The sequence below is a fragment of the Tatumella sp. JGM118 genome (assembly GCF_018257515.1).
Taxonomy (GTDB): Bacteria; Pseudomonadota; Gammaproteobacteria; order Enterobacterales; family Enterobacteriaceae; genus Tatumella; species Tatumella terrea.
In genome coordinates, this window is the sequence record NZ_JAERJR010000018.1 from 1 (window position 1) to 55,978 (window position 55,978).

41 protein-coding genes, 1 tRNA gene and 1 riboswitch are annotated in these 55,978 nt (G+C 51.9%); of the genes, 16 read left to right on the forward strand and 26 right to left on the reverse strand.

Going from position 1 to position 55,978, the window contains the following annotated elements; all coding sequences use genetic code 11:
* Window positions 1-389: 389 nt before the first annotated feature.
* The 3 genes from JK223_RS13810 to JK223_RS13820 form a co-directional block, all read right to left on the reverse strand.
* The gene (locus JK223_RS13810; protein ID WP_212714751.1) at window positions 390-1,721 is read right to left on the reverse strand and encodes an aspartate aminotransferase family protein; all 1,332 of its coding nucleotides are present in this window, start codon (window positions 1,719-1,721) and stop codon (window positions 390-392) included.
* 364 nt (window positions 1,722-2,085) lie between these two features.
* Window positions 2,086-3,402 carry a CitMHS family transporter gene (locus JK223_RS13815; protein WP_212714752.1) on the reverse strand — a complete coding sequence of 439 codons (1,317 nt, stop codon included), beginning with the start codon at window positions 3,400-3,402 and terminating at the stop codon, window positions 2,086-2,088.
* 446 nt (window positions 3,403-3,848) lie between these two features.
* Complete coding sequence (locus JK223_RS13820) at window positions 3,849-4,004, reverse strand: YlcI/YnfO family protein (protein WP_212714753.1); 156 nt, start codon at window positions 4,002-4,004, stop codon at window positions 3,849-3,851.
* A 947-nt stretch (window positions 4,005-4,951) separates the two neighbouring features.
* On the opposite strand from JK223_RS13820, the gene JK223_RS13825 reads away from it, so the two are divergent.
* The 4 genes from JK223_RS13825 to JK223_RS13840 all read left to right on the forward strand — a co-directional run bounded on the left by JK223_RS13825 (window position 4,952) and on the right by JK223_RS13840 (window position 11,597).
* The gene (locus JK223_RS13825) at window positions 4,952-6,577 is read left to right on the forward strand and encodes an NAD-dependent malic enzyme (RefSeq protein ID WP_212714754.1); all 1,626 of its coding nucleotides are present in this window, start codon (window positions 4,952-4,954) and stop codon (window positions 6,575-6,577) included.
* 77 nt (window positions 6,578-6,654) lie between these two features.
* Complete coding sequence (locus JK223_RS13830; protein WP_212714755.1) at window positions 6,655-8,319, forward strand: aspartate:alanine exchanger family transporter; 1,665 nt, start codon at window positions 6,655-6,657, stop codon at window positions 8,317-8,319.
* Window positions 8,320-8,419: 100 nt separating this feature from the next.
* The gene (locus tag JK223_RS13835) at window positions 8,420-10,291 is read left to right on the forward strand and encodes an ATP-binding protein (protein ID WP_212714756.1); all 1,872 of its coding nucleotides are present in this window, start codon (window positions 8,420-8,422) and stop codon (window positions 10,289-10,291) included.
* Window positions 10,284-11,597, forward strand: coding sequence for a sigma-54 dependent transcriptional regulator (locus JK223_RS13840; protein ID WP_249213626.1), 1,314 nt, complete (start codon window positions 10,284-10,286; stop codon window positions 11,595-11,597). Before JK223_RS13835 ends, JK223_RS13840 begins: the two co-directional genes overlap by 8 nt.
* 68 nt (window positions 11,598-11,665) lie before the next feature.
* On the opposite strand, the gene JK223_RS13845 is transcribed toward JK223_RS13840, so the two are convergent.
* From JK223_RS13845 to JK223_RS13855, 3 genes are all read right to left on the reverse strand, one after another.
* A complete protein-coding gene (locus JK223_RS13845) occupies window positions 11,666-13,813 on the reverse strand; it encodes a TonB-dependent siderophore receptor (protein WP_212714757.1) in 2,148 nt (715 codons plus the stop codon).
* A 129-nt stretch (window positions 13,814-13,942) separates the two neighbouring features.
* Window positions 13,943-14,917: an AraC family transcriptional regulator gene (locus tag JK223_RS13850; RefSeq protein WP_249213627.1), complete on the reverse strand. Its 975-nt coding sequence runs from the start codon at window positions 14,915-14,917 to the stop codon at window positions 13,943-13,945.
* Between the two features lie 184 nt (window positions 14,918-15,101).
* Entirely contained in the window at window positions 15,102-16,304 is a 1,203-nt protein-coding gene (locus tag JK223_RS13855; RefSeq protein WP_212714758.1) for an MFS transporter, read from the reverse strand.
* Window positions 16,305-16,398: 94 nt separating this feature from the next.
* Here JK223_RS13855 and JK223_RS13860 point away from each other — a divergent pair, with 94 nt between their 5' ends.
* Window positions 16,399-17,358, forward strand: coding sequence for a LysR family transcriptional regulator (locus JK223_RS13860; protein ID WP_212714759.1), 960 nt, complete (start codon window positions 16,399-16,401; stop codon window positions 17,356-17,358).
* A gap of 385 nt (window positions 17,359-17,743) precedes the next feature.
* Window positions 17,744-20,134 carry a membrane-bound PQQ-dependent dehydrogenase, glucose/quinate/shikimate family gene (locus JK223_RS13865; RefSeq protein ID WP_212714760.1) on the forward strand — a complete coding sequence of 797 codons (2,391 nt, stop codon included), beginning with the start codon at window positions 17,744-17,746 and terminating at the stop codon, window positions 20,132-20,134.
* An 80-nt stretch (window positions 20,135-20,214) separates the two neighbouring features.
* On the opposite strand, the gene JK223_RS13870 is transcribed toward JK223_RS13865, so the two are convergent.
* The 11 genes from JK223_RS13870 to mntP all read right to left on the reverse strand — a co-directional run bounded on the left by JK223_RS13870 (window position 20,215) and on the right by mntP (window position 35,664).
* Entirely contained in the window at window positions 20,215-20,718 is a 504-nt protein-coding gene (locus JK223_RS13870) for a TIGR00645 family protein (protein ID WP_212714761.1), read from the reverse strand.
* 110 nt (window positions 20,719-20,828) lie between these two features.
* Window positions 20,829-22,661: an ABC transporter ATP-binding protein gene (locus tag JK223_RS13875; RefSeq protein ID WP_212714762.1), complete on the reverse strand. Its 1,833-nt coding sequence runs from the start codon at window positions 22,659-22,661 to the stop codon at window positions 20,829-20,831.
* A 227-nt stretch (window positions 22,662-22,888) separates the two neighbouring features.
* Window positions 22,889-24,118, reverse strand: coding sequence for a co-chaperone YbbN (locus tag JK223_RS13880; RefSeq protein ID WP_212714763.1), 1,230 nt, complete (start codon window positions 24,116-24,118; stop codon window positions 22,889-22,891).
* A gap of 107 nt (window positions 24,119-24,225) precedes the next feature.
* Window positions 24,226-25,935 carry an ABC transporter ATP-binding protein/permease gene (locus tag JK223_RS13885; protein ID WP_212714764.1) on the reverse strand — a complete coding sequence of 570 codons (1,710 nt, stop codon included), beginning with the start codon at window positions 25,933-25,935 and terminating at the stop codon, window positions 24,226-24,228.
* The gene (locus JK223_RS13890) at window positions 25,932-27,611 is read right to left on the reverse strand and encodes an ABC transporter ATP-binding protein/permease (RefSeq protein WP_212714765.1); all 1,680 of its coding nucleotides are present in this window, start codon (window positions 27,609-27,611) and stop codon (window positions 25,932-25,934) included. The genes JK223_RS13885 and JK223_RS13890 overlap by 4 nt, the downstream gene beginning before the upstream one ends.
* Before the next feature lie 379 nt (window positions 27,612-27,990).
* Complete coding sequence (locus tag JK223_RS13895) at window positions 27,991-30,558, reverse strand: TonB-dependent receptor (protein WP_212714766.1); 2,568 nt, start codon at window positions 30,556-30,558, stop codon at window positions 27,991-27,993.
* A 139-nt stretch (window positions 30,559-30,697) separates the two neighbouring features.
* The gene (locus JK223_RS13900; protein ID WP_212714767.1) at window positions 30,698-31,240 is read right to left on the reverse strand and encodes an energy transducer TonB; all 543 of its coding nucleotides are present in this window, start codon (window positions 31,238-31,240) and stop codon (window positions 30,698-30,700) included.
* Window positions 31,241-31,549: 309 nt separating this feature from the next.
* Window positions 31,550-31,969, reverse strand: coding sequence for a biopolymer transporter ExbD (locus JK223_RS13905; protein WP_212714768.1), 420 nt, complete (start codon window positions 31,967-31,969; stop codon window positions 31,550-31,552).
* Window positions 31,938-32,669 (reverse strand): tonB-system energizer ExbB, encoded by a 732-nt coding sequence (gene exbB, locus JK223_RS13910; RefSeq protein ID WP_212714769.1) that lies wholly within the window; start codon window positions 32,667-32,669, stop codon window positions 31,938-31,940. The genes JK223_RS13905 and exbB overlap by 32 nt, the downstream gene beginning before the upstream one ends.
* Before the next feature lie 1,758 nt (window positions 32,670-34,427).
* Window positions 34,428-34,805 (reverse strand): fluoride efflux transporter CrcB, encoded by a 378-nt coding sequence (gene crcB, locus JK223_RS13915; RefSeq protein WP_212714770.1) that lies wholly within the window; start codon window positions 34,803-34,805, stop codon window positions 34,428-34,430.
* A 93-nt stretch (window positions 34,806-34,898) separates the two neighbouring features.
* Window positions 34,899-34,976, reverse strand: a riboswitch (Fluoride riboswitch).
* A gap of 115 nt (window positions 34,977-35,091) precedes the next feature.
* The gene (gene mntP / locus JK223_RS13920) at window positions 35,092-35,664 is read right to left on the reverse strand and encodes a manganese efflux pump MntP (RefSeq protein ID WP_212714771.1); all 573 of its coding nucleotides are present in this window, start codon (window positions 35,662-35,664) and stop codon (window positions 35,092-35,094) included.
* A gap of 365 nt (window positions 35,665-36,029) precedes the next feature.
* Between mntP and JK223_RS13925 the strand changes: the two genes are divergently transcribed.
* The 7 genes from JK223_RS13925 (at window position 36,030) to JK223_RS13950 (ending at window position 43,144) form a co-directional block, all read left to right on the forward strand.
* Window positions 36,030-36,272 (forward strand): DUF1158 family protein, encoded by a 243-nt coding sequence (locus JK223_RS13925; protein ID WP_212714772.1) that lies wholly within the window; start codon window positions 36,030-36,032, stop codon window positions 36,270-36,272.
* Window positions 36,273-36,728: 456 nt separating this feature from the next.
* Window positions 36,729-38,366, forward strand: a complete 1,638-nt coding sequence (mqo, locus tag JK223_RS13930) for a malate dehydrogenase (quinone) (protein ID WP_212714773.1) — start codon at window positions 36,729-36,731, stop codon at window positions 38,364-38,366.
* Between the two features lie 421 nt (window positions 38,367-38,787).
* Window positions 38,788-39,192 carry a PhzF family phenazine biosynthesis protein gene (locus tag JK223_RS17220; RefSeq protein ID WP_371813144.1) on the forward strand — a complete coding sequence of 135 codons (405 nt, stop codon included), beginning with the start codon at window positions 38,788-38,790 and terminating at the stop codon, window positions 39,190-39,192.
* Between the two features lie 74 nt (window positions 39,193-39,266).
* Entirely contained in the window at window positions 39,267-39,641 is a 375-nt protein-coding gene (locus tag JK223_RS17225; protein WP_371813146.1) for a PhzF family phenazine biosynthesis protein, read from the forward strand.
* A 104-nt stretch (window positions 39,642-39,745) separates the two neighbouring features.
* Window positions 39,746-40,786 carry an inner membrane protein YhjD gene (gene yhjD, locus JK223_RS13940; RefSeq protein ID WP_212714774.1) on the forward strand — a complete coding sequence of 347 codons (1,041 nt, stop codon included), beginning with the start codon at window positions 39,746-39,748 and terminating at the stop codon, window positions 40,784-40,786.
* A gap of 258 nt (window positions 40,787-41,044) precedes the next feature.
* A complete protein-coding gene (locus JK223_RS13945; protein WP_212714775.1) occupies window positions 41,045-42,379 on the forward strand; it encodes an MFS transporter in 1,335 nt (444 codons plus the stop codon).
* Between the two features lie 144 nt (window positions 42,380-42,523).
* Entirely contained in the window at window positions 42,524-43,144 is a 621-nt protein-coding gene (locus JK223_RS13950) for a LysE family translocator (RefSeq protein ID WP_212714776.1), read from the forward strand.
* Between the two features lie 129 nt (window positions 43,145-43,273).
* On the opposite strand, the gene ilvC is transcribed toward JK223_RS13950, so the two are convergent.
* Window positions 43,274-44,752 carry a ketol-acid reductoisomerase gene (gene ilvC / locus JK223_RS13955; protein ID WP_212714777.1) on the reverse strand — a complete coding sequence of 493 codons (1,479 nt, stop codon included), beginning with the start codon at window positions 44,750-44,752 and terminating at the stop codon, window positions 43,274-43,276.
* A gap of 164 nt (window positions 44,753-44,916) precedes the next feature.
* Here ilvC and ilvY point away from each other — a divergent pair, with 164 nt between their 5' ends.
* Entirely contained in the window at window positions 44,917-45,798 is an 882-nt protein-coding gene (gene ilvY / locus JK223_RS13960) for an HTH-type transcriptional activator IlvY (protein WP_212714778.1), read from the forward strand.
* Here ilvY and ilvA read toward each other — a convergent pair.
* From ilvA to ilvL, 6 genes are all read right to left on the reverse strand, one after another.
* A complete protein-coding gene (gene ilvA / locus JK223_RS13965) occupies window positions 45,793-47,346 on the reverse strand; it encodes a threonine ammonia-lyase, biosynthetic (RefSeq protein ID WP_212714779.1) in 1,554 nt (517 codons plus the stop codon). The genes ilvY and ilvA overlap by 6 nt on opposite strands.
* A gap of 5 nt (window positions 47,347-47,351) precedes the next feature.
* Window positions 47,352-49,202, reverse strand: coding sequence for a dihydroxy-acid dehydratase (gene ilvD, locus JK223_RS13970; RefSeq protein WP_212714780.1), 1,851 nt, complete (start codon window positions 49,200-49,202; stop codon window positions 47,352-47,354).
* Between the two features lie 62 nt (window positions 49,203-49,264).
* Window positions 49,265-50,197: a branched-chain-amino-acid transaminase gene (gene ilvE, locus JK223_RS13975; protein ID WP_025904056.1), complete on the reverse strand. Its 933-nt coding sequence runs from the start codon at window positions 50,195-50,197 to the stop codon at window positions 49,265-49,267.
* Between the two features lie 44 nt (window positions 50,198-50,241).
* The gene (ilvM, locus tag JK223_RS13980; protein ID WP_212714781.1) at window positions 50,242-50,472 is read right to left on the reverse strand and encodes an acetolactate synthase 2 small subunit; all 231 of its coding nucleotides are present in this window, start codon (window positions 50,470-50,472) and stop codon (window positions 50,242-50,244) included.
* The gene (gene ilvG / locus JK223_RS13985) at window positions 50,469-52,115 is read right to left on the reverse strand and encodes an acetolactate synthase 2 catalytic subunit (protein ID WP_212714782.1); all 1,647 of its coding nucleotides are present in this window, start codon (window positions 52,113-52,115) and stop codon (window positions 50,469-50,471) included. Before ilvG ends, ilvM begins: the two co-directional genes overlap by 4 nt.
* 150 nt (window positions 52,116-52,265) lie before the next feature.
* A complete protein-coding gene (gene ilvL, locus JK223_RS13990) occupies window positions 52,266-52,364 on the reverse strand; it encodes an ilv operon leader peptide (RefSeq protein WP_071780145.1) in 99 nt (32 codons plus the stop codon).
* 326 nt (window positions 52,365-52,690) lie between these two features.
* Between ilvL and JK223_RS13995 the strand changes: the two genes are divergently transcribed.
* Window positions 52,691-54,202: a YifB family Mg chelatase-like AAA ATPase gene (locus tag JK223_RS13995; RefSeq protein ID WP_212714783.1), complete on the forward strand. Its 1,512-nt coding sequence runs from the start codon at window positions 52,691-52,693 to the stop codon at window positions 54,200-54,202.
* 187 nt (window positions 54,203-54,389) lie between these two features.
* On the opposite strand, the gene JK223_RS14000 is transcribed toward JK223_RS13995, so the two are convergent.
* Window positions 54,390-54,728 carry a DUF413 domain-containing protein gene (locus tag JK223_RS14000; RefSeq protein WP_025904053.1) on the reverse strand — a complete coding sequence of 113 codons (339 nt, stop codon included), beginning with the start codon at window positions 54,726-54,728 and terminating at the stop codon, window positions 54,390-54,392.
* Window positions 54,729-54,849: 121 nt separating this feature from the next.
* On the opposite strand from JK223_RS14000, the gene hdfR reads away from it, so the two are divergent.
* Entirely contained in the window at window positions 54,850-55,674 is an 825-nt protein-coding gene (hdfR, locus tag JK223_RS14005) for an HTH-type transcriptional regulator HdfR (protein WP_212714784.1), read from the forward strand.
* Window positions 55,675-55,818: 144 nt separating this feature from the next.
* Here the strand turns inward: hdfR and JK223_RS14010 are convergent.
* Window positions 55,819-55,894, reverse strand: a tRNA-Trp gene (locus tag JK223_RS14010).
* Window positions 55,895-55,978: the final 84 nt, after the last annotated feature.

A 55,978-nucleotide genomic window follows, 5' to 3' on the forward strand; every position in this document is an offset into this window, starting at 1 on the left:
ATCGCTTTTACCGGCATCCTAATCTGCTGAAATCCGGCTCTGACCAGGTTACCGCCCTTGAGCCAGAGCAGGTCTGGCGCCGCCGGACTGCCCCCGAATATCGCCTGAAGAGCGGCTTCAGCAGGAAAATCAGAGCCCGGACTTTTAATCGGTTATCACCTCCTGAAAAATACGGTTTTGACGGATCGCCCGACAGCCCGAAAACATTGCCATTCCGTCCTATGCCACGGGCAAACTGCGGGAAGTTATCCCCGATAGATGCCCCCCTATCCGGGTCAGGGCGGGCAGGATGATACCTCTGAACGCCCGTTCCTTTCTGACCGGCCAGCGCGATCAAAAAGCCGGGCACAGGCCCGGCCGAAAGACTTTTCTGTGTTCTGCGACAGTTCTTAGTCAATCCCGTGCAGGGATTCTCCCACCGCATCAAACAGCCGATCCAGCTCTTCAGGCTGCGTGCTGAACATCGGCCCGAATTGCAGCGTATCTCCGCCAAAACGGACATAAAAACCGGCTTTCCAGAGTGCCATCCCGGCATCAAAAGGCCGGATCGCGGCATCGCCGTCGCGGGGAGCCAGCTGAATGGCACCCACCAGCCCGCAGTTACGGATATCCACGACATTCGGACAATCACGCAGGCTGTGCAGTGTTTTCTCAAATACCGGCGCCAGCTCCGCTGAGCGGCTGATCAGGTCGTCTTTTTCCAGCAGATCCAGGGTGGCCAGCCCGGCAGCACAGGCAACAGGATGCCCGGAATAGGTATAACCGTGACCGAATTCAACCGCATGTTCCGGCAACGGCTGTGACATATAAGTCTGATAGATTTCGCTGCGGGCAACCACACCGCCCATCGGGATCGCACCATTAGTGATCTGTTTCGCGAAGTTCAGGATATCCGGTGTCACACCAAAGTATTCGGCCCCTGTCCAGCGGCCCATACGCCCGAAACCGGTGATCACCTCATCAAATATCAGCAGAATATTATGCTGGTCACAAATTTCTCTCAGCCGCTGCAGATAGCCCTGTGGCGGGATGATCGCCCCCGCAGAACCGGAAAGCGGCTCTACAATCACCGCCGCAATGTTAGACGCATCATGTAACTCAATCAGTTTCAGCATCTCATTGGCCAGTTCTGTCCCGCCGGTGGGGGCTTGTCCCGGGGTAAAGGCCAGATCTGTCTGCAATGTGTGGGGTAGATGATCCACATCCATAAACTGCCCGAACATTTTACGGTTACCGCCAATGCCGCCCAGGCTGGTGCCGGCAATATTTACCCCGTGATATCCCCGGGCACGGCCGATAAATTTGGTTTTTGCCGGCAATCCCTTCGCACGCCAGTAGCCGCGGGCCATTTTGACCGCCGTATCGGCGGACTCCGACCCCGAACCGGTAAAAAAGACATGGTTGAGATCGCCCGGCATACGTTGCGCTATCTTTTCTGCCAGCTGAAATGAGAACGGATGGGCATACTGGAAGGCCGGTGCATAATCCAGCGAACCCAGTTGCTTAGCCACCGCGGTCTGGATTTCACTCCGGCAATGACCTGCGCCGCAGGTCCACAGCCCCGACAGACTATCGAATAACTGGCGTCCTTTATCATCCGTCAGCCAGCGGTCTTTTGCGGAAACGATAAAGCGGGGGTCGCGCCGGAAGTTACGGTTGGCACTGAATGGCATCCAGTGCGACTGCAAATTAAGGCCGGAAGTATCGATAGATTCAGACATAGTCATTCCCCATAAAAGTGATAAGGAACAGTGTGCAGTCAGGGGTCAGGTAAGTTAAATCCCGATTACTGAACCTTTGGTTATCAAAAAACTAACCTATAGGAAAAACGGATGACCTCCCCGACCGTGATAACGCAACCTTCGCTCTCCATCCCCCACCCGCTCCCCGCACCTGCCCGGCCGGAGGGCCGCTTTTCCGGGGCCTGGTATCGGTAATGACAGGCATACCGGCCCGTTTCATGCTTACGCCCTGCCCGGCCGGGAGACGCAGCAGGCTGGCCCTTTGCGAAAGATGCCAGCCTGCACTGCCCGTGACGATAGGATCACGGTATGACGGCCTTCCGGGCAACGATCGTCCGCCTGGTTAGCGGTAGACAGGGATCGCCCCGAACAGGATCCCGCCGATCAATAACGCGAGGCTGATAAAGATCCCCCATTTGATCGAAAACCGTTGATGATCACCGATATCCACTTTCGCCAGTCCCACCAGCAGATAGAGTGAGGGAACCAGCGGGCTCAGCAGATGGAACGGCTGACCGACAATGGAAGCCCGGGCGATCTCTGCCGGAGAAATCCCATAGCCTGCGGCCGTCTGCGCGATGACCGGTAAGATCCCGAAATAGAACGCATCATTAGACATAAAAAAGGTAAACGGCAGGCTGACGATAGCCGTGAATATCGCCAGATACGGACCGAAACTGTGAGGAATGACGGCCAGCAAACTTTTCGCCATCGCATCCACCATTCCGGTACCGGACAGGATGCCGGTAAAAATGCCGGCAGCAAAGATTAATGAGGTAACCGCCAGCACGTTCCCGGCATGTGCACCGATCCGTTCTTTCTGCTGACTCAGGGACGGATAATTCAGCATCGCGGCAACGGCAAAGGCCAGCATAAACAGGATTTGAATCGGTAATGCTCCTACCACCAGCAGTACAAGTAAGACAGTCGTCAGAATAAAGTTTGGCCAGAACATTTTCGGGCGACGGTTTGCCTCGCACTCCTTCTCATCGCCTGCCCCCAGACTGATCGCCCCCGGGTCATGGTCATCGGCCGTGGCCCGGAGTACGCCCAGTCTGCGCCGTTCACGGAGGCCGAACCAGACGGCCACACCCACCAGGGTCACACAAGCCAGTAACATCGCCGGGATCATCGGAATAAAAATATCCAGTGCATCAATCCGTAACGCGGCAGCAGCACGGGCTGTCGGCCCGCCCCAGGGGGAGAGGTTCATAATACCGCTGGCCAGGTTGACCAGACAGGTCATCGCCAGAATATTCATACCCAGTTTACGGTACAGCGGAAGAAACGCGGCAATCGCTATCATATAGGTGGTAGAACTGTCACCGTCCAGCGACACCAGCAACGTCAGGATCGCGGTCCCCATCAGCACCCTGAGAGGATCCCCGCGAACGATTTTCAGGATAAAACGTACCAGCGGATCGAACAGACCGGCATCGATCATCAGACCGAAGTAGAGGATAGAAAAGGTCAGCATCACCCCGGTCGGTGCCAGCGCCTTCACACCACTGAGCATCATCTCGCCCAGCCCGTGATAAAAGCCGCCCGCCAGGGCAAAGACTGTGGGTACAATGATCAGAGCAATCAGCGCCGACATCCGTTTGGTCATGATCAGATACATAAAGCAGACAACCATCGCAAAGCCCAGTATGGTTAACACAGTGCTACCCCCCGTCATTGCTCAATGACTTATCAGAACTTCCGCCTCTGGCTACCTGCCATCAGGTTCCGCTATTTATCAGGAACTCCGTGCCTGGCATTCAGAAATATTTTGTCTCACACAGAGACAATAGAAATAAAGTAGCAACATAATTTAACATTAATGTAACTTTAGTACTGAAAAGCGAGGTGAATCATGTTTTCGGGATCTGCAGGGAGGATTTTGTGAGCCACATCAGAACACCGCCCGGCCGGTCGCAGAGTGTCCGGGATGACCGGCCGGCAGCAGATAAGAGGCGGGCGAAGTAACTAAAGGCTGGTCAGTAAAGACGAGTAGTCGCAGGGGGCTTTCAGCACCCATTCACCGTGCCGGACGGTGAACCACAGAGATAAAAAAGGCCCCGTCAGGGCCCACAATAGCTATTGTCCGGGACACCGGACTGTCTGTCAGTGACGTTTTCTGAGTCTGATGCGACAGGCTTCAATCACCCAGGCGGAAAAGTTCTCACTGCTCTCTTGTTTCAGCGACTCCTGAATATCGCTGAGCATCTGATGCGGAAAACGAATATGTTTAGCCCGTGTCTTTGACGTGCTCATTTTCATTACTTCTGACTCCTTTAACGCTTTATTCACGGCAGAAAGAGGATAACCCGGTGAAATACCCCTCTGTATGATCCACAGGGCCGTTATAAAAAAGACCGGAAGCCGGCCCCCCATTCGCGGGCAGGTCCGTCACCGGAAAATGGTTTGTGCCCATTTTCATTCCCGGCATCCCCGGCAGGCACTCCACGGTATCTGTATTGATCCCCCCGGGAACCGGTATCGGGCTGCCCGGCATGCTTTCCACCCGGCAGCCGGTCACAGAAAGCCGCAGGGCTTAACAGGGAATGATTACAACAGAGATGAATATTACGGGTCATTAATTTTTGTGCCATTGCATGTTCCGCGCCCGGCGGGGCGCACCGGGGTGTTCGTCCGTTTTCCGCGCCTTCTTCTTCTCTATAAGTACAGTGTCTTCAGACGCCCGCAACCTTCCGGCTGACCGGAAATCCGCTGATACGACCGTTCCCCCGGACCGGCAACCGACGCGGGACGGAAAACCGGACAAAACCGGCGCAGACAGACGGCCGGAAGTACGGCGGCCACCGGCGGGTGTTCACAAAGCCGTCATTGCGCAACAAATTTTTATTCCGCAGCTTCGCCGCCGGAATCAATACGACCGTTCAGATGAAACTCAAAGTAACGCTATTTTTCCGGACAGGACGTAAACTTAAAAAAATGCTAAAAAACGCCACCTCTTATTTAACCTCTGCGGCCTTCCGGCTACATTCATTTAACCCTCAGGTCAGTACAAAAATTATTCCCGGTCGGGAATCCAGCCGGATTTACTTGCCTATATCCGGAATTCCGCACGCCCTTAAAAAGCCAGAAATAAAAAAACCTTTATTTTCATAAGGATAATTTTAATTAAAAACTGGCACACCCATTGCAATAAGTATTAGCGAGCAAGTTACTTAATTGATTTATTCCTTATCTACAGGAGCTATATCATGACAATGGAAACCACTACCCTTTCAGGTCTCGAATTACTGCACTGTGCAGCCAACAATAAAGGGACTGCCTTTAGCGACCAGGAACGTAAAAACAACAAACTGGAAGGCCTGTTACCTCCTTCTGTCGAGTCTCTGGATCTGCAGGTACAGCGTGTACTTAATCACCTGGACAGCAAAAAGGATGATCTGGAACGCTACATCTATCTGATTGGCCTGGAAGAACGCAACGAAGTGGTTTTCTATAAAACCGTCATGTCAGATCCTATGCGCTTCATTCCTATCCTGTACGATCCAATCGTTGCAGATGCCTGCCTGGAGTTCGGTCACATTTACCGTCGTCCACGCGGTATGTATATCACCCGTCACATGAAAGGCCGTATGGCTGAAGTCCTGAAAAACTGGCCGGTCAAAGACGTCCGCTTTATCTGTGTCTCTACCGGCGGTCGTATTCTGGGTCTGGGTGATATCGGTGCGAACGGTATGGGTATCCCTATCGGTAAACTGCAGCTGTACACTGCCTGTGCGGCGGTACCACCAGACTGCCTGCTGCCGGTACTCTTCGATATCGGTACCACTAACGAAAAACTGCGTAACGATCCGCTGTATCTGGGTACCCGTGAAGCGCCGGTGAGCGAAGAAGAACTGAATGAACTGACCGAAGAATTTGTTCAGGCCGTACAGACTGTCTTCCCTGGCTGCTGTATCCATTTCGAAGACTGGAAAGGCACCGATGCTATCCGTTACCTGGATCGCTACAAAGATAAAGTCCTGTGCTACAACGATGATATTCAGGGAACTGCCAGCGTCGCATTAGCCGGTGTTTTCAGTGCCATGAATATCACAGGCGGCGACCTGAAAGAACAACGCATTCTGTTCTACGGAGCAGGTTCTGCCGGTATCGGTATCGGTAAACTAATCTGTTCAGAACTGCGCGACCTTGGCTTATCTGAAGAAGAAGCCCGCTCCCGTGTGGCTTACATGGACATCAATGGTCTGATTGAAACTTCCCGTGACGATCTGAGCCCTGAACAACAGAAATTTGCACTGAATGCCGAGCCTACCCGGGATTTGGTTAAAGTCATCGATGATTTTAAACCGACTATTCTGTTTGGCGTCAGTACCAGTGCCGGTGCCTTTACTCAGGCGGTGGTTGAAAAAATGAGTGAAATTAATGAACGTCCGATTATTTTTGCCCTGTCCAACCCAACCAGTAAAGTCGAATGTACCGCAGAGCAAGCGTATACCTGGTCAAAAGGTAAAGCGCTGTTTGCCGCCGGTGTTCAGTTCCCTGAATTTGATATGAACGGTAAAACCTTCCTGCCTGGTCAGGCCAACAACTTCTACATCTATCCTGCGATTGGCCTGGCAACTTATGCTGCCCGCCCACTGCTGTTAGACGACGAGTGCTTTATTGTGGCAGCCCACGCCACCGCAAATCAGGTCACTCCTGAAATGCAGAAAAAAGGCATGCTCTACCCAAGCCAGCACAACATTCTGGAAACAGAAATTACTACCGCTGTGAAAATTGCCGAATATATGTTCGACAATGGCCTGGCGCAGGCTGAACGTCCGGAAAATATCCGCAGCTGGATCGAAGAAAAACTCTATAAACCGCAGTACTAATTACTCATTCAGATTGATTTCAGGGATAGTCTTTTCGGGGCGCGAGCCGCCCCGCTTTTTTCCTTCAGGAGAAAATCATGAACTTCTTTATTTCCACTCTGCGTGAGAATCCGGATATAGCGATATATCTGACTCTGGCATTAGGGGCATGGTTCGGCACATTTACAATTAAAAAATTTAGTCTCGGCGTGGTCACCAGTACATTAATTGCCGGCCTGCTGATTGGTCAGTTGGGTCTGCATATTTCTCCGGTCATGCAATCCACCTTCTTTGATATGTTTTTATTTGCCGTCGGTTATGCCGTTGGCCCTGAATTTATCCGTGCCTTAAAAAGCGACGGATTACCTCAGGTTATTTTCACCGTTATTATCTGCTTATCCGGCCTGGGCACCGCGTTAGTGCTGGGTAAAATCTTCCATTATGACACTGCACTGACCGCAGGGTTGTTATCCGGCGGGTATACCAACTCTACCGTACTGGGCGTCGCCTCCAGCGTGATGTCTCAGAATGCCGCCGCCGCTGCCGCATTATTGCCTGTAGCCTACGCGGTCACCTATCCGTTCGGTACCGCAGGTTCAGCCTGGTTCCTGGCGACGCTGGGTCCGAAACTGATGAAAATCGATCTGCCTCAGGCCTGCCGGGACTATGAAAAAACCCACGGTGGTCCGCAGGAAGTGAAAGATTCTGCCTACATCAGCCATGTCGCCCGCGCACTGAATGTCAGAAACCCGGATTTCGTGGGTAAAACTGTCGCAGAAGCCGAAGACATGCTGGGTCACAAAGTCTTTATCCGTCGTATCCGTACACAACCGGAAGGTGCGGTCACCCAGTGTGAAGCCGATACCCTGCTGACTGAAGGTGCAGAGATTATTGCCTCCGGCCGCCTGGAAGATATCGTTGCCAGCCAGTCATTAATCGGACCGGAAAGTGCCGACGTTAACTTACTGAATTTTGCTACCGAAAAAGTCGATATTGTCCTGAGTAAAGCCGCCACCCGTGGCAGAACGCTGGGCGACCTGGTGTACAGCGAGTTTAATCGCCCGGGCCACGGTATCTTCCTGTTATCCATGACTCGTGCGGACGAAACGCTGCCCCTGGATATGGACAGACCGTTAAAAACCGGTGATGTGCTGACCGTCAAAGGTGAAGGTAAGGATGTGGCCGCTCTGGCGGCGAAAACCGGCTACGCTGACCGTAACGGTAACACTTCAGACTTAATGTTTATGTGTGCGGGGATTGCCATCGGTTGTCTGGTGGGTGCCATCACCATCCATGTGGGGGGTATCCCTCTGAGCCTGGGAACCAATGTCGGTGCCATCGTCGCCGGGGTGATCTGTGGTTATATCCGCTCCGTCAAACGCACCTTCGGTAAAATCGCGAACCCGGCTATCTGGTTGTTAAACAATCTCGGCCTGAACGGATTTATTGCCATCGTCGGTATCAATGCCGCATCCGGCTTTATCGGCGGACTGAAACATTACGGACTCCCCTTATTTATCTGTGGGATTATTGTTACAATGGTTCCACTGATTGTAGGGCTGTTATTAGGACGCTACGTGTTCCGTTTCCATCCGGGGATCCTGTTCGGTGTCTGTGCCGGTGCACGTTCAACCACCGCGGCATTAGGGGCGATTCAGGATGCAGCGAAAAGCTCCGTACCCGCTATCGGATATACCGTCGGATACGCCGTATCGCGTCTGGTCATGGCTGTGCTGACCATCGTATTACTCAATATATACTGACAGTCATCCGGGATATCTGAAACACTCCTCAGTTCCCGACCGCCGGTCTCTGTCCGGCGGTCGGAGCCGGCAAAAAATAAAAGATGCAGGACAAGAGGTCATGGTTCAGGAAGAAAACACTACATCGCCAGGTAATAGTTTTTTTAATTTCTCCCGTAAAAGTCTGCTACTGGCAGTCTGTCTTATCTTCTTTGTTTTCATCATCAACCTGATCAGCTATCACTATTTCGTTCCCCGGTTACTGGGTCAGGCACAATCCGATATTCACCGCAGTCTTCAGCGTAAAATTAATACCTTCGAGCGTAACCTCGATAAATACCGTTACCTGCCCCTGACGCTGGCAATGGATAGTGATCTGCAAAACTATCTGCTGTCCCCGCAAAATTATCCCTATGCAGATATCAGCCAGAAACTGAAAAATATCAGTCATGCGATTGGCGCGGACCAGGTCTTTCTTGCCTCTCAGGCCGGGATCATCGTCGCCTCGGAACAGACTTCCGGCCCGAATGCCTTGCGCGGCCATGATATTACTTTCCGTCCCTATTTCAGTCAGGCAGTTACCGGACAGGTGATGGCCTTTTATGCCGTCGGGACCACAGAAAATATGCCAGGCTATTATCTTTCGACCCGCATGTCAGCTGCGGGGAAAAATATCGGGCTACTGGCATTAAAAATTAATATGGATCATCTGTTTGTTCCGGATGCTCCCCTCAGCGAGCCGCTGGCTCTCTCCGATGCTGCCGGGATTATTATCTCCTCCAATATTCCGGGCTGGAAGTATCATACCTTTACCGAAACCGGCGCCGATTCTCTGCGGGCGGTGGAAGATACCCGTCAGTTCGGGGGATATAAAATTACCCCGCTGCAGGATATCCGCGAGAGTACCCGCGGTGGCAATATCCGGTTACTGTCCGTCCGTGGCGAAACCTTTATTACCGCCCGTGCCGATATTCCCGGCACGTCCATGTACTTAACCGGCATGACGTCAACCGCCCCGGTCTTCCGCAATGTCTGGCTGCGTATGGCATTGCTGAACAGTATTCTGACGTCGATCATTTTCTTCGGGTATCTGGTCAGCCAGCGGATGAAGCTGGTGCGGAAAATCGCCGAGAATAATGACGCGATCCGTCATGCCTACAGCCAGTTAGAAGTGCTGGTCGCCGAAAGAAGCCGTGAATTACAGAACAAAAATATTGAACTGGAGAAAGAAATCAGTGAACGGCTCGGCTTTGAGGAAAGGGAGCGGAATCTGCAGAAAGAGCTGATCCGTACCGAGAAACTGGCGGTGATTGGCCAGTTATCCGCCGGCCTGGCTCATGAGATTAACCAGCCTCTGGCGGCTATCCGGGCCTATTCAGAGAATACGATCATTTTCCTGCAACGCGGTAATCTGCAAGCAACTCAGGATAACCTGCTGCGTATTACTGCACTGGTAGAACGCATTGGTTCTCTGACCGGCCAGTTACGCTCTTTCGCCCGGCCCTCAGATGAGAGTATCAGCCAGGTCCGGCTGAGCCGGTGTATCGACAATGTGCTGATGTTGCTGAAACACCGGCTGGAAAAGAAACATATCGCCATCCACAAGGATCTTCAGTCGACCGGGATTTATGCCGAATGTAACGGACTGCGGCTGGAACAGGTGTTGATTAACCTGCTGGCGAACGCCATTGATGTGCTGGATAACCGCGACTCCCCGGCCATCAGTGTCCGTTTATTCCGCTTCTTTTCCGAGGCCATTATTGAAGTGACCGATAATGGTCCCGGACTGTCTGAAGACATTCTTGAACATATCTTTGAGCCCTTTTTTACCACCAAAACAACTACCGGGCTCGGACTGGGGTTAGCCATTTCGGCAGATATTATTAAAAGCTTCCACGGCAGTCTGAGTGCGGACAACCTGAGTCAGGGCGGCGCACGTTTCACTATCAGATTGCAACTCAGTCCTGAACAACAGGAGGATCTCATTGGCTGACTATGACGTATTAATTATTGAGGATGATGAATCTGTCCGTACCAGTTGCATTCAGTCCCTTGAGATTGAAGGGATCACTGCCAGTGGTGCCGGGTCGGTAGAAGAAGCCAAAAAAAGGCTTCCGCCGGCGTTTACTGGCGTCATCATCACCGACCTGCGCCTGCCCGGGCTGAGCGGCATGGATTTTCTGCAACAGATGCAGGCCAGCGATCCAGCCATTCCGATTATCATGATCACCGGGCATGGCGATATTCTGACCGCGGTAGAGGCCATGCGCAGTGGCGCTTATGATTTCTTACCGAAACCCTTTTCTCCCCAGGTGCTGATCCAGCAGGTCAGACGGGCGCTGGAAAAACGTAAGCTGACCCTGGAAGTGGCTAAATTACGTCAGCAACTGGCGCATGTCAGTGATCTGGATAGCCGCTTTCTCGGCCATGCCCAGCCGATGTGTGAACTGCGGGAAATGGTCAGAAATATCGCCACCACCCCGGCCAATGTCATGATCCATGGTGAAACCGGCACAGGAAAAGAGTTACTCGCCCGCTGTATTCATGATCTGAGCGGCAGGCCGGGTAACTTCGTGGCCCTCAACTGTGGTGGCCTGCCGGAGACCCTGTTTGACAGCGAGATATTTGGTCACGAGCGCGGAGCGTTTTCCGGGGCCACCCAGAAGCGTATCGGTAAGATTGAGTATGCTCAGGGTGGCACGCTGTTTCTCGATGAAATCGAAAGTATGCCGATGGCGATGCAGATCAAGCTACTGCGTGTCCTGCAGGAGCGTCAGATCGAGCGGCTGGGTGCCAATCAGCCCATTCCCGTGGATATCCGGGTGATCAGCGCGACAAAAGCCGACCTCGGCGTACTGGCTGAGCAGGGGGAATTTCGTGCTGACCTGAATTTCCGACTGAATGTCATTGAGCTACCCATCCCGCCATTACGTGAGCGTCGGGAAGATATTCCGCTGTTATTCAAATATTTTGCCGGGGTCGCGGCTACCACCTTCGGGCGGGAGCTGCCGGAAATCGATACCGTCAAAATGCAGAATTATCTCACCTGGCCATGGCCCGGCAATGTGCGTGAACTGCGTAATGAAGCGGAGCGTTGCGTGCTGGGAATGACCGGAGAAGCCGGACGCCATGGTTCTGACCATGTACTGAGCCTGCCACAGATGGTCGAACACTTTGAAAAAGACCTGATCATCTCCGAGCTCAGTAAGCATCACGGTAATATCTCCCAGGCCGCCGAAGCGCTGGGTATCGCCAAGAGTACACTGTTTGATAAAGTGAAAAAATACGCCCTGCAGTAAGCCGGGCGGGCCCCGCCCGCGTTCATCACGGGGCCCGCGACCATCACTTCGCCGGGGGTCTGCCGGGATCAGAAATGATAGTTAACACCGGCCTGCCAGGTACGATCACGACCTATCCAGCAATAGCTGCTGCTGTAGCAGGTATAGGTCATCTTATTGGTCAGATTTTGCGCGCCGGCTTTCACAGTCAGGCCTTTCAGGGATGAGCTCAGCACCCCCAGGTCATAACTGACGGCCACATCATACTGTGTATTTCCCCCCGTGGCTGGCAGGGAATTATCCGCCGTTATCTCGCTTTTACCGAAATAGCGGACTCCGGCCCCCAGCATTAAGCCGTCCAGTGCCCCCCGGGTGAAGGTGTAATCTCCCCACAGGTTTACGCTGTTTTCCGGCACCTGAGTCACCCGTTTACCCTGATAAAGCGCATCTTTCGTATTCACGGCATGGGTATAGGCATAATTCGCAATGATATTGACATTGTCCAGCGGACGGCTGACCAGGCTCACCTCGGCCCCCTTCGACTGCACCTCACCGGTCTGGCGGTAGTTCAGTAATCCGGCGGCGGTGTAGGTATAGTCCGTGGTCAGAACATTTTTCTCTCTGATAGAGAAGACGGACGCCGTGACGGTGGTGGCATAGTCAGGTAATAAATATTTTACCCCGCCTTCCAGTTGTTTACTGGTCGTCGCCTTCGCCTGGCTGGCTGTCAGCGTTCCCTGCGGAGATACCGGCAGGAAGCCCTCTGAATAACTGAGGTAAGGCGCAATACCGTTGCGGAACTGATACAACGCGCCCAGCCGTTTGCTCACCTTATGCTGATCGATCGCCTGCTGACTGCCGGCATTCAGATAGTCCGTGGTGGCGGACTGGTAATCGTCATAGCGCAGACTCGCCATCAGATTCAGCGCGCCGTATTCCACCTGGTCCTGCAGATAATAGCCGCGCTGGTTGAAACTCAGCCGGTCATTAGTGGCAGTGTACAGACCCAGATTATCGCTGGTCACCTGGCTGTAGTCGGGGCTCAACATATCGATGCCCGGATAGGCAGTCCCATACCGGTAGGTCATATGCGAGCTAAGATGCTGGTAGTCAAACCCTGCCAGAAGATGGTGCTGCCACTCCCCCAGACGGACGGTCCGGGTCAGCTGGTTATCGATATTGATACTTTTCAGCCCTTCATCCGTCGTGTAACCAAAGCGGGAAAGCTGAGTATCACTGCTGCCGGTGCCGGTGGCATAAATACTTTGCTGATGGGTGTCTACGCTGAAATACCGTGCCTTCTGAACCACGCCCCAGCCACTGTCGAACTGATGTTCAAAACGGTAGCCCAGCATCCCTTCACGCTGTCTGAAACCATTCCATCGGTCACCGGCATAGGCCCGGCGCGAGGCATAGCCACTGCGTAAATAGGCCAGCGGCAGCGGGTTGGAAGGTGTCAGGCTCGGCTGATTCTGATATAAGGCATCCAGTGTCAGGCGGGTCTGATCATCGGGTCGCCAGCTGACCGACGGCGCTATCAGATAGCTTTCATGTTTCGTGGTCACGGCCTGGTCATTCCCTTCACTGCCTTTGGCGATCAGACGGTAGTCCCAGTCGCTGTCGGCAATCGGCCCGGTGGTATCGATATACCCTTCTTTCAGGCCGCGGTTACCGGTGGTAAAGCCAGCGTCAGTACTTTGTACTGGCTGAGGCTTTTTACCCTGAATATTCACCAGCCCGCCGGGTGAGGCATTGCCATACAGCACCGACGAAGGCCCTTTCAGGATATCGACCTTATCAATCAGGATCGGGTCAATGTTGGCTTTGGTATTGCCGGAAACGTTATAGGGCAGTTCCAGTCCGTCATAATATTCATGCTCAGCCTCAAAACCACGGATTTTATATTCGCTCATATACGTGGTCGACCCGCGTAATTCCGTCGACACGCCGGCATCGTAACGCAGGATTTCATTCAGCGAATTCGCATGACGCAGGGCAATTTCCTGCTGACTGATCGAATCAATAGTTTGCGGCGTACGGCTCTCCGGAACCGCCGATTTGGTTGCACTATTCACATAAGGTGCGACGGTATTGTGGGGATCCTGTCCCCCGCCAGCCGTCACCACCAGCGTGTCTGTCGCCGCTGCGCACCACGAGGAGGAGAGTGCTAATGCGGAGCTGACTGCCAGCCCGCACAGACGTAACCGGAAATGTGTTGCCGTAATCTGCCTTGCCATAAAGAGTTTCACCATTTTTTTATTGACTGTTCGCGCGCTATTATTGCGGTATTCAGGAAGTCAGCCGCTATGCCTGGTGACGGTTTATGTATGGCAAACGACAAAACTGGCAGGTTTAAGGCATTTTTTTCAGGCCCGGAAAGAGAGATCGCTGCTCAGGCCGCTGGGGGCTATACCGTAACGGCGCCGGAACGCGGTCGCAAAGTTGGTGGCATGCTGATAACCGGACATCCACGCCGCCTGTTGCACGCTGTATCCCTGCAACAGATAACGCCGGGCCAGTGCCAGCCTGCAGTCACGCAGGTAATTAAATACGGATTCACCATAAGCCTGACGGAACTTCGTTCGCAGGCTGCTGCTGCTCATTGCCGCCGTTTTAGCCAGCGAATCCAGGGTATGATTTTGTTCCGGACTGGACTCCAGTAACTGACGCACAGCCTCCAGCCGGTAATGCCCGTCAGGTAATGCAGGCACCCGCGGTACGCCGTTTCTGATCTGCTGATTCAGCGTCAGCCCCAGTAGTTGCAGCATCAGTCCCTCCAGCATCAGCTCACGGGCAATGGCCGGTGTTTGCCGGCTGATAGCAAAACGCATGCTGATCATCATATGGTCCGGCATCGTCCAGACGGCACAGGGTGAGGTGTGTTTACGCCAGCTTTCCGGCAGAGTCACCCGCGACGGGTCCACAGAAAACTGAGCGGGATTAATGCCCAGCGAGACAGTGACCAGCCGCTGATCTTTCTGGTGACTGGCGTGAAGAATACCCTGTTTCCCTAGCCGGGTACTTAAGACTGTCCCGGCCGTGATCTTAAAAGGCCGGCCGTTAAGGCGTAAATCCACACAGCCTTCTAACACCACCAGCAGAAACAGTGGCGAATGTCCGGCAGAGGTTGACTCATAAGGCCTGAGGATATGTAAGTCAGAATGAGTGACATTCAGGCCGGACGCCAGTTGCCATTCCTCTACCTTTCCGCGCACCACCGCCGTATTTTCATCCGTCACCGGAAAACGGTAATCAATCGCGTACCGGTGACCGAATTCAAGGAAATCTGCCACAGAGAATGACTGTTCACTGGTTTCAGAAAGTGTGCGGTTCATAGGCATTAAGGGGCCGGCTGGGGCAGGACGTTTCTGCCATTAGGGACAAGGGAACATAGTAGCACTGAGGCCGGCAAACAGTAAATCAAATGATAAGCATTTGCATTTATGAGTAATAAACGCGGGACCGGGCGGGATAAAAATGGCAGAGAACAGGCCGCGGCGGGATTACCCCGCCACGGCGACTGCGTTAATTATGCAAGTGGCGACTGCATAAACGGACGATTAATGCGGCTATCGCGGCCACAATGGACACCACCACCACGCCGTTCCAGCCATCGTGGGTCAGCGCCAGGCTTCCCAGCGCGGAGCCCGCCGCCATACCGATAAATACCACGGTAAACAGCAGGGCATTCAGGCGGCTCCGGGCTTCAGGCACCAGCCGGAAGACCAGCGTCTGGTGGGCCACCAGCGAGGCCTGGATCCCCAGGTCAAAGATCACCGCACTCAGGATAACCAGCCCCAGTTGTCCGTGAGCCGGCAGAAGCGGCATCAGTAGCATGATAGCGAAAGCCACAATCACCAGACCTGCCCCCAACTGAGTGACCCGGGCCGGACCAATTTTATCGGCCATCCCCCCGGCCAGCGGTGCGGCTAAAGCCCCTGCGGCACCGGCCAGTCCGAACGCCCCGGCAACCGCACTGTCCAGATGAAAATCCTGATACAGCATCAACGCCAGCGTTGACCAGAAAGCGCTGAAGGCCACCGATAACAGGCCCTGAGCGATGGCGGCCCGACGCAGAGTCGTATGCTCATGCCACAGATGCCACAGCGAACGCATCAGCGTTGTCCACGGCACCGGCGCTGCGGGCCGGAACGACGGCAGTCTCCGCCACAAGGCCAGCGTAATCAGTAAAACCGAAAACGCTGCCAGGAAATACAGACTGCGCCAGCCCAGATACTCACCTATCACTCCGCTGACCACCCGTGATAATAATATGCCGCTCAGTAGTCCGGTCATGACCGTTCCCACCGTTTTTCCGCGACTCTGTTCCGGTGCCAGCGCCGCCGAGGCCGGAACGATATCCTGGGCCACCGTGGCGGCAAGGCCGGTCAGCAGGCTGGCAACCAGCAATAAATTCAGCCCGGGGGCAATTCCGCACAGTACTAATGCCAGTACCAGCATCAGCCCTTTCAGGGCGATCAGTTTGCGGCGATCGAACCGATCGCCCAGCGGCGTCAGTAACAGAATACCCAGCGCATACCCTATCTGGGTCAGCATCGGGATCAGACCGGACTGCGCCGTGGTAGCGTTAAACTGCTTCCCCATGATCCCCAGCAGCGGCTGACTATAATAAATGGCAGCAACACTTAATCCGGCACCGGCGGCCAGGGTAAACAGCAGCGGTGCTGATAATTCTTGTTCATTCATGGTCTGCCTGATTGCTGACATGATGGTTTCTCCCTCTCTGAGTTGCGCTTAGTAGACCTGAAAGAGGTAATACATGGTAGACGTAAATAAAGCAGAACTGTTATACCTGTAACGTATGAAAGTTATCGCCGCGGGAAGCATCGACCGCATTGAACTGATGCAAACCTTTATCAGGATCGTGGAAAGTGGCAGTCTGTCGGCCACCGCACGCCAGTTAGGCGTCAGCCAGCCCACTATCAGCCGGCGGCTTCAGGCGCTGGAACACATGCTCGGCCAGAAACTTATCCTGCGAACCACTCATGCCCTGAAATTGACGGATGACGGGGAGCGCTGCTATCGCCATGCCGGGCAGCTGGTCGCCAACTGGCATGCGCTGGAAGATAACCTGACCAATACCCGCGATGAACCGGTGGGGACCTTACGGGTGCGCGCTCCGCATGCGTTTGGTCAGGATCAACTGATTGGGCCACTGGTACACTGGCTGAAAAACTCCCCGGAGCTGACTATCGAGTGGATGCTGAATGACCGGACACCGGATTTCGTCGCCGAAAATATCGACTGTGCCATACAGGTGGGCGCGCTGAGTGACCCGGGACTGGTTGCGATACAGATAGCTGAAGTTCCGCGACGTATTGTCGCAACCCCTGACCTGTTAGCCCTGGCTCCTCAACTGAACAGTCTGCCGCAACTGGCCGCACTGCCCTGGCTTTCGCTAAGCACTTTCTATCGTACCGAAGTCACACTGAAAAATGTTCACACCGGTATCAGCCAGACCATCACTATTCATCCCCGCCTGAGCAGTGACAGTATCTATGCCATACATAAAGCCGCGCTTTCGGGATTGGGCGTCGGACTGATTTCTTCCTGGGTGACGGAAGATGACCTGGCCACGGGCCGCCTGCAGGAACCTCTGCCTGAATGGCAGGCCACACCGTTACCTGTCTGGCTGACCTATCCGTGGGCCAGCTATTATCCGGCCAGGATGCGCCATTTTCTTACCATGATAAAACAGGTGATGCCAACCCTCACCGGTACCCGTCCTGCGATTACGGATCCTCCCGCGCAGAGAAACTAACAACAGCCCCCGGCTATCCTGGTTCCGCTACCCCGTGAGCCCTGAACTGTCCGCACCGGGGTGTCACCTCAGGGGCTAAGTGCAGAAAGCGGGGCCTGATTGTTCCCGGTCACTCACCGGGGACAGGATCCCTCTTCGCCATCCGATCCCCTCCTGTGCCTGATCCCGCCCTGTCGCCTGCCCGATAACGGCGGATCGTCTCTCCCCGACAACAACCGCTGCCAGCCCGCCTGGTATAAAGCGGCATTTCGTGGCTTCTTTTAGAAAATAAGTTAACTGATGATTTACAACCTATATCTTTTAAACTAATAGTTAACATAACATTAACCATACAGACACTTCTTTACTTAAGGCAGAAAGTCTTCTGCGTCCAGGGGATGTATCGATGAAAAAAGTACCGCTCTTTGTAAGGATAATGGCAATTATCCTGCTCCTCTGTGGCTTGCCGCTGATTTTTGGCGGCGGCTATTTAATCTCTCTGTCCGGCTCCTGGTACTATCTGCTCGCCGGGATTGTGCTGCTGATCTCCTCGGTGCTGCTGTTTAAGGGCCGGCGGTCAGGGCTCGGGCTGTTTTTTGTGCTGTATGTGGCCTCGGTGTTATGGACCCTGTACGAAAGCGGCAGCGATTACTGGGGCTGGGTGCCACGGTTATCTGTACTGACCGTGCTCGGATTTTTATTATCGCTGGCCATTCCGTCGCTGAACGGTGGTCGTAAAAAAGGCCTGAGCCGTGGTCTGACCGGGTTGTTCGTGGTCATTTTCATCGCGGCCTTTGGCATGGCGTTTGTACCGTTTCACACTTATCGCTCCTCGGCCCCCCCGCCGGATTCCCCTCTGGCCAGCCAGGATAACCCTCCGGCCGTCAGTCAGCCTGACAGCGACTGGACCTATTACGGACGGGATACTCATGCCACGCGTTTTTCTCCGCTGAGTCAGATTAACCCCGGCAATGTCGGCCAGCTGAAACGGGTATGGACTTACCGCACCGGTGACCTGCCACAACCAGGCCAGGTCAACAAATGGGCCGCAGAAAATACACCGATCAAGGTCGGCGATGCCGTGTATGTCTGTTCAGCGCGCAACAATATTATCAAGCTGGATGCCGCCACCGGGAAACAAATCTGGAAGCATGACAGTGGCGTGAAATATGAAAGTATTCCGTATACCGCGGCCTGTAAAAGTCTTACCTGGTATACCTCGCATGTCGTCCCGGAAGGCCAGGCCTGCCATAACCGCCTGATTGTCGGCACCCTTGATGAACGCCTGATTGCGGTGGATGCACAGACCGGTGAGTCATGTCAGCAGTTTGGTGATCACGGCCAGACTAACCTGTTAACCGGCCTGGGACACACCGTCCCCGGGTTTGTTGCCGTTACGGCTCCGGTGCCCATCGTCGATGGTGTGATTATTGTGAACCACGAAGTGCTGGACGGGCAGCGTCGCTGGGCCCCTTCCGGAGTGATCCGTGGATATGATGCAGAAACCGGTAAGTTTAAATGGGCGTGGGATGTCAATAATCCGGGCGTCCATAGCGAACCGACAGGTGATCACTATTACAGCCGTGGCACCCCGAACTCCTGGGCCGCCATGACCGGTGACGATAAACTGGGTCTGGTCTATGTCCCGACCGGTAACTCCGCCGCCGATTACTACAGTGCGCTGCGTTCACCGAACGAGAACCGTGTGTCCTCCGCTATCGTGGCGCTGGATGTCAAAACCGGTGATGAGAAATGGGTGTTCCAGACCGTGCACAAAGATGTCTGGGACTACGATATCGGTTCACAGCCCACACTGTTTGACTTCCCTGGCGCAAATGGCCAGAGCATTCCCGCAATGATCGTGCCGACCAAACGGGGCCAGACATTTATCCTCAACCGTGCCACCGGTCAGCCGTTAAGTAAAACAGAAGAAAAACCGGCACCTGCCGGAGTGATCCCGGGCGACCCGCGCAGTCCGACGCAACCCTGGTCTGTGGATATGCCTCGTCTGGGGATGAAACCACTGACCGAAGCCAAAATGTGGGGGATATCGCTGTTCGATCAGCTGGCCTGCCGGATTAAATTCAGACAAGCTAATTATGTCGGTGAATTTACCCCGCCGTCGGTGACCAAACCCTGGATTGAATACCCCGGCTATAACGGCGGCAGCGACTGGGGCAGTGTGGCTTATGATCCGCAGACCGGTTTACTCATCGCCAACTGGAATAATACCCCGATGTATGACCAGCTGGTCAGCAGGAAAGAAGCCGATAAACAGGGGCTGGTTTCTATCGATTCCCCGGCCTATAAGCCTGGCGGCGGCGGGGCTGAGGGGAATGGCGCGATGGCAGACACCCCTTACGGGATTAATGTCTCACCGTTCTTCGCTCCGCTGACCAAAATGCTGTGCAACGAACCGCCTTATGGCATGATCACCGCGATCAATATGCATACACAGAAGGTACTCTGGCAGCATCCGCTGGGCAGTGCCGAGAAGAACGGTCCGTTCGGTCTGCCTACCGAATTACCGATCAATATCGGTACACCGAATAATGGCGGCCCCATTATTACAGCAGGCGGACTGACCTTTGTTGCGGCGACCACCGATGACAAGATCCGGGCTTACGACAGTAATACCGGTAAAGAAGTCTGGAGTGATACGTTACCTGCGGGGGGCCAGGCAACACCGATGACCTACTCTGTGGGTGGCAGGCAATATCTGGTCATTATGGCAGGCGGGCATCACTTTATGGGAACCCGGGTGGGCGATTACGTGATTGCCTATGCGCTGAACTGATGATATCGGGCATCCGCCGTCTGTAAATAAAACAGCCCCGCCATTGCTGACGGGGCTGTTTTTTTACCGGGGCATCAGGATCAGTGACCCCCTTTCGCCTGCCGTGACATCTTATCCAGATAGCCCATCACAAAGGCAGACAACACGAATGTCAGATGCAGCAGGATGTACCAGAGCACTTTACGGTTATCGATGGTTCTCATTTCCATAAAAACCCGTAACAGGTGTATCGAGGAGATCGCCACAATGGAGGCGGCCACTTTATTTTTCAGCGACCCGGAATCCATTTTCCCCAGCCAGTTCAGCTTTTCTTTATGCTCATCGATATCCAGTGCCGAAATAAAGTTTTCGTAGCCGGACAGCATGACCATGATCAGTAATCCGCCCACCAGAGACATATCCACCAGCGACAGCAGCAGCAGGATCAACTCATTTTCGCTGACAGACAGGATGTGGGGCAGCACATGAAAAATCTCCTGAAAGAACTTAATGGTCAGAGCCAGTAATCCCAGAGAGAGGCCAAAATACACCGGAGCCAGTAACCACCGGGTGGCATACATCAGATTTTCGGTAAAACGTTCCATAACAATCCGGAAATAATGAATAATAAAATCAGTATACCTGACAGGATCTCTGCTCCGAAGCCCCGCGACCACTTTATCTGCGGTCACGGGGCTGGAGTAGAGCGGAACGGTCAGTCTGCGCCGACAAATCCCCCGGTCTGACGCTGCCAGAGCCGTGCATAGACCCCTTGTGCCGCCAGAAGTTGCTGATGGTTGCCTGTCTCCACAATCCTGCCATGCTCTAACACAATCAGCCGATCCATGCGTGCGATGGTCGACAGACGATGTGCTATCGCAATCACGGTTTTCCCGTCCATCAGAGATTCCAGGCTCTCCTGAATCGCGGCCTCCACCTCGGAATCGAGGGCGGAAGTGGCCTCATCCATCACCAGGATCGGCGCGTTTTTCAGCAATACCCTCGCGATAGCAATACGCTGACGTTGTCCGCCGGAGAGTTTGACGCCCCGCTCACCGACATGTGCATCCAGGCCGTAGCGGCCCTGGGCATCCGAGAGTTGAGGAATAAATTCTTCTGCACGGGCCCCGTGCAGGGCTGCCTCAATTTCGGCATCGGTGGCCCCGGGGCGTCCATAGAGTAAATTATCCCGGATCGAACGGTGCAGAAGCGAGGTGTCCTGGGTGATCATCCCTATCTGGCTGCGTAAACTTTCCTGGGTGACGTCGGCAATGTTCTGCCCGTCGATGGATATTGCTCCGTCATTCAGGTCATACATACGTAACAGTAAATTGACCAGCGTTGACTTGCCGGCACCCGACGCCCCTATCAGCCCGATTTTCTCCCCGGGCCGTAGTGTCAGATCGATATCCGAGAGGATCGGCCGGCCCTGACCATAGCGAAATGAGACATGGTCAAAACGGATTTCTCCCCGGGTGACGGTCAGCGCCGGCGCACCAGGTTTGTCCTGAACACTCAGCGGCTGAGAGATGGTCGCCATCCCATCCTGCACCATACCGATATTGGCAAAAATACCGTTCACCACCCACATGATCCAGCCGGACATATTGACCAGCCGGATCACCAGCCCCGTCGCCAGCGCAATGGCGCCGACGGAAATCAGCGACTGGCTCCATAACCAGAGAGCCAGCCCGGTGGTGCTGACGATTAAGGCACCGTTCAGGGTCGAGAGGGTCACATCCATCGCGGTGATCATCCGTCCCGCCAGCTGAGTGGTTTCCGTCTGTTCGAGGATAGCCTCACGGGCATTTTTCTGTTCCAGGTCACTGTGGGCAAACAGCTTCAGGGTTGAGATATTGGTATATCCGTCAACAATAAAGCCCATCAGTTTCGACCGGGCTTCCGAGGAGACCACAGAGCGTTGCTTGACCCGCGGGACAAAAAAGACCAGACAGGCTACATACACCACCAGCCAGATGATCAGGGGGATCATCAGCTTCCAGTCCGCCTCAGCAAACAGCACCAGCGCGGTAATTGCATAGATGGCCACATGCCAGATAGCATCCACCAGTTGAACGGCTGAGTCACATAAGGAACTGCCGGTCTGCATAATGCGCTGTGCAATGCGTCCGGCAAAGTCATTCTGGAAGAACGTCAGACTTTGCCGCAGCACATAATTATGGTGTTGCCAGCGCATCAGGCTGGTCAGACGGGGGTTAATCGTCTGATGGATCAACAGGTCATGCAGTGCAATAAACACCGGACGGATGATCAGCGCCACCGCCCCCATCCAGCTCAGCAGCAACCAGTGATCCCGAAAGACCGATGCCGGATGCGCACTGTCGACTAAATCGATGATCTTACTCAGATAGCTGAACAGCGCGACCTCGATCAACGCACCGATCAGACCGACAACCAGCAACCCGGCAAAGCAGGGCCAGACCTGACGAAGATAATAGGCATAAAACCGGCCAGGTGTTTTCGGCGGGGCATCCGAAGGTGGATCCCGGAAGATATCAATAAATCGTTCAAAACGTTCAGATAACATAACATCACAGCCCGACACTAAGAATTGAACCGATAGCTTAGTGCAAATCCTCTTATCCTTCAGCATCCGTAAGAAGATAACAGAGCAGTAAATCCCCCCGTCCGCTGCACCGGGCGCACAGAGGCCCGGCGCACACCGGACATCTGTAAGCGGGTTCACCGTGGGCGGACACGTGATGTCAGGGCAGGATACCGCAGCCTGCCCTGTCATCTGCATGATCACCTGAGTCAAAGAAGGGTTATAAAATATTCTTTTAATGACCGGGAAGGATGACCTCCAATGACCTGCTGATGAATATCTGTTTCTTTCTTTTGAAATTCGCTGTTTTCTTCATTCAGTTCTGCCCAGACAGTGAATAATGCCTCACTGTATGCCTGACCATGAATATCGACCCCAGCCTCTCTGTCAGCCGCGAGTTTATTCCTGATCCAATCCATTCTCTCCTGACGAATTTCAAATATTTCCCGGTCTGTCCAGCCTGCGGCCAGCTGGTATTGGTATTCGTAAAAAGCATAAAAAAAGCGTGAAAAATCATCAATCTGGCTTTTATTTTCCACACGTAATGGCGGCGAGTTTCTGGAGATGAAAAAAGCCAGTAAATACCCGACTTGCCCGTGAGGCGGAGAATTCTCCATACAGACAGTGGCTTCGGAGGCAATATCTTGCCATAGCGACATGGCAGAGGGTTGGCCTTCAATCACCTGGCCGATCGCCTGACACCAGGCGGCAGTCAGTTGCTGTTGCTGATCGCTAAATTTAATTCCCGGACGTTTAAATAACGACTCCTGTAACCAGTGACGGATACTTTGCAGGGGGATCAGACTATAATCTTTACCGGCTTTAATCTTTCCGGCCAACCGATGAATGTCGCCAGTCTCCTGAAATGAGAGGAAGGAGAAAAAATGCAGGAAAACATCCGGTAAGCCGAATACCCGTGACAGATAGCCCTTTTCATCATCGATAGCACTCAGAAGATTGCCTTGTTTCGTGTCTCCGGCCGTTATTTCACCGGATGTCCGGTCACTGTCAGAGAGAGAAAGTAACTCTCTGGTGAAGAGACCCAGCACGCGCTGATCATGATAAAAAGAAAGCCAGTCATAAGATTTATAGAGATAAACGGGCTCCCCGGCATTGCTCTGACAGCCATGACGGGTCAGCCATGTCACAAAGTCAGCTTTGCCGGCCACGCCGTTTTTCCTGGCGACCTCGCTGCCATTACGAAACAAAATCAGCGTCGGAATACTTCGGACATTCAGTTCACCCGGAACTTTATTATAGTCATCAATATTAACTTTAATAATCTTAAGCTCATCAGAGTAATCAACAGACAACTGTTCAAGCACGGGTTCCAGGGATTGACAGGGAGCACACCAGGGTGCCCATAAATCCAGTAACACAAACCCCTGCTGCTGACTGAGAAAATAAACAGGATTTTCTGCGGTAAAATTCATCATCATAATCACTCCGGAGATTCAATATCACTGGATAAACACCGGCTAATACCTCAACCCTATCCGGCTGGATCAGGTTTAAACACCTGCCCCGCTGTCAATTTGGTTGCAGATTATGCATGGCTAATGGGGTGATATTGCCAATGGCCGTCTGCTGACAATACGAGATTCATGCTGTGATAACGGGCCAGTTCTTCCCGGTGTGCAACACTGATAACAAGAATCCGATGTTCTGCCAGTAAATGATAAACCCGCGCTTCTGTCTCAGAATCCAGTGCACTGGTAGCCTCATCCAGAAAGACATAGGCAGGTTTACGCAATAACACCCGGACAAAAGAAACGATTTGTTGCTCCCCCAGAGAAAGTTCTTTTTTCCAGTCAGACTGCGCGTCAAATCCGCCATGTTTATGGATAATATCTTCCTTCCCTAACTGGTGAAGGATATGGAGAATCTGTTCATCGAAATTATCGTTATCCTGCAACGGATAGATAAACTGAGCGCGCAGACCGGCGGTGGTCATATAGGTTTTTTGGGGTAAAAACATAATGTCGTGATCTGCCGGAAGATTGACATTTCCCGTGGCATAGGGCCATATCCCGGCCAGCATCCGGAGTAACGTACTCTTCCCGACCCCGGTCGGGCCGGTGATCAACGTATTTTCAGTGATTGTAATGCTGATATTTCTGATCAGACAGGTTGTCGTATCCGGTAAATAGATATTCACATCGAGCAGCTCTGCTTTATCAGAGAAATGACGAATGACGCCCTGACTATTACTCTCTTTTCCGGCAATCATCCGGTCCGCATTTTTGATCTCGCAGACACGATTCACACTCGGTACCATATTAATAACATTAGGAATTAAAAATATCAGCTGATTAGTCATGATCCAGGCAAAAAAGGCACTACCGGAGACCTGGTCAATCGTTCCGTACTGTATTTTACCGGAGAAATAGAGAGGCACGATAAAAAAGAGCGGGAGCACCGTGTACAAAGTATTAAATATCACCCCCACCACCGTGATAAACATATTATAAAAAATCGATATTTTCGTCCATCTGACGACAACCTGCAGCAAACCGAATAATCTGTTCTTTTCAGTATTCTCTCCCCGGTAAAAAGAAATAACCTCGGCATCATCCCTGAGCTGAACCAGTCCGGTACGATAGTCTGCGCTGGATTTCAGGATATTCCAGTTAATTTTTATTAATGGATTATTGATCAGAACATTCACAATAAAAATGGAGACTAAAGAAATAATAATTGCGTGACTTAACTCCGGAGAAACCTGGTTGATGATCCCCAACTGAATGCTGAAAGTCATTATCACCCCAAACACCCGGGTCGGCAGGTCAACGATAGCCTTACAAAAGGTATTGATATCCTGCTGTATCCTCTGGTCCGGATTATCAATTTCCTGATACATTTCTATTTTATAAAATGACCGGTTCGTTAAATAATCATCCACAATCTCTTTGGTCAGATTTTTACGCCAATCCTGTACCAGCCAGGATGAAAAAAAATCGGTGGTCCTGAACAATATATTAATAGAAATCGTAATAAAACTTAACCATATCAGCAGCCGCCAGTAGATTGAGTGTTTACCCACCAGAGCATTGGTCTGGTCTGCCATCAGCCTGGAGATATATCCTCCCATAGTGCTGGTGAATACGGTAATTAAAATGCATAGCAGCAACATTCCCCAGGGCTTGAACGCATTTTTTCCGAACCAGTACCCTTTAGTCAGTTCAACAATCCCTTTGAAAAAAAGACTATTTAGCCGATATTTTCTCTTATTTCCTGATGAAAAAACGTTTATCATTTTGCCCCCCCTGAGGGTAATATTTCTGACCCGGAAGGAATAACATCAATACTCCATTCTCCCCGGGAGTGCAGCATTAATAAATAATGATGATATTTCATCACTGTCTTATTATGAGCAATAGTGATAATATTGATATTCAGACTGACTAATTGTTGATAAATTAAGTCTTCGGTGACGGGGTCAAGCGCACTGGTTGCCTCATCAAGGAACAGATAACCCGGTTTTGCCAGCATAACTCTCGCCAATGCAATACGTTGTTGTTCACCCAGAGATAAACTGTTCCTCCAGTTTTCAATCGAATCGAGTGATCCGTACCGGCTTATCATCTCAGACAGTTTTACCTGCTGTATGACGGCCTGTAACTGCTCGTCGCTATAGGTGCTGTTCGGGTAAGGGTAACAAAACTGGTCACGTAACGAACCATTGATCAGGTAAGGCTTTTGCGGCAGAAAAAAAACATTATCCTGCGGAGGCATTTCAACCTGCCCCTCGCCTGCATTCCACAAACCGGATAACACGCGAAACAGTGAACTTTTACCACTGCCGGTCTTACCCATAATGACTATATTTTTTCTGCCAGCCGCCTCCGGGAATAACCCGAAATTAAGCTTATCAAACAGAATATTTTTAGTGCCAGGCACATAAATACTCAGGTCAGTGACTTTTAAGTGTTTTCCGGTAGTCATTCTCACGCAAGGTATCGGGTGGTTCTTTCCTGAGTTGTTTTGCTCATTACTTTCCTGAACTTCTGCCAGACGATCGATAGACGGGGCAATTTTAATCACTTGCGGAATCAGCCTTGTCAGTATACTGAAGCTCATCAGCATCATGCTGGCAGAAGCCACACCCTGCATCACCTGCCCATAGCTCATTTGCCCTTTAAAATACACCGGTACCAGGATAACCATCGGCAGAATGCTCCACAGTAACTCGAGAAAATCAGAACTCAACCCGACAAACCACTGATAGCTAACGTTAATCATGGTTTTATTAATTGTGCGATCGAGGAACCTGTAAATGACGGAGGTTTCTGCCTTCTCCCCCCTGAGTAAGGCGATCTGTTCTGCGTTGCTCTTCGTTTGCATTAATGAATAACGCAGATCACCCTCAGCGACTTTTATTTTAAAAATCTGACGAATGGTCGGACGATAAATAAAATAAGTCACAAAAAATTTGAAGAATGTGTACCCCACCACCAGAATAATGATCTGCGGGGATAAAGTATAAAGAATGGATGCCTGAACAATAACATCCCCGACAGAGGCCAGGAATGCCCGCGGGATTTCAATCAGGGTGCTGCAAACGGGTGAGACTTCTTCCTCAATACGCTGGTCAACATTATCTATTTTTTTTTGTTGTTGAATATTATAGTAATTTTTCTTATAAAGAAGTTTAGCGATAGTATCTTTTGATAACCATGGCCACCATACGATGTTAATCAACCCTTCCAGTAAAGGCATAACCCCCGTCATTAAAGAACGAATGACGCCGTACAGGGTCAGCATAATAATATATTTTATATATTCATCCTGATGTTTCGCAACTAAGGCATCGGTAGTCTCTTTGGTCATGACCGAAAATGAAGCGCCGGAATAGGTGTATCCTACCACTGCGGCAGCCAATACCGCCAGAACCAGCCAGGCTTTCCAGGACGCCTTATTCAGCCAGAACATCCGATACAGTCTCCAGACTCTTCGGAAAAACAATGCATTGAGTCTATATCTGCTATTGTCTTTATCTATTTCCTGCATCGACATATTCTTATTCCCGTTGTTCAAGAGTGACGTTTTACCGTGAAAAATTCAGATGGGTTAAATGCTAATATGCAAGCGATAAAACACAGAAAAACTCTCCTTAATTTCGCAGACTAAGGAGTGTGATCCCAGAAATCATTAAAATTAATAATATATAAAACAAGTGAGACTCGTGTATTCCCCCCGGGGAATTAAAACAAATATGCATCCGCCTCCGGAGTCGGAATTTAAAATTAACATATAATTCCCAATGACGTTTCACTCTGGGGCTTATCCCGTGGGAAAAATATCTTTCAGGTTATTGAAACGTACCGGTTAAAGACAAAATATAGTTCCTTGGGGCACCGTAAAAATATCCAAAGGTCCCGTAGTTAGTTCCTGCCGTTGAATAGTAAGTTTTATCAAAGATATTATTAACCAGTAAATCTATATTCCAGGCAGGGGTCAACTGATAACCCGCATGGGCTGAATAGACCGCGAAAAAGGGCTGCTTCACTGTAAAATCAGGTCCGTCATAACGGGCTATGATACTTCTGGTCTGACTCTGGGCTGTGACTCCCCCGCCGAGGGTGATTTTCTTCATCACATCGCCGCCGTTGACAAAATTATAATCCGTCCAGACTCTCAGCATATGTTTGGGTGTATAGCTATTTACTGTCTGATTCAGGTCGTTGTCAGATAACGGAGGTCTGTAACTGGTTAAATAGTTATAGGAGGCCATGACTTGCCAGCTGTCGGTCAGGTTCCCACTGATTTCACTGTCAATCCCCTTAACGATGGTTTGTTTGGGATTTATCTCCCAGTAATAACCTTCCATTCCATTCTGGTTATATTCAGGATCAATAACAATTGTTGATGTATTTGTCAGCCGGGTTTTATAGAAAGAGACCGAAGCATTAAGGGTGCCATCTTTCCTGCCATATTTGAGTCCCGTCTCCATATTATTACCCTGCTCAGGCGGCAGAACAGCTCCCTGCCGATCTCTTACAGCAAGTTGTGGGGTGAAAACATAAGCATAATCACCATAAACCGACCAGTTATCACTCAGGTCATAGCTGACTGAATAATTGGGTTTCTCCCACTTCCGGGTATTTTGGTTGTTTTCGTCGCTGCCACTGAATGGACTATTCGTTCTTGAATACGACTTATAACCATCAAGCCGGAGACTTATCCCGAGATGCAGGCTGTTCAGCGGAGTAATTAAAACGCTGCCAAAGGCATCCCAGGTTGAGGTATCCACCTCTGACAGTGTTCCATACGTTTGTGGGTTAACGGGAGCCAGCGGAACTTCATGCCAGTGAAACGGGCGAAGATCCGGACGGTGATTACCAAAGATTCCGTAGTCAGGGAAATATCCCTTTGCGGCTGAAGTATAGCTATTATAATTTTTGTCATATTTAGCGCCAAAGATTAATTTTTGTGTGAGTCCGCCAATATCATAATTACCTGATAATTTAGTATCCCAGCTATACTTCCGGATGTTTCCCTGTACTGCACTGCCGGAAATACTATCAAACTCCCCGGTATCCGCGTTTATCGGGCCGGCAGTACTGGGCATCAGACTACCAAACTGAGTATATTGACCATCATAGTTAGTTTTAAGCCCCCAGTGCTCACCCAGTTGCTGCTCCCAGCCGGCAAAGAATTCTTTAGTCTCTGTGTGGCTGAATGCCCACGGCTGTGTAAAGGATGTCTTACGGGAAAATTTCGGATCGCTTCCGTCTTCATACATCGAAAGCCCGCTAATCCAGGGCGTCGCATTCAGACGATGATAATTAACACCTGCCGTCAGAAGTGTTGAGGGGGTGAGATTAAATTCTAAAATATTATAAACCGTACGATCGTCACGGTCAGCATAATGATAGAAATAATCCTGTTTTTGCCAGGAAAGTACCGTTCTGCCCCGCAACGAACCGGAATCGTTAAGCGGCCCGCTTACGTCCAGCATATTTTGATAGTTATTCCATGACCCTGCTGCGGTGGAATAGATTAACTGAAAATGATCGACCGGCCGTTTACGTACCAGATTGACCGAACCTGAAATGCCGCTGGAAGATGAAAATCCTCCCAGCATATTCGCTCCGCGCAATACTTCAACATGATCATAGATGGCACTGCTAAGGTTGTTGTTGTAACCCACAGTATTACCACCATCGGAAATATCAACACTGGTGCCGCCGTCCACCGTTGCCTGATTGATGGCAAACCCGCGGGAAAAAAAAGTACTGCCCAGATTGCCACTGGTCTGCGCGACAGTCACACCGGGCGCTTTACTCATTATTTCGCTCAGTGTCTTAGTGTTTTGCTCCGTAATCTGTTTATGGCTGATCACAGAAACTGATTTAGCCATATCTTTCACATTGGTGGCCTTACCGTCCACCGTACTGGCCATACTGCCGTTGAGGCTACCGGAACCTTCGGTAGCCGTAATATCACTGCTGCCGTTAACACCCGTGCTCATCGCTGCCGCGGGCGGGAGACTTTGCCCTTCAACATTAACCACGCCGATAGACTCGCCCTGACTGCCGGTATCAACCGGGATGATTTTCAGCGTGTTCGCCGAGACAGTCTGCCAGGCCAGCGTGGTGCCCGCCAATAACCGGGTCAGCACGCTATTGATACTTCCTTTCCCTGTGAATCCCCCGCTGACTAACCCATGAACGTTACTCTCATCAACCTGTATTGATAAATTCGCCTGGCTGGCGAATCTCTGCAATGCCTCCTGCAACGAAATACCCGCCGGAATAGTAAAGGTGATATCTGCTGCCCTCTGTTCAGTTCCGGCGGCCAGTACCGAAGCAGAGGCATGAAAAAAGACGATGGTTAGCAGGGAATGGATAACGAGTATTTTTCTTTTTTTAGGCATGATAGCGATCTTCTCCGGGTATTTACCTGCCCTGACGTATTAAGCAGATTAATAAATCAGGGCGGCAAACCTCTCTAAATTAAAAACCTGGTGTTGTTTTTATCGAAAACTATCTATCTTAAAATTTATAATATTTTTATTAATGAAGGACAAAGTTAACAGGAACGGTCAGCCGGATACTGGTTTTTCCTGCTAATATGGATTCCGGTGGTGGCGGTACTTTTCCAATACGTTCTAATAGTTTCAGTGACTCTCTGTCGAGGCTGGCATAACCATGGCTCCGGACCCGTTCAATATCACTGATATTACCTGCAGAATTCACAGTAAAGCTGACAATAACGACATCCTGTTGATTCATTCTTAATGCAAAGGGTGGATATTGCATATTTTTCTGTAACAGCATCAACAGCTGAGATTGCCACTGTATTTTTTCATTACTCTGAATATTACTTATGGCTCCGGCCACTTTTTCATGGCGAACAGCAGTTTGCTGTTCCGCAACTTGTAATGTTTCCGGCGTTTTTGTCAGTGTAGATTGTTTTTCACTGACTTCTCTGCTGTGCGAGGGTGCAGGAGGTGATTTTCTTTCCGGTTTCGGTACGGGCTTATGTTTTGGCGGTACCTTTTCAGGAGGAGCAACCCTGACCGTAGCCTGTTTTATATTTACTTTTTCCGCCGTCATCTGTGGGGCAGGTACCGGGGATTGTACTTCCGGAGGAAGTATTTTTGCAGGTGTATTAGTCACCTGACTGACATTATTGACCTGTGCCAGTGTGACTTCAAAAGGCATCGCCTGAGGGCTGGCAACAGGGAGAGTTTCCTGATCAGTATGTCTTCCGGACAACAGTAAAAAAAGTATCAGTCCATATCCGGCAGCTGTCGCCAATCCCACACTTAACCAGTAGCGAATCTCCTTGTAAGAGACAGCGGATGGATTCATATAAAATATATAGCCGTAATTATTCATAGATGCTGTCCCGGGAGTCATTTTTTAGTTTCCTGTCAAATCTACCAGTGCAATCTTTGTATAACCTTCATGACGTAACGTATCCATAATGGTAATCAACTGTTGGTACTGAAGACCTTTATCTGCCTGCAGAAATATCCGGTCATCATCGCCGGGCTTTATCGCACGTTTAATTGCAGTACTTAACCCTGCCTGGTTAACCGGCTTGTTGTTCACATACAGTGTTCCGTCTTTTTTTATCGTCACCACCAGCGGTGTTGCCAGGAGTTTCTGCGTCTTATCTGTCCCGATGGGTAAATCAATTTTTATATTGCTGGTTGATAGCGGTGCGGCAACCATAAAAATAATCAGTAATACCAGCATAACATCGATAAACGGTGTCACATTAATATCTGATATCTCATAGGGTTCATCAGACACTTGCTTCAGGATGGAGAAGCCCATTGTTATTCCCTCCGGATGCGTGAGGCTCATATGCCATGACATCAAGCTGCTGACTCAGCAGGCACATCACTGTGGCAGCCACATTATTTAATGTTATTCTGTAGCCATTAATCATCCGACCCAGAATGTTATAGAGAATGACGGCAGGTACTGCCACCAGCAGCCCTAATGCTGTGGCAAATAAAGCTTCTGCAATACCCGGAGCCACCACACTCAGATTTGTCGTTTGCGTCTGGGCAATAGAGACAAAACTGTGCATTATTCCCCACACCGTGCCAAACAGTCCGATAAAGGGAGCCACCGCACTTGTCGTCGCGAGTATAGACGTCATACCGGATATTTTTCTTATCTGTAAAAGTTCCATCTGCATTAACTTCGACATTGCACGTTCTTTAATTGACTCGTGATTACGTGCGCCGGGAGTGATGGTTTCAGCTATCCCCAGTTCATGTTTTGCGACGGATATCGCCTTAAAACAGTATCCAGCTCCCGTTATCCTGACGTCTTTTAACAGGATAGCCTCGCGAATGTATTCATTAAATTTCTTAAGGCTTTTTTTCTCAAGGTAAACCTCAATCATTTTCCCGACCCAGATAAACCAGGTCATAAAAGAAGAAAAAACCATGATAATAATTACTGACTTAACAATTACATCTGCATGCCGGTAGAGTTCAAAAGGCGATAAACTGATATCAGTCATTACAATAGTATCTCCTGATCAAACCGATAAAAAATATCTACCAGGTTCATATGATTCTGGTCAGTCATTATTGATAACCGTTCGTTTTTTATGAATCTGTCTTCTGATACCTCTGCTCTGCAATGAAAGAAGAACGCCAGTTCAGAAAAAACATAATAATATCTGAAAGTTACCACTACTATGACTAATTATTTACAGAAGTATATATATATACATATTAAAAAAGAAACATCATAATCCGAATTACTTATACCTATTTTGTATATATTCTTTATTTCCACTTACCGATCCAATGAAAATAAAAATAAAATTAATTTATTAAAATAATTAATATTGAGATAGCATACTCAGGCTCCTGAAAATTACCGTAAATTTTATCGTTTTATTCACCTTTACATCTAAACTTCCCGTTTCAATCATTCATAAAAAATGACTATTCCGTGCGTTGCTATTACCCGGGCCTGGTATGAAAAACATGAATTATTGTTTAAACATCACCATGTTTACCCCGATGCAGCCAGGAGAAAAAACAGGAGCGATATACCGTCATTACCCGGCAGGAAAAATAGTACATGTTTATCAATAACTCACGGGAAATAAGACGCATAAGAATGCAAGGCGAAAAACCGGGATGTCTGTCTCGTATAATAAAAACAGATGAAACTGAAATGACTGCGGGATGTAGCAAACAGAGACTCTGGAGGGAAATTCCGGTCCTGAACCGGCGGCAGTGCTGAGAAACAACGCTGATATCAGGGGAGTCCATGCCACCGCCGGAACGTCCTGTGCTTTATTAACGGCAATACCGGGGCTATTCATCATCCGGTAATCCGTTGAAAACCAGTGCAGACAGGACTTCCGCAAACTTTTCTCGTCGGTCTGTCTGGCGGTCCTCTTGCACTGTACGGCGCTATCAGGCTTCTGGCGTTCTTCTGTCAGGCAAAAGGTGGGGGCATAGCAAGGATCGCTACAGACTGATCCCTTTGATCATTGACGGAAAACTCTGCCGGGTTGAGCATGATTCCGGCGGAATTCCGGTTGCCACGGCTCTTTGATTTGTCTGCAAAACGGCACTGTGGGGATCGATGCTGATCATAGTTCCACCGTCCGTGTTGCCGGGAACAGTGAATCACAGATCCTCAGGATCCTGAATTCCGCCGATCCATTCCGCAGGGTTTCATCCGGCAAAGAGGCCTCTCTTCCCCGGAAACACTGCCACCCGCACGATATTGGGCGGATGTAACTGTCTGGCAATAACCCATGCTTCCGGGAGTCCGCAATCTACACTTCCCGACACCTGCGGGCGGGTAAATCATAGGTATGCTAAAGCCTGCGTCTTTACAAACCCTCCGTGGCAGATCATCACCCCGGGGGCAAAATCAGGATTAGCCCCCGGAGTTACCTGTCACGCGTTCCCCTCCATCTGCTGTAAGAATGAAACCCACGGCTGCAGTTCCTTACATTTTGTCCGCCGGGAGGGGGCGGGTATCCCGGGGCGTTTTACAGTGTCAGGAAGTGACTTATCTGTAACATAAGGATGAGAGCTCCGGAGCTGTGATCTCCAGCGGAAAGGCCTGGTCTATGGAGTCATCAGAAAGGTCCGTTAGTGCAACAATGAGCCACTACAAACCAGGTGAGGTCTACCAGCGAACATTTTTCACCGTTTCATCCGGTAACCCGGGCGAGATTGACTCAGGGTCAGGCGCCTGTCCCGACACCACCTCCCCACCGGACATTCAAACTTAATCAGATATCTGTTCAGCCGACGACAGTCACCAGCGCAAAGCCGGCAAAGGTCATCAGCAATGTGCCGAACAGATGCAGACAGGCACTGGTCATCGCCCAGACGTATTTCCCGGACTGCAGCATGACCATCAGCTCAGCGGAAAACGTCGAAAAGGTAGTCAGCCCGCCACATAACCCGGTAGTAATTAACAACTTCCAGGCAGGATCTAATTGCGGATGACGGGCAAACCAGGCCAGCGCTCCACCGATAATCAATCCGCCGGCCAGATTGACCAGCAGGGTGCCGAGGGGTAAGCCGGTAAATAAAGGATTAAACCGGAGTGAACACCACCAGCGCAACAGACAGCCAGCGCCGCCACCCAGTAAAACAGCCATGAAAGACTTCAACATATCAGATTCCTGAAGAGTATTGTGCCGCCGGCGAAGGAAGAGTGACAGAACTTATCACCTGACACACTCATCCCCCCGGCATGCGGGTTAAGGATTATGTCAGGCGTCATCAGCCATTCCATGGAGCGGACTGGCGGTTGGTTGAGGCGGAACACCATCACCCCGTAACAACGGACTGATCCTCCGGGGAAGCCCCTCGTCCGTCGTTGCATAACAAGCATACCCTGAGACAGGGGGTCAGACAACACACGGGAGAACGGCCTGCAGGACCGCCCGCCCGCAGTGGTCAGTTCAGCAACCCTAAATGTTCGATCAGAATAGTGCATCCGATCCCGACCAGCACTACGCCGCCAAGCACTTCAGCCCATTTACCCAATACCGGACCAATAAAGCGCCCCACCATGACTCCCGTGGTTGCCATGATGGTCGTCGCACCGCCGATAGCCAGTGCCGTCACCAGTATATTGACCTGTAAAAAAGCCAGCCCTACGCCAACCGCCAATGCATCCAGACTGGTGGCAACCGCTGTCATCGCCAATACCAGGAAACCATGCCGTTCAGGCGCAGTGCACTCTTCCGCCGGGCTATGGCGCAAACCGCCTATGATCATTCTGCCACCCAGAATAGCCAGCAGGGTAAATGCGACCCAGTGATCCCAGGCCATCACATACTTACTGGCTGCCAGGCCAATCCCCCAGCCAATCAATGGCGTCAGCATTTCCACGCCACCAAAAATAAATCCGGTACGCAAAGCCTCTTTGATACCTGGTTTTTTTAATGTTGCCCCTTTTCCGAGTGCGGCGGCAAAGGCATCCATCGACATGCCAAAGGCAAGAATAATTGTTGTTATGACATCCATCAGGTTTTATCGCTCAGACTTGTCTCTCAGGACACTGTAATGGGGGATGTTATTTCTTCTCCACCCCGAAGATGGCGCAGTTTACCACGAAGGGTTGAATAAAAAAAGACAATAAAATCATGGTGTTAGTTATAGCAAAGGCTATACCTCTTAACCCAAACTAACTTTACGCTAACCTGATGGAAAATAAGGAACTCCGGGCCTCATCCCGGTGCAAAACCACAGAAAGTGGTATCCGGCGCATAAACAGACAACCGGTAGCCGGTGCCACAGCTATCCTTTTCAGGGCATTGACAGGAAGATTGAAAGGCAGGGCAAATTCCCGGAGAATGGCGGATACTTCATTTTTCCGGATCACCTGTATCATGAAAAATCCGCTTGAAACACTCCTGATCCCGGCTGGGATTTTATTACTCGGTTTCCTGTCTGCGCTGTTATTGCCGGCTCCCGCCTTCGGGATTGATCTCGCCAGAAAAATGATGTCCTTATTTCATATAATGGATTTAAATCAGCTGTATACCATCGTATTTTTTCTGTGGTTTCTTTTCCTCGGAGCGATCGAGTATTTTATTATGCGATTCTTATGGCGCCGTCTTCATCCGCAATAAACGGCTGACAAAGCTCCCCGACGTCACCGCAATGTCCGTCGGCCGGGGGATTGCCCCCGGGGGCCCGGGGAAAACACACCCGATAAGGCAGTCTCCCTGGCCTGCACTGTATTTCTGAACACCCGCAACGCTCCCCTCTCCGTACCCCCGGTAATTGTAAGAAATTATGCCACGGAATATCCCCGTGCCCGCCGCCTGCTTATCTCTGTAATTGGCTGTCATTACCGGACTTTTTACTAAAATGGCGGGGGTAAACAACTGTTTAATTCCGGGAAATAAATGTTATATTCAAAGGTAAAATATATAACGCGGCACTAACTCATACTTTTTTCTGTTTTGAGATTGCCGGATAACTTTCGGTTTTTCAGATGGGTGATAATCACCTTACCTGAAACCCCTTATTTGCCCGTAAGCCTGTCAGTGGTCAATGCCGGACAGAAGAGGAGATGTGGCCTCATGTGTAGATCAACAGTGAACCTTTCTCTTGCGATGAGTAGTGTCGCAACAACAGAGCAAAAGGTTCAGCAAGGAAAAGACGTCGATGTACTTTTGATCGGCGCTGGTGTGATGAGTGCCACACTGGGAACTTTCCTGCAGGAGCTGGAACCCGAATGGACGCTGGAAATGGTAGAGCGTCTTTCCGGGGTGGCTGAGGAGTCATCCAACGGCTGGAATAATGCCGGCACCGGACATTCCGCGCTGGCAGAACTGAATTATACCCCACAGAAAGCCGACGGCTCTGTTGATATCAGTAAGGCTGTCGCCATCAATGAATCTTTTCAGATTTCACGACAGTTCTGGGCTTCTCAGGTGGAGCTCGGCCGGCTGAATAATCCTGCTTCTTTTATTAATACCACTCCCCATATGAGCTTTGTCTGGGGCGAGCAGAATGTCCGCTTTCTTCGTCAACGCATTGATGCGCTGAAGAACAGCACCTTATTCCGTGGGATGGAGTACTCTGAAGATCCGCAGCAAATTGCCCGCTGGGTGCCGCTGCTGATGGAAGGACGCCAGCCAGGCACACCGATTGCCGCTACCCGGACTGAAATCGGTACCGATGTGAATTTCGGCGAAATTACCCGTCAGCTGATCCATGCCCTGCAGCAGAATGACAACTTCACCCTAAGAACCCGTCAGGAAGTCCGTGATCTCAAACGACGGAGTGACGGTCGCTGGCAGGTAACACTGCACTGCCTGGCCACCCGGACCTCAAGACAACTGATTGCCGGACATGTCTTTATCGGTGCCGGTGGTGCTGCACTGCCTTTACTGCAGAAAAGCGGGATCCCGGAAGCCCGTCGTTATGCAGGTTTCCCGGTAGGCGGCTCTTTCCTCGTGACCGAGAACCCGGAACTGGTCAGGCAGCATCTGGCAAAAGTGTACGGTAAAGCCAGTGTCGGCGCGCCTCCGATGTCAGTGCCTCACGTCGATACCCGTATGCTGGATGGTAAACAGGTGCTGTTATTTGGCCCGTTCGCAACATTCTCGACCAAATTCCTCAAACAGGGTTCCTTGCTGGATATGTTTGGCTCTATGACCCCTGCCAATCTCCTGCCAATGATGCAGGTCGGTGGTAAGAACCTTAACCTTATCAAATATCTGGTCGGTCAGGTGCTGCAGAATGATAATGACCGCCTGAAGGCTCTGCGGGAATATGTCCCCAACGCTAAAGCTGAAGACTGGCGCCTGGTCGTTGCCGGTCAACGGGTACAGATTATCGAAAATGATCCTAAGCAGGGTGGCGTTTTGCGTCTGGGGACTGAGATTGTTACCTCACAGGATGGAACGGTTTCAGCCCTGCTGGGGGCTTCACCCGGCGCCTCCACAGCCGCCAGCATCATGCTGGACCTGATGAAAAAAGTATTCCCTGCGCAGATGAGCGCGGAAGCATGGCAGCAGAAAATACGTCAGATGATCCCGTCCTATGGCACTTCTCTGGAAGGCGATATTGCCGCGACAGAAAGCGTACTCTCTTCCACCAGCCGTATTCTGGGGCTTCATTACTCTGCACCTGTCGGCTCCGCGGCAGACGCACCGGTCATTCCGGCCGCTAATGATGAGGGTCATACCACGGCAGATGTCGTGGGAAAGTGACTGAGTAGTGCTGACTCGCTTTCGTCCGGAAAGCGAAAGTGAGTCGGTCAGATTTCACCTCCCTGAGCGTTAATGAACGGGGTTATTACCTGCCGGTATTCGGTAATCAGGCTAACCCCGCCATGCTGACTTTCTCCCGGGGACCGCTGCATAGGGCCTGCTGACCCTGGCTATCATACCTGCGCACCGATGCCGGTTTTTCTTCGGTGCCGGGGTGACGTCTCACGGTTGCCCGGGAGCCACGTTCTCCGCTTGATGAGCTGCTGCCCCCTTTTCTGACAGCTCCGCTGACTCACTCTTTTGTATCTGCTCCATTCGCTACAGCGATCCGGATAACCTCCTCTGATGACGGATAAAACAGAACCTTTCGCGGTGCAAGTGCTGGCACACTATTCTCTCGTTGTTAATTAAGGAAATAGCCATGAGCCGCCAGGTTGCATTTAGTCAGGTCGATGTCTTCAGTACCCTCCCGTTTCAGGGAAATCCTCTGGCAGTTGTTTTCGATGCCGGGGGGCTGACCGACCGGCAGATGCTGAACATTACCCGTTGGATGAATCTCTCCGAAACCACCTTTGTCCTCCCCGCTAAACAGCCCGGGGCGGATTATCATGTCAGAATTTTCACGCCCGGCGGAGAACTCCCTTTCGCGGACCACCCGACATTAGGGACCGCACATGCACTGCTGGAGCAGGGGATGATTGAGGAGAAACAAGGGAAAGTGATTCAGGAATGCGCCGCAGGGTTAATCACTGTCCGTCGTCAGAACGACCAGAGTCTGGCATTCCTTGCCCCTGAAACGGTGATCCCCCCTTTACTTCCCCGCTGACCGACATCCTGACCGGCCCGCTCACCGGGAAGCAATTTCAACCGGCCATCGGAGGTATCGGCAGCCGCTGGTTACTGCTTCCGGTTCCCGATGTCACCGGACTGCGCGCTCTGACACTGACGACTGCGACGCTGGACGCTCTGGAGCATGACGCTGGCGTAAAAGGGGTCGTGCTGTTTGCCCCCGTCAACGACGGCAGCGGTGATGATTATGAAGTCAGGGTAATATTTTCCCATAACAATACCCTGGTCGAAGACCCGGTAACGGGAAGTGCTAACGCCTGCCTGGCCTGGTATTTTGCCGGCTACGGTCAGACCCGCGATTACCGGGCCCGTCAGGGACTTTCCATCGGCCGTCACGGCTGCCTCGATATTCGTTTTGAACAGGACGGGATATGGGTCGGCGGCCACTCTTCCACACGCATCCGTGGAGAAATTACGCTGCCCTGAGACCGATATCCGGCAGAAGGGTCCCGCTGCGGTTCGTCGGAGGCCCGATTGCCCGCTATAATTAACCTGTTTTCTCAACTGGCTAGCAAAGGAGCGTCACTTTCATGACGGAAAAAATGCCTTCCGGCAACGAAAAAAAGCTGCAACCGGTGCCGATGATCAATACCGGTAACCCCACCGTCGATCGCTCAATTAACCGGGCTTCCAAAAGTATTAACTGGTTCAGTAATATCCCGGCGGTCGCGCACTTTCTTCGGGCCCTCGATCGATTTAATGATCGCCTGGGGAGTCAGTTCGGTGCCGCGATCACCTACTTCTCTTTTTTATCATTGATCCCCATTCTGATGGTGTCCTTTGCTGCCGTGGGGTTTGTACTGGCCTCTAACCAGAATCTGCTGACCAGCCTGATTGATAAAATTGTCGGCAGTATCAGTGACCCGGGTCTGGCGGGTACACTGAAAAGCACCGTACAAACCGCTATCCAGCAACGTACCACGGTCGGTATCACCGGGTTACTGCTGGCGCTGTATTCCGGGATCAGCTGGGTGGGAAATTTGCGTGAAGCCATCCGTGCACAGTCACGCGATGTCTGGGAGCGAAAATCCCACGACCAGGAGAAAATCTGGTTCCGCTACGTGCGTGATTTTATTTCGCTTACCGGCCTGATGCTGGCCTTAATTATCTCCCTGTCGTTAAACTCCATCGCCGGTTCGGCGCAGACAGCCATCGTTAATGCATTAGGGCTGGGCCATATTGACTGGCTGAGGCCGGTGATGACCATTATTGCGCTGGTGATTTCCGTATCTGCCAATTACCTGATTTTCCTTTGGATATTCTGGATCCTCCCGCGCCATCAGCCGCCTAAAAAAGCCTTGTTCCGCGGAACCCTGCTGGCGGCTATCGGGTTTGAGGTGATTAAATTCATTATGACGATTATGCTGCCGAAAGTGGCATCATCCCCCTCCGGCGCGGCATTCGGGTCGGTGCTGGGCCTGATGGCATTTTTCTACTTCTTTGCCCGACTGACGCTGTTCTGTGCTGCATGGATAGCGACAGCGCAGTATGAGGAGCATGAGACGTCGTCAGAAGAGACTGCCTCAGCGGGCGGAATATCACAAAATGTAAGCGGAAATGAATCCAGCTGAAAATATTGCCCCGTGAATATTTTTTCTGCAAATCAGCCAGGCAAAGCCATCCGGTGACTTTTTTTAGGCTGATTTGCAGTGATATCCTCTGAAAAATCCACCTCTCCCTGCAGTCATATTCCGGCAACCGGAACACAATACATATTATCCACTTTTATGCCGATAATCCGCGCTGTGACTGGGATGTTCGGGATTGCTGACCTTAAAACTGCTGCTAATATGGTTCGTCCATCGTTACAAAAATAAGAAACTATTATTATGCAAAACAGCAATACAGAACCCTGTCCTTCACCCGCAGAATCCCCCCCGATGAACTCCCGGGGTAAAGTGGTTGTTGCTTCCCTGGTCGGAACCGCCATTGAATTCTTCGATTTTTATATTTATGCCACGGCCGCCGTCATTGTCTTCCCGCATATCTTCTTCCCGCAGGGAGATGCGACCGTCGCCACGCTTCAGTCACTGGCAACCTTTGCGATCGCCTTCGTCGCACGTCCTATCGGCTCTGCTGTTTTTGGCCATTTTGGTGACCGCATTGGTCGCAAAGCCACGCTGGTCGCCTCTTTGCTGACCATGGGGATTTCGACGGTCGCGATTGGCTTATTACCCGGCTACGCCACCATTGGCGTGGCTGCGCCGCTGTTACTGGCACTGGCCCGTTTCGGTCAGGGACTCGGACTGGGCGGTGAATGGGGCGGAGCCGCATTGCTGGCGACTGAAAACGCCCCCGCGAAAAAACGTGCCCTCTATGGCTCATTCCCGCAACTGGGTGCCCCTATTGGCTTTTTCTTTGCCAACGGTACCTTCTTACTCCTTTCCTGGCTGCTGGATGATCAGCAGTTTATGAGCTGGGGCTGGCGTGTGCCTTTTATTCTGTCGGCAATCCTTGTGATCATCGGGCTGTACGTCAGGGTTTCATTACATGAGAGCCCGGTCTTCGCCAAAGTCAAAAAAGAGAAAAAACAGGTAAAAGTTCCTATCGGTACGCTGTTAACTCAATATCCCGGCGCGACATTGCTCGGCACCTTTATTATGCTCGCCACCTATACCCTGTTTTATATTATGACGGTCTATGCCATGAGTTATGGCACGACACCGGCCCCGGCAGGCTTAGGGTTCTCCCGTTCCAGCTTCCTGTGGATGCTGATGGTGGCGGTGATTGGTTTCGGGATAACGATTCCGATCGCGGGTGTGCTGGCGGATCGCTTTGGTCGCCGCAGTACGATGATAGTGATTACCTTACTGATTATCGCATTTGCCTTTATCTTCCCGCATATGCTGGGTTCAGGTTCCCCCTGGCTGGTCATGCTTTTCCTGCTGACCGGATTAAGCATTATGGGGCTGACATTCGGCCCGATGGGGGCATTATTACCCGAGCTTTTCCCGACCGAAGTACGGTACACCGGAGCGTCGTTCTCCTATAACCTGTCCTCGATTCTCGGCGCGTCTGTGGCACCTTATATCGCGACCTGGCTGAATACTCACTACGGATTATCCGCCGTCGGGTTCTATCTGGCCGCCATGGCAACCCTGACGTTACTGGCATTACTGCTGAGTAAAGAGACCCGTCACCAGACACTGTTTGAGGCCTCCTGATCGTTATCATGACGTCCCCGGGTCCCGGGGCGTCACCTTCGACCGCATCCCTCTCTGGCGTTTCCTCCTCTGAATCAGGCTGTTTCCCCGCCGGTAATTTGTTATAACACTGTTTAACAAAAACGGTTCTGCGGGAGAGTAACGATGTCGATAACAGAAAGTCTTATTGCCTATACGCTGGCTGCCGGCCTGCTGACCCTGACGCCGGGTCTGGATACGGCCTTAGTTCTGCGGACGGCTACGGTGGAAGGTCGTAAGCAGGCCCTTCAGGCGGCTGCCGGAATTAACCTCGGATGCCTTCTGTGGGGAGTCGCTGTCGCCTGCGGTCTGGGAGCACTCATTGCCGTCTCTGAACTGGCTTACGATCTGCTGAAATACTGTGGAGCCGCTTATCTTTGCTGGCTGGGGATTGGCATGTTACTTCACCCACGCAAAGGAATGGTGACCTCTGAAAGTCCCGGTAACCGGCAGACAAACTGGCTGCTAAAAGGGATGGCGGGGAATATGCTGAATCCGAAAGTCGGTATCTTTTATGTCTCTTTTTTGCCGCAATTTATCCCGCAGGGCCATTCCTTATTTTTCTGGACACTGGGACTGGTCGGCATCCATATGCTGCTGGGTATCACCTGGTTAATGACACTGATTGCGGCGACCCGTCCACTGAGTCGTTTTTTCCATCGTCCGCGGGTGGTGGCTACCATGGACCGGCTCACCGGCATCGTGCTCCTCTCCTTTGCGGCCAGACTGGCCTTCAGCAAACGCTGAGCACCCGCAAAAAAATAAACCGGCATCGCCGGTTTTTTTGCGCCCGCGGAGGATCCGGACGCCGTAAAAAATCACCATAAAAAAACCCCGGCGGTGCCGGGGTTCATTTTATACCGCAAGCCGTGCGGATTAACCGGCGACCGCGATACGTTTCATATCGGTCATATAGCCGCGTAACTTACTACCGACTTTCTCGATAGGATGCTGACGAATCGCTTCATTCACATCACGCAGTTGCGCGTTATCAACGGTATTCCCGCTCAGTGTTTCCTGACCTAAATCACCGGTCTGCAGTTGTGCCATAAAGTCTTTCAGCAACGGTACGGCAGCGAAGGAGAACAGGTAGTTACCGTATTCTGCCGTATCTGAAATAACGACGTTCATTTCATACAGACGCTTACGTGCAATGGTGTTGGCAATCAGTGGCAGTTCATGCAGAGACTCGTAGTAAGCAGACTCCTCAATGATGCCGGCCGCTACCATGGTTTCGAAGGCCAGTTCAACACCGGCTTTGACCATAGCGATCATCACAACACCCTGGTCGTAGTAATCCTGTTCGCCAATCTTGCCTTCAAACTGTGGTGCGGTTTCGAAAGCCGTTTTTCCGGTCTCTTCACGCCAGGTCAGCAGATCTTTATCATCGTTTGCCCAGTCAGCCATCATACCGGCAGAGAAATCTCCGGAGATAATGTCATCCATATGTTTGCAGAACAGAGGTGCCATGATCTCTTTCAGCTGCTCAGACAGGGCATAGGCACGCAGTTTCGCCGGGTTGGACAGACGGTCCATCATCAGTGTGATACCGCCAAACTTCAGCGATTCGGTGATGGTTTCCCAGCCGAACTGGATCAGTTTTTCTGCATAAGCAGGATCGGTACCTTCAGCCACCAGCTTATCAAAGCACAGTAATGAACCCGCCTGTAACATACCGCACAGGATAGTCTGCTCACCCATCAGGTCTGATTTAACTTCTGCAACAAAAGAAGATTCCAGAACACCGGCACGGTGACCCCCGGTCGCGGCTGCCCAGGCTTTAGCGATAGCCAGGCCTTCACCTTTCGGATCGTTTTCCGGGTGAACCGCGATAAGCGTCGGTACGCCGAAACCACGTTTGTATTCTTCACGAACCTCAGTCCCCGGACATTTCGGCGCGACCATCACGACGGTGATGTCTTTACGGATAGTCTCACCGACTTCAACGATGTTGAAACCATGGGAGTAGCCCAGAGTCGCGCCATCTTTCATCAGAGGCTGAACCGCCTGTACGACGGCAGAGTGCTGTTTGTCCGGCGTCAGGTTGATCACCAGATCAGCCTGAGGGATCAGCTCTTCGTAAGTCCCGACCTTAAAACCGTTGTCGGTCGCTTTACGCCATGAAGCGCGTTTCTCTGCAATCGCTTCTGCACGCAGTGCATAAGCAACGTCCAGACCGGAATCACGCATATTCAGGCCCTGGTTAAGACCCTGAGCACCACAACCAACAATCACGACTTTTTTGCCTTTCAGGACGCTTGCCCCGTCGGTAAATTCTTCACGCGACATGAAACGACATTTACCTAATTGCGCTAACTGATTGCGCAGGTTCAGTGTGTTGAAATAGTTAGCCATGGATGCTCCATTGATTCGTTGTGTTTGTATTTATCAGTGTTTCAGTCGCAGTCTTTGCTGCCCTGAGAATGACTTCATCATATGTCATGAATTCCATTGCTTAAATTGATATATTAACAACATCACGTTGCAATATTTGCAATGACCTTTCAGATGAGGCGGCTATGGACTTACGTGACCTGAAACTCTTTCTTCATCTGGCCGAAAGTTGTCATTTCGGTCAGACTGCCAGGGCGATGCATGTCAGCCCGTCGACGCTGTCGCGCCAGATCCAGCGGCTGGAGGAAGAGACCGGACATCCCCTTTTTATCCGTGATAATCGTTCTGTCACACTGACCGATGCGGGGGAAAACTTTACCCAATTTGCCCGGCAAACCCTGCTGCACTATCAGCAATTGCGACACACGATGGACCTGAACAGTCCGTCACTGAGCGGCGAACTGCATCTGTTCTGCTCTGTCACGGCGGCCTATAGCCACCTGCCTCCGGTACTCGACCGGTTTCGCGCCGAACACCCGCAGGTGGAAATTAAGCTCTCGACCGGAGACCCATCGGATGCCGTACAGAAGGTCAGTTCAGGTGAAGCGGATATTTCCATTGCCGGGAAGCCGGAGTCGCTGCCTTCCGGTGTGGCCTTCACCCCGGTGGATTTTCTGCCGCTGGCATTGATAGCGCCGGCACTCCCCTGTCCGGTCAGGGTTCAAATCAGCGAGGAGGATCCGGACTGGAGCCAGGTGCCGTTTATTTTTCCTGAACAGGGTCCGGTCAGACGCAGTATCGACCAGTGGCTGAAGCGTCGTAAAATTACGGCGCCGGTGATCTATGCGACCGTATCAGGGCATGAAGCGATGGTTTCGATGGTGGCTTTAGGCTGCGGAATTGCGCTGCTGCCGGATGTGGTGCTGGAAAACAGTCCCGAACCGGTCCGGAACAGGGTAATGAAAATCGCCCGGACAGACCTGGGGGCACCGCTGGAACTGGGCGTCTGTGTGCAGAAGAAGCGGCTCGCCGAGCCGCTGATTAATGCCTTCTGGAGTCTGTTATAGCGTGTGATCGGCCAGGAAAAACCGGAAGGCAGGATTATCACTTTCATCATGAAAGTCATAGCCCAGCGCCTGCAAATGTTCAGAGAAACGGGGTTCATTTTCGCTGAGTTCAAAGGCCGCCAGTACACGGCCATAATCCGTCCCGTGGCTACGGTAGTGGAATAACGAGATATTCCAGTGCGTTCCCAGTGTCTGCAGGAATTTCAGCAGTGCCCCCGGAGACTCAGGGAACTCAAAGCTGAACAACCGTTCTTTCAGCGGTTTGCCCGGGCGTCCGCCGACCATATAGCGAAGATGCAGTTTTGCCATTTCATCATCGGACAGATCGACCACCTGATAACCCTTGTCAGTCAGTTCCCTGACAATTTCGGTGCGCTCCGCGATGCCCCGTGACAGACGAACACCCACAAAGATCCGGGCATTCCGATCATCGGCATACCGGTAGTTGAATTCGGTGACGGCACGGCCACCCAGCACCTGACAGAAGTTCAGGAAACTGCCCTTCTCTTCCGGGATGGTGACGGCCAGTAAGGCTTCGCGTTGTTCACCCAGCTCACACCGTTCTGAAACATAGCGAAGACCGTGGAAATTCACATTGGCTCCGGAAAGGACATGGGCAAGACGTTCATCACGGATGTCATGCTGCTGGATATATTTCTTCATCCCTGCCAGCGCCAGGGCCCCGGAAGGCTCGGCAATCGCGCGTACATCTTCGAAGATATCTTTCATTGCCGCACAGATGGCATCACTGTCTACGGTGATAATATCGTCCAGATACTCCCGGCAGACACGGAACGTTTCATCGCCGATGCGCCGGACCGCAACACCTTCCGCGAACAGACCGACGCGGGAAAGTTCAACCGGCTCGCCGGCATCCAGCGCGGCTTTCAGGCAGGCTGAATCTTCCGCTTCAACCGCGATCACCTTAATTTCCGGCATCAGCTGTTTAATTAATACAGCCACGCCTGCCGCCAGCCCGCCCCCACCGACCGGTACAAAAATCCGGTCGATATGGGCATCCTGCTGTAATAATTCCAGCGCCAGCGTGCCCTGCCCGGCAATCACCGCCGGATGGTCAAAAGGCGGCACAAAGGTATAGCCATGCTGTCCGGAGAGCTCAATCGCTTTCGCTTTTGCCTCATCGAAGTTTGCGCCGTGAAGCAGCGCCTCACCGCCAAAAGCCCGGACCGCTTCCACTTTGATATCTGCCGTGGCCACCGGCATCACGATCAGAGAGCGGATCCCGAGCCGGGTCGCCGAAAGCGCGACGCCCTGGGCATGGTTTCCGGCCGATGCCGTGACCACGCCCCGGGCGCGTTGTTCTTCAGTCAGACCGGCAATCATCGAGTAAGCGCCGCGCAGCTTGAAGCTGTGTACCGGCTGGCGGTCTTCCCGCTTCACGACAATGGTGTTGCCCAGCCGCGCAGAGAGTTTTTCCATCTTCTGCAATGGCGTCACCTGCGTGACTTCATAAACCGGTGAACGCAGTACCGCATGAAGGTACTCCGCGCCCGTAGGCGCGGAAGAGAGGGGTTTGGAAACAGCCATATCCGTTACCCCCCGAGTTTACTCTTATCACGCACCGCGCCTTTATCCGCACTGGTCGCCAGTGAAGCATAAGCCCGCAGAGCAAAAGAGACTTCACGCTGACGCGATTTCGGCGTATAGGCTGCATCGCCGCGAGCCTCTTCGGCGTCCCGGCGTGCCTGCAGTTCGGCCTCATCAATATCCAGACGGATATGACGGCCCGGGATATCAATGTCGATAATATCGCCGTCGTTGACCAGCGCGATGACACCGCCGTTAGCTGCTTCCGGCGAGGCATGGCCGATAGACAGGCCGGAGGTTCCGCCGGAGAAACGGCCGTCGGTGATCAGTGCGCAACTCTTACCCAGTCCCATTGATTTCAGGTAGGTCGTCGGATACAGCATTTCCTGCATCCCTGGCCCGCCTTTCGGACCTTCGTAGCGGATCACTACCACATCACCGGCCACGACTTTTCCACCGAGGATCGCCTCAACCGCGGCATCCTGGCTTTCGTACACTTTTGCCGGGCCGCGGAAGGTCAGGCTGCCTTCATCCACCCCGGCAGTTTTTACAATACAGCCATCGACGGCAATATTACCCTGAAGCACCGCCAGACCACCGTCCTGAGAATACGCATGCTCGCGGGCCCGGATGCAACCATTTTCACGGTCATCATCCAGCGTATCCCAGCGACAATTTTGTGAGAAGGCTTTGGTGGTACGGATACCGGCAGGCCCTGCACGGTACATCTCTTTAACGGCCTCATCATCGGTCAGCATGATGTCGTACTGTTTGAGCGCCTCGCCCAGGGTCGTCCCCAGAATATTCGGCACTGTGGTATCCAGCAGACCGGCACGCGCCAGTTCTCCCAGGATCCCTATCACGCCGCCCGCACGGTGGACATCTTCCATATGATATTTCTGGGTGCTCGGGGCCACTTTACACAGGTGCGGCACCTGGCGGGACAGGCGATCGATGTCTGAAATATCAAAATCAATCTCACCTTCCTGAGCGGCTGCCAGCAGGTGTAAGACCGTATTAGTGGAACCGCCCATGGCGATATCCAGCGTCATCGCATTCTCAAATGCGGCTTTACTGGCGATATTACGGGGCAGTACAGAGGCATCATCCTGCTCATAGTAGCGTTTGGTCAGCCCGACGATACGCTTACCGGCATTAATAAATAACTGCTCACGATCAGCATGTGTTGCCAGCAGGGAACCATTACCCGGTTGAGATAATCCTAAGGCTTCGGTGAGGCAGTTCATAGAATTGGCGGTAAACATACCGGAGCAGGAGCCACAGGTCGGACACGCTGAACGCTCGATCTGTTCACTGTCGGCATCACTGACATTCGGGTTTGCGCCCTGGATCATCGCGTCGACCAGATCCAGCTTGATCAGCTGATCAGACAATTTGGTTTTACCGGCTTCCATCGGGCCACCGGAGACAAAAATGACCGGGATATTCAGGCGTAACGATGCCATTAACATCCCGGGGGTGATTTTATCGCAGTTTGAGATGCAGACCATGGCATCGGCACAGTGTGCATTCACCATATATTCCACAGAATCTGCAATCAGTTCGCGGGACGGCAGTGAATACAACATGCCGCCGTGGCCCATCGCAATCCCGTCATCCACGGCAATGGTATTAAACTCTTTAGCGACGCCGCCGGAGGCTTCAATCTGCTCCGCCACCAGTTTTCCTAAGTCACGTAAATGCACATGACCTGGCACGAACTGCGTAAAGGAGTTAACGACGGCAATGATCGGTTTCCCGAAATCATCATCCGTCATTCCGGTTGCGCGCCACAGCGCGCGGGCTCCCGCCATATTACGGCCATGGGTGGTGGTGGCGGAACGATACTTAGGCATGCTCTGTTACTCCAGTCTGTAAAAAAATCGCGGACTTTGTTCCGGTCCGCGTTATTCAATCGTTATTGCGGGTTAACCGGATCCAGCCAGCCCCACTTATCTTCAGTTTCACCCGTAAACAGACCAAAGAATGCCTGTTGAATACGTTTCGTGACCGGGCCGCAGCGGCCTTCACCGACCTGGATACCATCGACGCTACGCACCGGGGTAATCTCAGCGGCGGTCCCTGACATAAAGACTTCATCCGCCAGATACAGGGACTCACGGGACAGTGCCTGCTCACGGACTTCAATACCCAGCTCTTTTGCCAGCTTGATAATGGCATCGCGGGTGATCCCCGGTAACGCTGATGAGGTGAACGGCGGTGTAAACAGAATACCGTCTTTCACTTCGAACAGGTTTTCTCCGGCACCTTCCGACAGGTAACCATTCACATCCAGCGCGATCCCTTCCTGATAGCCATGACGGCGGGCTTCGCTGCCGACTAACAGAGATGAAAGGTAGTTACCACCGGCTTTAGCCCCTGTCGGGATAGTATTCGCTGCCACACGGTTCCAGGAGGAGACCATCGCGTCGATACCTTGTTCAAGCGCTTCCGCTCCCAGATATGCCCCCCACGGGAAGGCGGCGATGATCACATCGGTACTGTAACCCTCAGGAGGATTCACCCCTAACCCGACATCGCCCACAAAGACCAGCGGACGGATATAGGCACTTTTCAGGTTATTCACACGTAAGACTTCACGGCAGGCTTCCATCAGTTCATCAACACTCTGAGAGACCGGGAAACGATAGATTTTGGCTGAGTCACGCAGACGTTGCATATGCTCACGATGACGGAAGACCACAGGGCCTTTATGAGAATCATAGCAACGTACGCCTTCAAAGACAGACGTACCATAGTGCAACGCATGTGACATTACGCTGACCTTCGCGTCTTCCCATTTCACCATTTTCCCGTTGAACCAGATAAACTCTGCTTTTGTCGTGCTCATAGTAATGTCCTTTGTACCCTTGGGTGGATGTGTTGTGTTATTCGTTATTTAACCTGAACGCTGGTGACGTCCATAAGTTTTGTAAGTTGTACTGACAGTAAATCAACCGAACGCAGGCTGCTTACTGTCATTTCAAGACTGATACCGTCAGCCTCTGCTGGCTGTCCCATCGTCATCGCATTGACCCGGAAACCACGATGACGCACAACACGCAGAATACGCTCTAAAATTTCAGGCCGGTAGTGTGCCTGTACAGATAACTGATACTGATTCATGCCGTTTCCTCCATCATCTGAGTGTTGCTGGCACCCGGTGGCACCAGTGGCCAGACATTCTCACCCTCATCGATAACGACATGCAGGAAGTACGAACCTTCAGTGGTCAGCAGGGTATCCAGTGCAGCATCTATCTGATCCTTCCGGCTGATTTTCTGCCCCGGAATATCAAACGCACTGGCGATGGTCAGGAAATCCGGATTGTCTGTCAGACAGGTTTCGCTATAACGCTCTTCAAAGAAGAGCTGCTGCCACTGGCGAACCATTCCCAGACGCTGGTTATCCAGCAGCAGAATTTTGACCGGCAGCTGACGGCGCTTAATGGTTCCCAGCTCCTGAATATTCATCATGATAGAGCCATCGCCGGAAACACAAATCACCGTATCCTGCGGGCAGGCGACCTGGGCCCCGATGGCGGCCGGTAAGCCAAATCCCATGGTACCGAGACCACTTGAGGTAATAAAACGATCCGGTGCATCAAAAGACATATGCTGTGCTGTCCACATCTGATGCTGGCCAACATCGGTGGTAATAATCGTTTGTGCGGGTTTTTTGTCTGACAGAGCTTTCAGGAGTGCAGGGGCATAAATGGGGTCACCGGGGTGGTCATAGCGGCTGGCATAATCCCGCTTCATGGCAATGACCGAACTACACCAGGCGGAGATATCCAGTGGCTGACTCAGTGCCGGTAACAGCTGATTCAGATCTCCCTGCAAAGAAACATGGGCACGTCGCAATTTATTCAGTTCTGCCGGGTCGATATCCAGATGGATCACTGCGGCTTCCGGCGCAAAAGTATCCAGCTTACCGGTAACACGATCATCAAACCGGGCGCCGACCGCGATCAGCAGATCACATTCCTGCACCGCCAGGTTGGCCATTTTGCTGCCGTGCATACCCAGCATGCCCAGGTAGGTTTCGTTATCCGCATTCACACATCCCAGCCCCTTCAGTGTACATACCGAAGGTGCACCGGTCGCAGACAGAAATTCCCGCAGGGCCGGAACGGCTCCGGCAATGCCGACACCGCCACCGATATACACCACCGGCTTACGGGCCGCTGCCAGTAAACGGCGGGCTTCTTCCATCTGGTTTTCGGTGAACGCGGGGATCTCATCCACACTGGCAGTCACCTCAGTAAAATCCGCTGCGCCCAGCTGAATGTCTTTAGGGATGTCGACCAGCACCGGGCCGGGACGGCCGGACTGAGCGATGGCAAAGGCTTCCGCCAGGATGCCGGGTAACTCTTCTGCGGACTGCACCATAAAGCTGTGCTTGGTACAGGCCAGAGATAATCCGAGGACATCAATTTCCTGAAAAGCATCAGTACCGATAACGGCGGTAGAAACCTGCCCGGTAATGGCGACGACCGGGACCGAGTCCATCATTGCATCAGCCAGTCCGGTGATCAGGTTCGTCGCTCCCGGACCGGAGGTTGCAATACACACTCCGGTTTTATTGGTGGCACGGGCATAGCCAATGGCTGCCATGACTGCGCCTTGTTCATGACGGCACAGCAGATGCTCTACGCCGCCGTCATAGAGGGCATCGTAGACAGGCATAATCGCCCCGCCCGGATATCCAAAAACGGTCTGAACCCCTTGTGCCCTTAAAGCCTGAACTACCCACTGTGCTCCGGTCATCGCTATTCACCTGTCTTTTGCCGGGAGAGACAGAACGTTATGCTGCCATTCATGATTCGCTCCACATTAAAATGCTACCAGGCCAGATAACCAAAAAAAAACCCCCGGACCTGTCGGTGCGGGGGTTCTCTTTCGATTAAGGCTTGATTTCTAAGCCTTTCTTTCTCCGAGTGCAGCCCCGCACGATGGTAGAATAATCACCACCACGCTAATCACGACCAGGCTAATCACTCGGAGAAGGGCTTTCATAATCAGTTCAACATTCGCTTAATTCGATATAGTGCTTAAAGAGTTACCATAGGATGACGAAAGATGACAACCCCTTTTTTTATTAATTTCCCGGCGCCGGCAACGACTCACCTCTAACTCACTGATAAGTATTAGTTATATAAAAAACACTAATATTTTAATTTTCCCTGCGAAAAATGGTTTCACCGCCACACTCCCTCACAAACTCCGGGTAATTCATGTCACTGCCATCGGTATAAACAGGAGGGCTACCATAAAACCATCCTGTGACTGGCGAGCGGGACAGGCACAATATTTTACACTGGATGATATTTCAGGGAGAGAATATGTCATTAGCCAGAGTATTGACCCGTGCAATTATCGGTCTGGATGCGCCGCTGGTCACTGTGGAAGTCCATTTGAGTCACGGACTCCCCTCACTGGTCATGGTCGGACTACCGGAAGCAACGGTTAAAGAATCACGTGAACGGGTACGCAGTGCCATTATCAATAGCGGCTTCAGTTTTCCCGTTCGCCGGATCACGGTCAACCTGGCACCTGCCGATATGCCAAAACAAGGGGGACGTTACGATCTGCCTATCGCGATAGCTATCCTTGCCGCTTCCGGGCAAATCCCGCCGGCATCCCTTACTGCGCGGGAGTTTTCAGGAGAGCTGGCCCTCACCGGGGGGCTGCGAGCCATCAGGGGGGCGATTCCGGCAGTGGTTGCCGCATCTCATGCCGGCAGACACCTGATCCTTTCTGCGGATAACGAAACAGAGGCGGGTCTGGTCCGGGAAGCGGTCACATTCGTTGCAGACACGCTGCTGGAGGTTTGTCGCTTTCTGCACGGAAAAACGCAACTGCGGCAAGCCACCTATTCGGGCAGTTACGAGGCCGGAAGCTATCCGGACCTGCAGGAGATTATTGGTCAGTTGCAGGCCAGGCGCGCCTTAGAGATCACTGCTGCCGGCGGCCATAATTTACTCCTCATAGGCCCGCCAGGTACCGGTAAAACCATGCTTGCTTCCCGGCTAGCCGGTATATTGCCGCCGCTGACCGAACAGGAGGCTCTGGAGTGTACGGCCCTCAATAGCCTCTGCCAGGATATCCCGGCCACTGCATTGTGTTATGAGCGCCCTTTCCGCGCCCCCCACCATAGTGCATCCCTGTGTGCTCTGGTCGGCGGTGGTGCTCTGCCACAGCCAGGTGAAATCTCTCTGGCACATAACGGGGTGCTCTTTCTGGATGAATTGCCTGAGTTTGAGCGCAGGACACTGGACGCGCTGCGGCAACCGCTGGAATCCGGGGAGATCGTGCTGTCCAGAGCAAAAGCTAAAATTACCTATCCTGCGCGTTTTCAGTTGATTGCAGCCATGAATCCTGGCCCTACAGGGGACTATCAGGGCGTACATCTGCGTCAGCCCGCAAGCCAGGTATTGCGCTACCTCAATCGCCTCTCAGGGCCCTTTCTGGACCGTTTTGATTTGTCTATAGAAGTTCCCTTACTTCCCCCCGGCACGTTGAGTGACCCCATCTCTCCGGGGGAGGCAACAGAGCAGGTCAGACAACGCGTGATCAGAGCCCGGGAATATCAGCTCAGCCGATCAGGCAGGATTAATGCCCTGATGACACACAAAGATATCAGTCAGTGGTGCCGGATAACTTCGCAGGATGCCCGATGGCTGGAGCAGGTCTTACAAAAACTCGGCCTCTCAGTGCGGGCATGGCAACGGATACTAAAAGTCGCCAGAACGCTGGCTGATATGACAGAGACAACCACTATAGCGCGGGAGCATTTACAGGAAGCCATCAGTTACCGGGCGATGGAGAAAGTGTTGCGTCATCTTCAGCAATAATGGGGACAGAAAAGCCCCCGTATCGCCTGATGGCAGGGGATAGCAGTAAGCAGTAAGCAGTAAGCAGTAAGCAGTAAGCAGTAAGCAGTAAGCAGTAAGCAGTAAGCAGTAAGCAGTAAGCAGTAAGCAGTAAGCAGTAAGCAGTAAATTATCTCAGGATCAAAAAAAGGGCCGAAGCCCTTTTTTATTAATCATCACTATCGCTGAAATCTTCAACCGTATCCATCTGCGGCTTGCCGCCGGAAAGGGTATGAAAACGTTTCGGGCGCTTAATTCTGCTCATGTATTTCGACCAGACGCGTTCTGCTTCCGTTTCCGGCTCTTTCAGGCCGCGGCAGACTTCAACAAATTTAATCTCTTCTTCCGTAACAGGCTCACGCTTCGCCAGATCCAGTTCATTAAAAGCTGAACCATGACGTTCAAGTAACTGAGCTTCCTTGATGGTAAAATCACCGTGGCGTGAAAACCCTCGCGGGTAGTGCTTATTATCAAAAAAGCGATTTGTGGTGGTAAAACTATCCGACATTTTACACGCTCCTAACTCTTTAATGGTCGTGTGATTTATGGCGCGGAGTATTCGATAGGCTTGACAAAGTGTAAAACAAAAGATTTTAATCGTAATGATTAAAATATTTGGAGAGGATGTTATGGATACAGAATTGCTGAAAACTTTCCTGGAAGTCAGCAGAACACGCCATTTCGGGAGAGCTGCAGAAGCCTTGTACCTGACCCAGTCTGCGGTAAGTTTTCGCATTCGTCAGTTGGAAAATCAACTGGGTGTCAGTCTGTTTACCCGTCACCGAAATAATATCCGGCTGACTTCTGCCGGTGAACGACTATTGCCCTATGCCGAAACGCTAATGAGTACCTGGCTTATCGCGAAGAAAGAGGTTTCACTCTCTCAGCAGCAGCATGAATTGACGATCGGGGCCAGTACCGCGCTCTGGGAGGCCTATCTGACCCCCTGGCTCAAAACACTCTATCAGACACGGGAAAATCTTCATATCGAAGCCAGGGTTGCCCAGCGACATCTGCTGGTAAAACAGATCCACGAACGTCAGCTGGATGTGTTGATCACCACCGAAGCGCCGAAAATGGATGAACTGCTAAGTCAGCAGATCGGCCATATCTCTCTGGCGTTGTTTCGCTCCAGACAGTCTGACAAAAAAGAGCGTTATCAGTATATCAAACTGGAATGGGGCGCGGACTTTCATCAGCATGAACTTTACTTATCCGGTAGTGATGATTCACCCATTCTGACGACAACCTCGGCACATATTACCCGTGATCTGCTGCATACGACGGACGCCTGTGCATTTTTACCGGAGTACTGGCAGACAATATATAAAGATCTGGTCCCGGTCGCAGATACGGCGACGGTAATTCGCCCGCTGTATGCGGTATGGCTACAAAACAGCGATCAACAAACAGCGTTAAAACAGCTGCTGAAAGTACCGGTCGGCTCGCGCTGATCATTAGTATAGCGTTGGTGGTAAATATTCGAAGGTCAGGCCGTGAAATTTCCGGTCTGGCAGGTGTATTTCGACAGAAAGAGGATGGCAGGAGTGTTTTTCAGGCAAAAAAAAATCCTTTGCAAAGCAAAGGATGATTTTTTCTGGCAGGGGCGGAGGGACTCGAACCCCCAACACCCGGTTTTGGAGACCGGTGCTCTACCAATTGAACTACGCCCCTAAATAGGGTGGCGGAACGGACGGGACTCGAACCCGCGACCCCCTGCGTGACAGGCAGGTATTCTAACCAACTGAACTACCGCTC

Bases quoted from the DNA above. Each gene is read 5' to 3' on its own strand.
- JK223_RS13845 (WP_212714757.1), bottom strand. From the start codon at position 13,813: ATGGCAAGGCAGATTACGGCAACACATTTCCGGTTACGTCTGTGCGGG.
- JK223_RS13880 (WP_212714763.1), bottom strand. From the start codon at position 24,118: ATGATGATGAATTTTACCGCAGAAAATCCTGTTTATTTTCTCAGTCAG.
- JK223_RS13925 (WP_212714772.1), top strand. From the start codon at position 36,030: ATGAAAAATCCGCTTGAAACACTCCTGATCCCGGCTGGGATTTTATTA.
- ilvY (WP_212714778.1), top strand. From the start codon at position 44,917: ATGGACTTACGTGACCTGAAACTCTTTCTTCATCTGGCCGAAAGTTGT.
- JK223_RS13835 (WP_212714756.1), top strand. From the start codon at position 8,420: ATGGTTCAGGAAGAAAACACTACATCGCCAGGTAATAGTTTTTTTAAT.
- JK223_RS13885 (WP_212714764.1), bottom strand. From the start codon at position 25,935: ATGATAAACGTTTTTTCATCAGGAAATAAGAGAAAATATCGGCTAAAT.
- JK223_RS13945 (WP_212714775.1), top strand. From the start codon at position 41,045: ATGCAAAACAGCAATACAGAACCCTGTCCTTCACCCGCAGAATCCCCC.
- JK223_RS13865 (WP_212714760.1), top strand. From the start codon at position 17,744: ATGAAAAAAGTACCGCTCTTTGTAAGGATAATGGCAATTATCCTGCTC.
- JK223_RS13820 (WP_212714753.1), bottom strand. From the start codon at position 4,004: ATGAAAATGAGCACGTCAAAGACACGGGCTAAACATATTCGTTTTCCG.
- ilvM (WP_212714781.1), bottom strand. From the start codon at position 50,472: ATGAATCAGTATCAGTTATCTGTACAGGCACACTACCGGCCTGAAATT.
- JK223_RS14000 (WP_025904053.1), bottom strand. From the start codon at position 54,728: ATGTCGGATAGTTTTACCACCACAAATCGCTTTTTTGATAATAAGCAC.
- JK223_RS13900 (WP_212714767.1), bottom strand. From the start codon at position 31,240: ATGACGGCGGAAAAAGTAAATATAAAACAGGCTACGGTCAGGGTTGCT.
- ilvE (WP_025904056.1), bottom strand. From the start codon at position 50,197: ATGAGCACGACAAAAGCAGAGTTTATCTGGTTCAACGGGAAAATGGTG.
- exbB (WP_212714769.1), bottom strand. From the start codon at position 32,669: ATGACTGATATCAGTTTATCGCCTTTTGAACTCTACCGGCATGCAGAT.
- ilvL (WP_071780145.1), bottom strand. From the start codon at position 52,364: ATGAAAGCCCTTCTCCGAGTGATTAGCCTGGTCGTGATTAGCGTGGTG.
- JK223_RS13995 (WP_212714783.1), top strand. From the start codon at position 52,691: ATGTCATTAGCCAGAGTATTGACCCGTGCAATTATCGGTCTGGATGCG.
- JK223_RS13875 (WP_212714762.1), bottom strand. From the start codon at position 22,661: ATGTTATCTGAACGTTTTGAACGATTTATTGATATCTTCCGGGATCCA.
- JK223_RS13905 (WP_212714768.1), bottom strand. From the start codon at position 31,969: ATGGGCTTCTCCATCCTGAAGCAAGTGTCTGATGAACCCTATGAGATA.
- ilvA (WP_212714779.1), bottom strand. From the start codon at position 47,346: ATGGCTGTTTCCAAACCCCTCTCTTCCGCGCCTACGGGCGCGGAGTAC.
- JK223_RS13810 (WP_212714751.1), bottom strand. From the start codon at position 1,721: ATGTCTGAATCTATCGATACTTCCGGCCTTAATTTGCAGTCGCACTGG.
- JK223_RS13950 (WP_212714776.1), top strand. From the start codon at position 42,524: ATGTCGATAACAGAAAGTCTTATTGCCTATACGCTGGCTGCCGGCCTG.
- yhjD (WP_212714774.1), top strand. From the start codon at position 39,746: ATGACGGAAAAAATGCCTTCCGGCAACGAAAAAAAGCTGCAACCGGTG.
- hdfR (WP_212714784.1), top strand. From the start codon at position 54,850: ATGGATACAGAATTGCTGAAAACTTTCCTGGAAGTCAGCAGAACACGC.
- JK223_RS13855 (WP_212714758.1), bottom strand. From the start codon at position 16,304: ATGTCAGCAATCAGGCAGACCATGAATGAACAAGAATTATCAGCACCG.
- JK223_RS13895 (WP_212714766.1), bottom strand. From the start codon at position 30,558: ATGCCTAAAAAAAGAAAAATACTCGTTATCCATTCCCTGCTAACCATC.
- JK223_RS17220 (WP_371813144.1), top strand. From the start codon at position 38,788: ATGAGCCGCCAGGTTGCATTTAGTCAGGTCGATGTCTTCAGTACCCTC.
- JK223_RS13890 (WP_212714765.1), bottom strand. From the start codon at position 27,611: ATGTTCTGGCTGAATAAGGCGTCCTGGAAAGCCTGGCTGGTTCTGGCG.
- JK223_RS13830 (WP_212714755.1), top strand. From the start codon at position 6,655: ATGAACTTCTTTATTTCCACTCTGCGTGAGAATCCGGATATAGCGATA.
- ilvD (WP_212714780.1), bottom strand. From the start codon at position 49,202: ATGCCTAAGTATCGTTCCGCCACCACCACCCATGGCCGTAATATGGCG.
- JK223_RS13870 (WP_212714761.1), bottom strand. From the start codon at position 20,718: ATGGAACGTTTTACCGAAAATCTGATGTATGCCACCCGGTGGTTACTG.
- mqo (WP_212714773.1), top strand. From the start codon at position 36,729: ATGTGTAGATCAACAGTGAACCTTTCTCTTGCGATGAGTAGTGTCGCA.
- ilvC (WP_212714777.1), bottom strand. From the start codon at position 44,752: ATGGCTAACTATTTCAACACACTGAACCTGCGCAATCAGTTAGCGCAA.
- JK223_RS13850 (WP_249213627.1), bottom strand. From the start codon at position 14,917: ATGCCTATGAACCGCACACTTTCTGAAACCAGTGAACAGTCATTCTCT.
- ilvG (WP_212714782.1), bottom strand. From the start codon at position 52,115: ATGACCGGAGCACAGTGGGTAGTTCAGGCTTTAAGGGCACAAGGGGTT.
- JK223_RS13860 (WP_212714759.1), top strand. From the start codon at position 16,399: ATGAAAGTTATCGCCGCGGGAAGCATCGACCGCATTGAACTGATGCAA.
- crcB (WP_212714770.1), bottom strand. From the start codon at position 34,805: ATGTTGAAGTCTTTCATGGCTGTTTTACTGGGTGGCGGCGCTGGCTGT.
- mntP (WP_212714771.1), bottom strand. From the start codon at position 35,664: ATGGATGTCATAACAACAATTATTCTTGCCTTTGGCATGTCGATGGAT.
- JK223_RS13825 (WP_212714754.1), top strand. From the start codon at position 4,952: ATGACAATGGAAACCACTACCCTTTCAGGTCTCGAATTACTGCACTGT.